Origin of the sequence: Oleisolibacter albus (assembly GCF_003336875.1) — a bacterium.
Taxonomy (GTDB): Bacteria; Pseudomonadota; Alphaproteobacteria; order Azospirillales; family Azospirillaceae; genus Niveispirillum; species Niveispirillum album.
On sequence record NZ_QGNJ01000002.1, the window covers coordinates 393548 to 446679 of the forward strand.

Below are 53132 nucleotides of genomic sequence, written 5' to 3' on the forward strand. Positions count from 1 at the left end.
CCGCTGACGCCTCTCAGCCCTCGTCCGGAATGTAGAATATGGCCATGTTCGGCACATTGCTGCCTGGCCAGACGATCAGCAGCTGCACCAGATCGGTTCCGGGGGAATAGACGTCGGCCCAGGTGGCCGTGCCGGCACTCCAGCCGCCGCCGGCTTGGCTGTAGCTGATGCTGGCATTGGCGGGGGCCTGATCCAGATGGACCAGAATGCCCTGGCCCAGCGCCGTGGTCAGCACCGTGCCCAGCCGATAGTCCGAGGTGGCAAAGAACAGGTAAAGCTGGTCGAGGGGGGCCAGGCTGACGGTTTCTCCGTCCCCGGCATTGAAGCCGGACACGGGCGTGGCCGCGGTGGGTGACCCTGTCCAGACCGGCCGGCCCAGGCCGACGGTCAGGCCGTTTCCGCTGGTGTTATAGATCAGGATGGTGGTTGGCAGGCCGGACAGGGTGGACAGGCTGATGCTGCCATCCGTGTTGATGGTCGCCATCTGGCCGGGCTGGATGGGGCAGGACACCGCCACCGTAACGGTCTGGTTTGCCGCCAGCGGCGAGGTGGAGTCGTAAACGCTGCAAGCCGCCTCCAGGGTGACGGATGTGCTGGTGAGATAGGATTTGGTCTTCAGGGCGATCAGCGGCCGGCCGGATTGGTTGGAACTGCTGACGGCCACCATCCCGTACAGGGTATAGCCGGCGGCTTTCAGGGTGGTCAGCGTTGCACTGTCGATGACGATGGTCAGCGTGCGGTCGGGCATTCAACGCCTCCACCCGGTCGGGATCGGCGGTACACCCGGGGCTTTGCACCCCGATTCCCCCGATCCGCCAGCGGCAAGGAGCGCCCATGCCGCTGGCGGTCGCCGACCGCGCCTATCAGTGGGTGATGAGGATCGGCAGCATGTCGGCGTTCGGCGGGACCAGGGAGGCCCAGGCCGCGCCATCGGCCGACCAGCCCGTATTGATGTCGAACGAGACGGTCCGGCTGGTGGTTCCGGTCAGGTTGACGGTCAGGCCCTGGCTGTAGGCCCGGTAGATCACCGTACCGGTGTCGACCTGGTTGGTCGCGAACATGAACAGGACCTTTTCGACCGGCATCATCTGGTCGAGCATGTTCCCGAACAGCGGAAAGGCACACATCGGCGTGAAGCTGCCGTTCTGTTCCTGCGAAATGCCGCAGGTGTAGGGAACGGAGCTGGCATTGACGATGGAAATGGCGCCCGGCGTGCCGTCCGTCGTCACCAGCACATTGCCGGACGGGTCCACGGTCATGGTATCTCCGAGATCGACGCCGGCGGCATTGCTGGAGACGATCTTCGTGTTCGGCGCAATCGTCGTGGTGGAGATATAGGCCTGGTAATCCTCCTGCCAGCCGACATTGGTGGAGACCAGATAATTCTTCGTGGCAAACCAGACCAAGGGAACGCCGCCTTGGATTGACGTCTTGATTGCCTTGAAGCCATACAGGGAGTATCCGGCGCTCTTCAGCGAAGACACCGTGTTGGGGCTCATATTGATCTGGACGCTGTAGTTGCTCGCCATGATGATTTCCTCTTAGCAGGAGAAATCTGCATGCAGATTGCGGTCTCAGACGTCTGATTTTGGGTGTGCGCATCCAGGTTTTATAAAACTTGAAATTGAATTTCAATAAAAAAATCGTCCTAAAAGTGTATTTGCTGAAGAGGGTCGGAGTGACTGGGAGAATTCATGAATACACTTGTAATTGAGATGTAGCATCAAATAGAAAACGTTCAAATAAAGTGGCGCGAGAGATTTAACTGAATATATATTTGATTTTCTATGAAGAAAAGCGAAGGTGGTGCCGGCATATGGATGTGCCGGCCGGTGTCGATTGTCCCGACATCCCGTCATGAACGCGGTCTTTGGTCAGGATCGGCCGGCGGCGTTCAGTTCTGTCGCCGTGCCGGGTCCATCGGCGGATTGTTTCTGAACGGTTACGCCGGCTTCCGCCCCCGTGGATGGGGATGGTAGATCATGTCCCCTTGCGGGTCCGATCGGCCCCCCAATGGGAAGAGGAAACACGGTTCATGGTCTATCGGAAGCTGGTGATGGCGGCCCTGGCCGCAACCGCCCTGACGGGAGTGCCCGCGATGGCAGAGACGAAGGCCCCGGCTGCCATCCAGGCGACGGAGAACGACCCCTATCTCTGGCTGGAGGAGGTGGAGGGCGCCAAGGCCATCGACTGGGCCAAGCAGCACAACGAGACCAGCTTTTCCCGGTTGAAGACCGATCCTCGCTTCGAGCCGCTGCGGGCCGATGCCGAGAAGATCCTGACCGCCCGCGACCGTATCGCCTACGGATCGCTGGAAGGCGGCAAGGTCGATAATTTCTGGCAGGACCAGACCAATGTGCGCGGCGTCTGGCGCCGGACCACGGTTGATGGCTACCGCAAGCCCGATACCCAGTGGGACGTCATCCTGGACATCGACGCCCTGGCCAAGGCCGAGAACGAGAACTGGGTCTACAAGGGCCACAACTGCCTGCCTCCGGCCGGGACCCGCTGTCTGGTGAACCTGTCGCGCGGCGGCAAGGACGCCGTGGTGGTGCGCGAGTACGACGTGGAGAAGAAGGCCTGGGTCAAGGACGGCTTCCAACTGCCGGAATCCAAGCAGACCGTGGACTGGGCCGATGCCGACACGCTGATGGTGGCCACCGATTTCGGCCCGGACACCATGACCGACAGCGGCTATGCCCGTCAGGTGCGGCTGTGGAAGCGCGGAACCGATCTGGCCAAGGCGCCCATCGTGCTGAACGTGGCCAAGACCGACGTCTGGGGCCGGCCGCTGGCCATCCATCGGCCCGAGGGCACCACGCTGCTGTTGAACCGCGGCCCGGACTTCTTCACCGAGGAATGGTCGCTGCTGGGCAAGGACGGCAAGGTCACCAAGCTGCCGCTGCCCCAGGCCATCGAACTGAACGGCATGCTGGATGGGCAGTTGCTGATCGGCCTGCGCGATGATTGGAGCGTGGTCGGGAAGACCTTCACCAAGGGCAGCCTAGTGGCGGTGCCGTTGGCCGAACTGGCGGCTGGCGCGGTCAAGACCGTCAGTACCGTCTATGCCCCGTCGGAGACGGCGGCCATCCAGCAGGTCCGCGTGGCGCAGGATGCCGTCTATCTCGGCGTGCTGGACAATGTGGTGGGCAAGCTGCTTCAGGCCAAGCCCGCGCCCAAGGGCGGCGGCTGGAGCGTGGCGACCGTGGAGATGCCGGCCAACGGTGCCGTGAGCATCGTCTCCACCGATGCCTACAGCCGCGATGTGCTGGTGAACTACAACAGCTATCTGGTTCCGGACACGCTGTACCTCATGGCCGGCGGCGCCAAGCCGGAGGCTATCAAGTCGCTGCCGGCCCGCTTCGATGCGGCGCCCTTCACCACCGAACAGCGCTTCGCCACCAGCAAGGACGGCACCAAGGTCCCGTACTTCATTGTCCACGCCAAGTCGATGGCCCTGACCGGCGATAATCCCACCCTGCTCTATGGCTATGGCGGGTTCGAGATTGCCATGACCCCCGGCTATCTGGGGCCGCTGGCCAAGAGCTGGCTGCAGGATGGGGGCGTCTATGTGGTGGCCAATATCCGCGGCGGCGGTGAGTTCGGCCCGCGCTGGCATCAGGCGGCCCTGAAGGAGAACCGTCAGCGCGCCTTCGACGATTTCGCCGCGGTGGCCGAGGACCTGATCAAGACCAAGGTCACCCGTCCGGCCCGGCTGGGCATTCAGGGCGGCTCCAACGGCGGGCTGCTGACCGGCACCGTCATGACCCAGCGGCCCGACCTGCTGGGGGCCGCCATCGTCGCCGTGCCGCTGCTGGACATGCTGCGCTATCACAAGCTGCTGGCCGGCGCCTCTTGGATGGGCGAGTACGGCAATCCCGACATCCCGGCCGAGCGGGCCTGGATCGAGAAGTACAGCCCCTATCAGAACGTCCGCAAGGACGTGACCTATCCCGAGGCCTTCGTCTACACCTCGACCAAGGACGATCGCGTCCATCCCGGCCATGCCCGTAAGTTCGTGGCGCGGCTGGAGGAGCAGGGCCATCCCGTGATCTATTTCGAGAATATCGAAGGCGGTCATTCCGCTGCCGCCAATTTGAAGCAGCGGGCCGAGGTGACCGCCCTGCAGGGCATCTATCTGCGCCAGCAGCTGATCGACAAGCCGGGCAAGGCGTCGAACTGATCCCGTTCCCGTATCGACGGCGAAGGGCGGTCCCGCGGGGCCGCCCTTTTCGTATGGGCCTTTTCGTTTGGGGCCCGTGCGTCCCGCGCGCCACCTCAGTCCAGGGCCGCCAGCGCCGCCAGTCCGGCGCCCAGGATCAACAGTAGGCTGCCCAGGACCCAGATCCAGGGGGTCGCTCCGCGCGGCACCTCTCCCCGGGCATGACCGGCGGGACGGCGGTTGTTGGCCGCGGGGGCATCCATCGCCGCCGTCGCCTCGGGGGAGGCCGTGGGTGACACGGTTTCCTGCGCCCCTTCCGGCACTGACTGGCCCGCAGCCTCGCTGTCGGTGCCCAACGGCGACATGGCGGGATCGTTGACCGGGATCTTGTCGCTGTAGCGGCCATGATCGTGGAGGCTGCGGGCCTGCTGCGCCCGGGCGCCGGGAGAGGGGACCTGCCCGCCATCGCCGTCGCGCCCGGCCGGCGGGGAGCCGTCGCGTCCGGCCCAAGGGGTTTCTGCCATCCGTGCCTCCTTATCCGCCGTCGGCGGGCGTCAGGACACCGCCTCCGCCCCGCTCTCCCCACCGGATTCCAGGTCGAGATCATTGATATCGCGGCGGCTGTCCCCGTCCACATCGACCCAGACCTTGGAGGCTGTGGGGCCGGTATCTCCCATGGCCTCGACATAGTGGACCTTGGTGCCGGGCGTGAAGTCGTCGAAGTTGCCCCCGATGACGCTGTTGCGGTGGAAATAGAGCAGGCCGCCGGTGTTGGTCAGCAGGAAGCCGTGATCCTCTGCCAGCTGCGTGATCTGGCCCTGTACATCCATGTCGTGACGTTTCACCTCGCCGCGCTGCTGGGTCTTGAAGGATTTCAGCTGACGTTCCGCCGCGGCGAAGGCATCGCGGATCGAGGTATAGACATCGGGGTTGGCGTATTTCTCCTGCGCCTCCTGGGGCTGGCGGCTGACGGCCAGTTCCCGGCCCGGCAGAACCATGACGACATGGACATCATAGACATTGCCGGTCCGGTGCTGCCGGTGCAGGGCCTCGACCGAGACGCGGCAGGCGGTCATCCGGTCATACAGTTTGGCCAGCTTGTCGAACCGCTCCCGGATGGCGGTTTCCACCGCTTCTGACGGTTCCATATTGTGATAGGCGATCTTCAAGGGCGTCTGCATGGGCATCACATAACGGTGGAACGTGGAAGCCCAACAGGACGGGGCCGGTGGGGTTCCCCGCCGCCCGGCCGGCGGGAACCGGCGTGCCTCTTCTGCGTTGCGGACCCTGACCCCGTTCCCCGCGCCATTCCTGCACGCGCGCCGTTGTCCTCGACAGCGGGGACCCGGACGGGGCGCCCTGTCCCGCGCAATGCCTGTTGGAGCGGCCATGCCAAGCGACACCCTGCCCCTGCCGGATCTCGACCGCCGCGACGGGGCCCCGCGCCGGTGCGGTGTGGAGCTGGAGTTTGCCTGTCTTGCCCCGGACCGGGCGGCCGGGCTGATCCGGGATCTGTTCGGCGGCCGGCTCGATCGGGAGCATGAACATCGCATCGCCGTGCGCGACACGGCGTTGGGCGATTTCATAGTGGCGCTGGACATGCTGTTCGCCCATCCCGAGCATCGGCCCGCGGGGACGCTGACGCCGCTGGACATGCTGGAAGCCAAGCTGCGGGCTGCTGTGGGGGAAGTGGGCGCGCTCGTGCTGCCCTATGAGATCGCCTGTCCACCCCTGCCGGTGGAGCGGCTGGCGGAGCTGGACCGGCTGGTGGACGCCTTGCGCCGCTGCGGTGCCAAGGGAACGGAAGGCAAGGTCTTCTATGCCTTCGGCCTTCACTTCAACCCGGAACTGGCGCGCCGCGACCCCGATCATGTGCTGGACACGCTGAAGGCCTATTTGCTGCTCTCCCCCTGGCTGCGCCAGGAGATGGAGATCGATCTTGCCCGTCGCCTCGCCCCCTTCGTGCATCCTTTCCCGCCGGAGTATGTGCGGCTGGTGCTGGACCCGGAATACCGCCCCTCCCTGGAGGACCTGGCCCGCGACTATGTCCGCTTCAATCCCAGCCGTAACCGCGAGCTGGATCTGTGGCCGCTGCTGACGCATCTACTGCCGCAGCTCCTGCATACATCCAAGGCCAATCCTCATGTCAAACCCCGGCCGACCTGGCATTGGCGTCTGCCCGACAGCCGGGTGGGCGTGCCCGGCTGGTCGATCCTCCCGGACTGGAACCGCTGGGTGCGGGTGGAGCAGCTGGCCATTGACCGCTGGGCCCTGGATGAGTTGGGCCAGCTTTGGCGCGACTGCCAGGACGCCGATGTGCTGGAGGACTGGTCCCGCGTGGTCGGCCGCTGGCTGCCGCCGGCCTGAAAGGGGGGACAGTGATGGGCAAGCGCCCCCTGATCGGCGTGACCGCGTCGGCCCGCGGCAGCCGGATCCCCTGGCTGTTCAACCGGCTGGCCCTGCGCCGGGCCGGGGCTGAGGCCGTGCGCCTGACGGCGGAGGAGGTGCCGCGCTTCGATCGGCTGGACGGGCTGGTGGTGGGGGGGGGCGACGACATCGAGCCCGCCCGCTACGGATCGGAGATCGAGCCGATGGTGAAGATCGACCCCAACCGGGACGAGCTGGAACTGGCCGCCCTGGACTGGGCCGAACGCTGCTGCCGGCCGGTGCTGGGCATCTGCCGCGGCAGCCAGATGATCAACGTCCATCGCGGCGGCACGCTGCATACCGACATCCATGCCGTCTATGTGGCGGCGCCGCGCCTGCGCACCGTGCTGCCGCGCAAGGATGTGCGGGTGGAACCCCGCACCCGGCTCCAGGCCATCCTCGGCACCTCGGCGCTGCGGGTCAATGCCCTGCATCACCAGTCGGTCGCCCGGCTGGGCCGTGGCGTGCAGGTGGCGGCGCGGGACCTCTGGGGCATCGTCCAGGCCATCGAGGTGCCGGACGGCCCCTTCCTGGTCGGGGTGCAGTGGCACCCGGAGTTCCTGCTGCTGGACCGTGGGCAGCAGCGCCTGTTCCGGGCCCTGACGGTGGCCGCGGCGGCTGGCAGGGTCCACGACGCCGCCACACTTGAGGCGGAGAGCGGGGGCTGGTTCCGCCGCTGAACCCCGGGTCAGATCCGCACGCCCTCCATCTGGGCGTCGGTGAAGTCGGCCCCCTGGCGGTCAGCCCCGGTCAGATCCGCCTGGGTCAGGTCGGCTCCAGTCAGGACTGCATCGGTCAGTACGGCCCCGGCGGCGCGCACGCGCACCAGCGAGGTGCGGATATGGCTGCCGCGGTTGGTCACCAGCGGGGACAGGTTGGCCTTGCCGAAATTGGCATCGATGAGATTGGCCCGGTCGAGAATGGCGCCGCGCAGGTCGGCCAGCCGCAGATCGGCCGAGCGCAGATCGGCCCCGGCCAGATTGGCCGCCTGCAACTGGGTCCCGCGCAGGTCGGCCCCACGCAGAATGGTGCCCACGGCCTTGATCAGGGTCAGCACCCGTCCGGCCAGATCCTGGCCGCCGAGATCCAGCCCGCTGATATCCAGCTGTTCCCCGTCCTTGCCGCCGCTGCCGACCCAGCGGGCATGCCGGTCCAGCAGCCCGGCCAGAGTGTCGGCATCGGGCCGGGCCAGGAACGGTGTCTGGGCCGCGGCCACCTCGTCGGCATCGTCATCGTCGTCGGCATGGCGGGCCAGGTCGGCATCGCTGCGGATGGCGCTGGCCAGGGCGGCGTCATCGATGCGGGTGTTGGTCAGGTCGGCCCCGCGCAGGTCGCTGCCGCTGAGATCGGCGCCTTCCAGGTCGGCCCCCGCCAGATTGGCCCCGCGCAGATCGGTATGCACCAGCCGGGCCGAGGACATGCGGGCGCCGCTGAAATCGGCGCCCTGGGCGTGGCTGCCGGACAGGCGGGCCCGGGTCAGATCGGCCCCGGACAGCACGGTGGCGCTGAGATCGGCCGGGCCGATCTCGATGCCCAGTACCCGGAAATCGGTGCGTCCGGCGGCGGAGCGGGCACCGTCACGCAGGTCGCATTCCATCATGCGGGCCCCGCGCAGCAGGGCGCCGCGCAGATTGGCCGCCCGCAGGTCGGTGCGGATCAGCTGGGCATCGGTGAGATTCGCCTCGCGCAGGTCGCAGCCGAACAGGTCGGCATAATCCAGCGTGGCGCTGATGAAGATGGCTCCGCGCAGCACGGCGCCGGACAGGTTGGCGTTGGTCAGGTTGCGGCGGCTGAAATCGATGCCGGACAGATCGAAGAAGGGCAGGTTCATGCGTGCCCCGCCCGAGCGCCCGGCCAGATAGGCCATATGGCGGTCGCAGACGCGGTTGACCTGGGTTTGGTTCAGGCGGATGCGGGGTGCGACGGGGCCTTCGTTCGCCATAGGGTCTTATCCGAACAGGGCGTCGATATCGGCTTGGGACACGGTCCCGCCACCACCGGAGGGCGCGGTAGGGGCGGGCTTCGCCGGCGCCGGCTTCGGCGGGGGAGGCGGAGGGGGGGGAGGAGGAGGAGGCGGCGGTGGGGGTGGAGGTGGGGGTGGGGGAGGCGCAGCGGCTTCGCTCAGGGCGGCACCCCAATCATCGTCGGCCGCCGCTGCCGGCACGGCGGAGATAGGCGCCGCCACCGCCGGCGGCGGCATTGGTGCGGGACCGGCGGCCGGTGATGCGGCCGGTGGCGTGATGACGGGGGGAGCCACCGGCGTGGCCTCCAGCATCGGGGCCGGGCTGCCGATATTGTCGAACAGGGCGTCGATATTGTCCTGGGTAACGCCGCCTTCCGACGGGCCGTGCAGCAGATGCTTGTCCGGACGATGGTCGTCGGGCCGGGTGGCGAACAGCCCCTCCGGCGTCAGGGTGGCACCCGGGACGGCACCGCCCTTCTCCTCCACGCCCCAGATCTCGATCATGGTGTTCACGCGCTGCTCGATATAGCGCAGCGTGTTCACCACCTTGGTCGTCCGCTGTCCCGTGATGTCCTGGAACGAGCAGGCGGTCATGATCTCGATGGTCTGGGCCTCGATGTCGTTGGTGACATCGCTGGAGGGCAGCCGGCTGACCAGAGCCTGGATGCGCTCGGTGGCGTTGAGGATATCGGACGTGGCGCGTTCGGTGGCGGTGACGATGGCGTCCAGCTCGTTGGTGGCCGCCATGATGCGGTTGGCGCCGGCATCCAGCGGGCGCAGCTGGGCGATCTCCTGCCGGGTCTGTTCGATGTAGTTGGAAAGCTGCTTCAACTCTTCCCGCATGATGCGCAGATGCGGGTTCTGGCCGGCGATCTCCGGCGGAATGGAGGCGGAGACCGCGACCGGTGAGGCGCTGGACAGCCGGTTGACCTGATCGGTCAGGGTCTGGAGCATCTGGCGCCAGTCGTCCTGGGCCACGATCCGGGTCTGGCGGTCGCGCTGGCGCAGGAAGGCGCGGCCGCGGGCCGATGCCATCAGAGCCTCCTCCAGCGCGCTGTATTCCTTCTCGGAAAGCTCCAACGGTTCCAACTGCTTCCCTCCCCGCCGTTCCGGTGCGGCGGCGCACCGTGGCCGGATCTATGACGTGCCCCGGGCCTTACTCTGGCCCATCCCGCCCGAAAAGGGTTAAGATCAGACCAAAAGGGCGCCCCTTCTGTCGAATAAATCCAATCGGGAAGGAACGCCACAGACAAGTGAGGAATCGTCCGGATGCTTCGGCTGAAACGGCTGGGAATCAGCACGGCAACCGAAAATGTCGCGTTCCTGTCCGCGGCCTGCACCGCCTATCGGGCGGCGGAGTTCGTCGGCACCGACAAGGTGGAGGTGCGGGCCGACGGCAAACGCCTTTATGCCGTGCTGAACATCGTGCAGGACCCGGCGCTGCTGGCGCCGGACTGTCTCGGCCTGTCGGTGGAGGCCGCGGCCCGGCTGGGTCTGCCCGACGGGGCGCCGGTGAGGCTCAACCATCCCCGGCCGCCGAAGAGCCGCGACGGCATCCGCGCCAAGATCGAGGGGGAGGTGCTGTCCGATGCCGATCTGGCCGCCATCGTCGCCGACATCGCCGCCCACCGCTACTCCAAGGTGGAGATCGCGGCCTTCCTGGTGGCCTGCGCCGGCTTCATGACCACGGCCGAGGTGCTGGGCCTGACCCGGGCCATGGCCGGGGTAGGCGAGCGGCTGGACTGGGATACCGCCGGTCCCGTGGTGGACAAGCATTGCATCGGCGGCATCCCCGGCAACCGCACCAGCATGATCGTGGTGCCCATCGTGGCCGCCCACGGGCTGCCGATCCCCAAGACCTCCAGCCGGGCCATCACCAGCCCCGCCGGCACCGCCGACACCATGGAGGTGCTGGCCAATGTGGATATCGGCGTCGATCAGATGAAGGAGCAGGTGCGGGCGGTGAAGGGCTGCCTGGCCTGGGGCGGTCATGTCAACCTGTCGCCGGCCGACGATGTGCTGATCGGGGTGGAGCGGCCGCTGAACATCGACACGCGCGAACAGATGGTGGCCAGCATCCTGTCGAAGAAACTGGCCGCCGGGTCCACCCATCTGGTCATCGATGTGCCTTTGGGGCCGACGGCCAAGATCCGCACCCGTTCCGACGCGCTGCGTCTGCGCAAGCTGTTCGAATATGTGGGCGGCGCGCTGGGCCTGACGCTGCAGGTGGTGCTGACCGACGGCAGCCAGCCTGTGGGATGCGGCATCGGCCCAGTGTTGGAGGCGCGCGACGTCATGGCCGTGCTGGAGAACGCACCGTCGGCCCCGCGGGACCTGCGTGACCGCGCCCTGATGCTGGCCGCCCAGATCCTGGAGTTCGACCCGGCCCTGCGCGGCGGCGCCGGACTGGCCCGCGCCCGCGAACTGCTGGACAGCGGGGCGGCGTTCGAGCAGATGCGGCGGATCATGGCGTTGCAGGGGCCGCCGCCCACGGTCTGCACCCCCGGCCGGCTGATGCGGGAGGTGCTGGCGGTGGAGGATGGGGTGGTCACCGCCATCGACTGCTACCGTATCGCCCGTATCGCCCGTCTGGCGGGGGCACCCTTCGACAAGGGGGCGGGCATCGATCTGGTGAAGAAGGTGGGTGATCCGGTGGAGCAGGGGGAACCCCTCTACCGCATCCATGCCGAGACACAGGCGGATTTCCACTTCGCCGTGGAGTTCGCCGGGGAGGAGGATGGGTATAGGCTGGCCCCCGTGGGGGCGACCCCCCATCCGCAGCAGGGAGTGTGATGATGCTGGAAGTCGGCACCGTGCCGCAGATGTTGGTCGGATTCCCGGAGGGACGGATATTCGCCGGGCGGCTGGCCGAGGAGTTGGGGCTGCCGCTGGCCGTTGCCGACCTGCACCGCTTCCCCGACGGGGAGAGTCTGGTCCGCCTGCCGGGATCGCCGCGGCAGGCGGTGATCGTGCGGGCGCTGGACCGGCCCAACGATAAGCTGGTGGAACTGCATCTGCTGGCCGGCGCCCTGCGCGAGCGCGGGGCGGAGCGGCTGACCCTGGTTGCGCCCTATCTCGCCTATATGCGCCAGGACATCGAGTTCAATCCGGGCGAGGTGGTGAGCCAGCGCATCCTGGGCCGCTGGTTGGCCGGCCTGTTCGACCGCATCGTCACGGTGGAGCCGCATCTGCACCGTACCCATGATCTGGCCGAGGTGTTCCCGGGGCGGGAGGCCGTGGCCCTGACCGCGGCACCGCTGGTGGGGCAATGGGCAGCCGGGCAGGGGGCGGCGGCGGGAGGCTGGGTCGTGCTCGGTCCCGACGAGGAGGCGGAGCCGCTGATCGCCGCCGTGGCCGCCGCCGCCGGTGTGCGGGGCATCTGCGGGCGCAAGGTGCGCCGCGGCGACCGCGACGTCACCTGCTCGCTGCCGCCGGGCACCGATCTCGGCGGCCGCACGGTGCTGATCGTCGATGACGTGGTCAGCTCCGGCGGGACGCTGCTGGAGGCGGCGCGCGCCGCCCGTGCCGCCGGGGCGGGCCGGCTGCTGGCCTGCGGCATCCACGCCCTGTTCCCGGAGGAGATGCTGGCCCGTTTCCAGGCCGCCGGGATCGAGCGTTTCGTCTCCGGCGACGGGGTGGCGCATGTCACCAACACCATCGCGCTGTCCGGCCTGGTGGCCGGGGCGGTGCGGGCATGAGCGGCCTGTCCATCGCCTTCCACGGCGCCGCCGGCACGGTGACGGGGTCCTGCTTCCTGGTCCGGCACGAGCGCGGCTGCTTCCTGGTGGATTGCGGCCTGTTCCAGGGCGCCAAGACCGTGCGCGAGCTGAACTGGCGGCCCTTCCCGTTCGAGCCGCGCGAACCTGCGGCCCTGCTGCTGACCCATGCTCATATCGACCATTCCGGCCTGATCCCGCGGCTGGTCAAGGATGGCTTCCGTGGCCGCGTGCTCTGCACGCCCGGCACCGCCGACCTGCTGGGCTACATGCTGCCCGACAGCGGCTTCATCCAGGAGAACGAGGTGGAGCGGCTGAACCGCCGCAACCATCAGCGCGGCCGCGCCGGGGTGGAGCCCATCTATACCCGCGCCGATGCCGAGGCCTGCCTGGAGCGCCTGAAGCCGGTGCGTTACGGCACCTGGGTCGAGGTCATGCCGGGCGTGCGTGCCCGCTTCTGGGACGCCGGCCATATCCTGGGCAGCGCCAGCATCGAGGTGGAGGTGCAGGACCGGGGCGCGCCCACCCGCCTGCTGTTCAGCGGCGATCTCGGACCGGGCGACACCCCCTTCCATGACGGGCCGGACGGGCCGGAGCGGCCGGACTGGCTGATCGTGGAGTCCACCTATGGCGACCGCGACCGTGCGCCCGTGGATGCAGAGCAGCGCCGGGCGCAACTGGCCGGCGTGGTGCGCGAGGCCATGGAGCGCGGCGGCGTGCTGCTGATCCCCAGCTTCGCCGTGGAGCGCAGCCAGGAACTGCTCTACGATCTGGACCTGCTGATGGATGCGGGCACCATCCCGGCCCTGCCGGTGTTCCTGGACAGCCCGCTGGCCGTTCGCATCACCGGCGTGTTCGAGAAGCATCTGCCGGCCGTCAACATGCCGGGCACCCCGCACCCGTTCCGCCGCGCCAACCTGCATTGCGTGGTCGAGGCGGAGGAAAGCAAGCGGCTGAACCGCATCACCGGCGGCGCCATCATCATGGCCGCCAGCGGCATGTGCGAGGCCGGGCGTATCCGCCACCATCTGAAGAACCATCTGTGGCGGCGCAACGCCACGGTGCTGTTCGTCGGCTATCAGGCGCCGGGCACGCTGGGCCGCGTCATCCAGGACGGCGCCCGCCATGTGCGCATCCATGGCGAGGAGGTGGCGGTCAGCGCCGCCATCCGCACGCTGGAGGCCTATTCCGGCCATGCCGACCGCGGCGGCCTGCTGGCCTGGATCAAGGCGCGTCAGCCGGTGGGGCGCGGCGTCATCCTGGTACATGGGGAGGAGGAGGCCCGCGCCTCTCTGCGCGAAGGGCTGGCAGCGACAGGCCTGGAGCATGCCCGCATCCTGCGCCCGGCCCTGGACGAGGTCGTTGCCCTGCCGCCGCAGGGGGAGGCGGGCCACAGCCTGCCGCATCCGCGCCTGCCCGGCGGCAAGGCCCCGGCCAGCGACTGGCACAACCAGTATGCCGAGACCGTGCTGCAGCTGGGCGAGCGGCTGCGCGACGAGCCGGACGAGGCCAAGCGCACGGCCCTGCTGCACCATATCCGTGCCGTGCTGGGTTTGCCGGGGTGACGGGCGCTGCCCAGTTCTGGTCTAGCGCCCCAGAACCTGATTCAGGCTGTGGAGCAGCCCGCCGATAAGGGCGCCGAGGATGGTGCCGTTGATGCGGATGAACTGCAGGTCGCGGCCGACCCGCAGTTCCAGGCGGCGCGTGAACTGGTCCAGATCCTGGGCCTTCAGGGTGCCGGACACGAAACGGTGGATGCTGGCGCGCCAGCGCGGGATGGCGCCCAGGAAGGCATCCTCGATCCCGGCATTGATGCGCCCGCGCACATCGGGATCGTCCAGCTGCTCGGCCAGGGAGCGCACGGCGCCGGCCACCACGTCGCGGATGCGTCCGTCGGGCCGGGCCAGATCCTCCTCGGCCATCTGGCGCAGCGTGCTCACGGCCTGACCGACCAGTTGGGAGAAGGCGGACTCATCCAGTGCCGAGCGGACGACGCCCGTCAGCTTCTGCCCCAGGGGGCTGCCGCGCTCGATCTCGTCCGGCAGGTCGCGCAGCCAGTCCCGCAGGTCGCGGCCCACATCGCTGTCCGGGTCGCGCAGGTCCCACAGATGGGCGATGATGGCGTCGGCCATGTTGCCGGCCACCCGCCGGTCCACCGCGCTGGGAATCCACCAGCGCGACCGCTCGGACACCTTGTCCTGCAGCCAGCCGCGCCGGGCCTGGACCAGCCCCATGGCCCGCTCGGCCATCTCCTGGATCAGCAGTTCCAGCGCCTCGGAGGCCAGCAGCGCCCGCAGCACCCGGGCCAGGGCGAAGCGCAGATCCACCCGCTCCAGCCCGCGGCGCAGGGCGCGGGTCAAGGCGGAGCGCAGCGCCGCCTCCTTTTCCGGACGGACCAGGGCGGGCAGCAGGCCCAGCAGGACGTCCACCACCCTGGCCCGGCTGGTGTCGTCGGCCAGCAGCCGGCCAATGCGTCCGGCCAGATCCATGCGGCGCAGCTGCTCCACCAGCATGGCCGGCTCCAGGAACTCCTTGTCGATATAGGTGGCGATGCCCGCGGCGATACGGTCGCGGTTGCGCGGCACCAGCGCCGTGTGCGGGATCGGCAGCCCCAGCGGCCGCCGGAACAGGGCGGTGACGGCGAACCAGTCGGCCAGCCCGCCGACCAGGCCGGCCTCGGCCACGGCGCGCAGCAGCCCGGCCCCGCCCGGCGGCAGCAGCCCGGCATGGCTGACTCCCCAGCCGGCCGCCGCCAACCCCAGGCAACCCGTGGCCAGCCGCTTGTACCGGCGCAGCTCGCCACCCAGGGCGGCACTGTCATCGGTGGGGGCGGGCAGAACCATGGGCAGCGTCTTCGGCATGGGCTTTGTCCGGTCGGGCATCGCGGTCTCCCTGTCTCAACCCGCCAGGGGGCGGGTTGGCGCCCAGCTTGGCCTGCCCGGCGGGGGATGCAGCGGAATTTACCCGTCTGTTACAGACCGAAACACTCGGTTTACCGGGGATCGCGTACTTCTGGTGCCAGCCTTGCGCGGTGTCTGCCGTTGCCGGCCAGGGACCGCGGCTACACCGGCTGTGCCGGTGCGGTCCCGCATCTTGCGTGAACGGAACGCCCTGCCGGTTCCCCCGTTTGCGCCGACTGGCGACCGGCTCGGTGTCGGTCGCCATTTTTCTGATTCTGCAGGGGTTGTTCCGGTTCCGGATTGAAATCCGCTCCATCCGGGTGAGCGCCTACCCGTCAAGGCGACTTGCGCGGTTGTTCTTCTTATGTTCCCATTCTCCGGATGCGGCAGACGGCGGGGAGGATACGGAATGCTGACGCTCTATGGCTGCCATGGCTGCGGCTCGGTCATTGTCGAGGCCGCCTGCACGCTGCTGGCTGAACCTTACCGTTTCGTGGTGGTAGAGCCCTGGACCGAGGGACCGGAACGGGAGCGGCTGCGGGCCGTCAACCCGCTGCTTCAGGTCCCGACGCTGGAACTGCCGGATGGCACGGTGATGACGGAAAGCGTGGCCATGCTGCTCTGGCTGCTGGAACGGCACCCCGGCAGCGGGCTGGCCCCGGACCCGGGCGAGCCGCTGCGCCCCGCCTTTCTGCGCTGGCTGGTCTATTTCCCGGCGGCCATCTATCCCATGTACACGGTGGGCGATTTTCCCGACCAGTGGGTGGAGGGGGATGAGGCCCAGGCCCGGCTGAAACAGGCCACCATGGCGCGCACACTGCGCTGCTGGCGGGCCCTTGAGCAGGGAACGCAGGGATTGGGCACGGACTGGCTGCTGGGCGACCGCATGAGCCTGCTGGATCTCTACGCCGCCATGCTCAGCCATTGGGAGCCGGGGCGTGAGCAGATCCGGGCTGCGGCGCCGCGGGCTGTCGCCTGCGCCGAGCGGGCCGAGGCCGACCCGCGGCTGCTGGACCTCTGGACCCGCAATTTTCCGCCCAAGAACTGATCAAACAGGTTTGGCCAGTGTGTCGGCCGCATCCCGGTCGGGCGGAGCGGACATTCTTGCCACGCCATTTATCATGATCGCCAGACAATGCCAGGGCTGCCGCGGCCCTGTGGCAGGACGGGACTGCGGCTTGGGAGGCCCTCTCTGGTGCTGTGATCAGCCGCGCGGGGCGTGCTTGTTCAGGATGCGCTGCAGGGTGCGGCGGTGCATCTTCAAGCGGCGTGCCGTTTCGCTGACATTGCGCTCGCACTGCTCGAACACGCGCTGGATGTGCTCCCACCGGACGCGGTCGGCGCTCATCGGGTTTTCCGGTGGCGGCGGCAGCGGCCCGTCGGCAAGCAGGGCCGATTCAACGGCGTCGGCATCGGCCGGCTTCGGCAGGTAATCGACCGCCCCTGCCTTTACCGCGGCCACGGCAGTGGCGATGTTGCCATAGCCGGTCAGCATGACGATGCGGGACTCCGGCCGCGCATCGCGCAAAGCCTTCACCACGTCCAGACCGGATCCGTCGCCCAGACGAAGATCCACAACGGCGTAGCGGGGCGCTGATTCATGGGCCACTTCGACGCCCAGATTGACGCTGTCCACGGCCACCACATCGAAGCCGCGGCGTTCCAGGGCGCGGGCCAGCCGGTTCCGGAAGGGGGCATCGTCATCGACGATCAGCAAACTCCGCGACGCATCTCCGGTGAAAGTCAGCTTGGGCTGGTCCGGGGACTGAAGAGATTCGTCGCTCATGTCCATACTCATTCTGGGTTAGGCCACGCAGGTGGTGGCGGTCGGGCTCGGTTCCATCGGGAGGATAGCTTTATACGGTAAAACCAGGCGATTTCCAGTGGACGACGACGATGGCGCCGCCGTTTTTGGCGTTACCATACGAAAGGATGGCGCCGGACCGTTCAAGCATGGTTTGCGCAATGAAGACGCCCAGCCCCATGTTCCCCTGGGTCTCGCGCACCGCGGAACTGCGGCCGGAGACATAGGGTTCGCCCAGGCGCGGCAGCAGGGCCGGCGGGAAGCCCGGCCCGTCATCCTGGACGGACACGGTGACACCCGGCGGCGTCCAGTCGAGGGTCACCGTCACGGTCTTGCGGGCGAACTGCATGGCATTCTGCAGGATATTGCCCAGCCCATGCACCATTTCCGGGAATTCCCGCACCTTGGGTGCGCCGTCCTCCGGTTCATTGATGGCTTCGATGATCAGGTCGATGCCGGCGCGGCGATAGGGGGCGGCCGTGGTATCGATCAGGGCCGTCAGCGGCACTTCGGGTTCGCGGCCGCTGGTGTCGTCCGGCCGACGCGACAGCTCGGCCAGGATGTCGCGGCAACGGGCCACTTGGCTCTGCAGCAGGGCCACATCCTCGGCCCAGCCGGAGTCGGCGGGGATGTCGCGAGCCAGTTCCTTGGCCACCACGGCGATGGTGCCCAACGGGCTGCCCAGCTCATGCGCGGCAGCAGCAGCCAGGGCGCCCACGGCGCTGGCCTTCTGGGCGCGGGCCAGGGTCAGCTGGCTGGCCGACAGGGCCGTGGACAGGCGCCGCGAGCTCTCGGCCACCTGGAAGACATAGCCGGCGATGAAGACCGCGGCCAGGGTCAGGGCCGCCCAGATGCCAATGCGGTAGAGCAGGGGCAGCGTTGCCGGTCCCTCCGGCCAGGGCAGGGGCATGGCCACCAGGGCCAGGATGCTGAAACAGACGATGGCCAGTCCGGTCAGCAGCGTCACCGCTTCGCGCGCCAGGGTGCTGGCGGCCACCGTCAGCGGCGCCAGCATCAGCACGGCGTAGGGATTTTCCAGCCCGCCGGTCAGGCCCAGCAGCGACGCCAGCTGCACCATGTCATAGCCGAGATACAGGAAGGCATCCCGGTCGCTGAGGAAGGGCTGACGGGCCAGACTGCGGGAGGCGAACAGGTTGACGGCGACGGAGGCGGCGGTGGCGGCCATGGCAGGCGCCAGCCACAGATCGAAGCCCAGCAGCGTCTTCACGGTCAGCAGCGTTGCCAGCTGGCCGGCAATGGCGATCCAGCGGATGGTGACCAGTGTACGGGCGCTGACCCGGTCATCGCCGCTGACGCTATGGGCGACGACCTGTTCCGACAGCACCGGTGCTTCTTTCATCGTCCCCATAATCCTCTCGCTCGCCGGCCGTTCGGCCGCCCGTCACAAGTCTTCTGTTCCCGCGGTATCGGACTGCGCCGTTCCCGACTTTGCCGCAAAGGGTAGGCAGTCTCTCTAGGCAGACGCACCCCCTGGGGCCATATTGCAAAAGATGACCGAGCCGCAACCCCCTTCTGTGAGCATCCGAGTCCGCGATTTAAGCAAGTGCTTCGGGCGCGTGACTGCGGTTGATCATATCTCTTTCGATGTGCCGGCGGGCCAGACCGTGGCCCTGCTGGGTGGAAATGGTGCCGGGAAGACCACCACCCTGTCTATCCTGCTGGGGCTGCTGCTGCCCAGTTCCGGCACGGTGGAGGTGCTGGGGCACGATATGCTGCGCGAGCGCTACCGCGTTCTGCCGCGCATGAATTTTTCCAGCCCCTATGTTGATCTGCCCCATCGGTTGACGGTGGAGGAGAACCTGACCGTCTACGCCCATCTTTACGGGCTGACCGGCTATCGCCGCCGCATCCGCACCTTGGCGGAGGAACTGGATCTTCTGCCGTTGCTGAACCGGCTGTCGGGAGGGCTGTCGGCCGGGCAGAAGACCCGGGTGGCCCTGGCCAAGGCGCTGTTGAACGAACCGGAGCTGCTGCTGCTGGACGAGCCGACGGCCAGCCTGGACCCGGACACGGCCGACTGGATCAGGACCTATCTGGAGCGGTTCAGGGTCCGGACCGGGGCCACCATCCTGCTTGCCAGTCATAACATGGCCGAGGTCGAGCGACTCTGCCATTCCGTACTGGTGATGAAGGCGGGCCGCATCGTCGACCGCGGGCCGCCCGATGCCCTTCTGGCCCGCTATGGCCGGGATTCGCTGGAGGAGGTGTTCCTCGACATCGCCCGCGACCGCCGCGCGGCCGCGCACCCGGCCGACGGCGTGCGGTCATGACCGATGGATATGGCCTCGGGTGTCCATGCCGGTTCAGTCCAGCAATTGCCGTCGGGCCTCATCCAGCAGGACCGCCATTTCCTGCTCCACCTGCTGTGCCGGGATCGACAGGCCGCGGGCGGCAAAGTCGTTGAGGATGCGGCGGAGCACGTCGGCATGGCCTGGCTCCTCCAGGTCCACGGTGACCAGTTCCAGGCTGTAGGCTTTGGCCTCCTCGTCGCCCATACCCATCTGCTCTGCCGCCCATCGTCCCACCAGCTTGGCCCGGCGGGCATAGATGCGGAACATCAGGTCCTGATCGGCACTGAACTTGGCCTCGAAAGCCCTTTCGCGTTCGTCGAAGGTGGTCATCTGCGGTCCTCCCAGGTGGCACCGTCTTGCGCGGCGGCATTCTGTCGGGCATCGCGTCACGACGGACCAGGTGGGGTCCGGCTTGAGCGGCGCCCATCCCCCTTATATATGGGCATCCGAGATGCCTGCCATGTGCCAACAGCATCGCACAAGGTCCGGCAGATGCCCAGGATCTGGATCAATCGGCCCGAGATAGGATGGGGTAACAGCCCATGTGCAGCGTGGTGATTCTGCGGCGACCCGGCCATGACTGGCCGCTGCTGCTGGGCGCCAACCGCGACGAGATGGTGGGGCGACCCTGGCGGCCGCCGGGCCGCCATTGGCCCGACCGGCCGGACCTGGTGGCTGGGCTGGACGAGACGGCGGGTGGCAGCTGGCTTGGCCTCAACGACCATGGGGTGGTGGCTGCGGTGCTGAACCGGGTCGGCACGCTGGGGCCGGCCGAGGGCAAACGGTCCCGCGGCGAGCTGGTGCTGGAGTCGCTGGACCATGCCGATGCGGCAGAGGCGGCCGAGGCGCTGTCGCACCTGAACCCCCAGGCCTACCGGCCTTTCAACCTGCTGCTGGCGGACAACCGGGATGCCTATGTGCTGATCCATCGCGGCGACCGTCTGGCGCTGGACCGGGTGCCGGAGGGGCTGTCGATGCTGACGGCCCATGATCTCAATGACACGGCGCATAGTGCGCGCCAGCGTTTCTACCAGCCGCTGTTCGCCGCGGCCGCCGTGCCCGATCCCGATGCGGGCGACTGGCGCGGCTGGGAAACGCTGCTGGCCAGCCGGATCTGGGACGGGGAGGAGGCGGGTCCCCGTGGTGCCATGTGCGTGGTGACGCCAGTGGGGTTCGAAACCGTGTGCAGCAGCCTGTTGGCGTTGCCGTCTGCGGCGCGGGCGGGAAGGGCAGGCGGCGCTCTGCCGGTGTTTCGTTTCGCGCCGGGCCGTCCGGACCGGACGGCCTTCGCCGGAGTGGATCTGGGCTGATCGGCTTACGGCCGCTTTCCCAGCCCTTCTTACAGCATGGCGTTCAGGACCAGGATCATCAGGGCAGCGACGCTGAGCGCGCCCATGGTCTCCACCAGCTCGGTGGCCTCGGGTAGGCGGGCCAGCAGCCGCTCGCCGAAGGATCCAGATGCGGGCCGGCGCAGGGAAGGGCGCAGGCTGGTGCGGCGGGTGGGCAGCGGACGGATAGTGGCCGGGCTGGTGGCGATCAGGGTGGTCATTTTCATCTCCCGTTATGGAGGGGGGCGGATGCCTTCTCCTTCTGCATCCGCCGTGCCAAGACGTGAAACGGCCCTTTTTCGTGGCAATGGCACCTGGGCAATGGCGGGGTTGCCATTTAGTGGGGATTTTGACCAGCCGCATGGTGAATTCAACCACTTGCTCCCGGCGGGGCAGGCCGGTGCCGCATTTCGTCCCGGCGGCCATCCCCGATGCGTACAGGGGGAGTGGGTTACTCACCCCGCAGACCTCGCTCCATTGTGCTTCCGGCTGTTGCTTGCTATACCGGGGGCCGTTCGGACCCGCGTGGCCTGGCTGCGCGGGTCCTTCGCCCTTTTGCCGAACCACATTCTGGACGTTCTCCATGACCCGACGCCGGCGGATCTACGAAGGCAAGGCCAAGATCCTGTATGAGGGTCCCGAGCCTGGCACGCTCGTGCAGTATTTCAAGGACGACGCCACCGCGTTCAATGCCCAGAAGAAGGGCACGATCACCGGCAAGGGCGTGCTGAACAACCGGATCAGCGAATATCTGATGACGAAGCTGGGGGAAATCGGGATCCCGACCCACTTCGTCCGCCGCCTGAACATGCGCGAGCAGCTGGTGCGCGAGGTGGAGATCATTCCGATCGAGGTGGTGGTCCGCAACATCGCTGCCGGGTCCCTGACCAAGCGTTTCGGCATCCCCGAAGGCACGCCGCTGCCCCGCTCCATCGTCGAGTACTATTACAAGCACGATGAACTGGGCGATCCGATGGTCTCGGAAGAGCACATCACCGCCTTCGGTTGGGCCACGCCCCAGGACCTGGACGACATGCTGTCGCTGGCCCTGCGCATCAACGACTATCTCTCCGGCCTGTTCCTGGGCATCGGCTTGAAGCTGGTGGACTTCAAGGTGGAGTTCGGTCGGCTGTGGGAGAACGAGGAGGTCCGTCTGGTTCTGGCCGACGAGATCAGCCCCGACAATTGTCGTCTGTGGGACAGCAAGACCAACGAGAAGCTGGACAAGGACCGCTTCCGCCAGGACCTGGGCAATGTGGCCGAGGCCTATCAGGAAGTGGCCCGGCGCTTGGGCATCCTGCCCGAGGCGGGTCCCGGCGACCACACCGCGCCCAAGCTGGTGCAGTAACCTCCCGCAAAGCCCTGCTCCGCAAGGCCCCATTCATCAAGGCCCCGCTCCTCAAGGATTTCGAAGATGAAGGCCAAGGTCGTCGTCACCCTGAAGCATGGCGTTCTCGATCCCCAGGGCAAGGCCATCGGCCATGCCCTGCAGACCCTGGGCTTCCAGGGCGTGGGCGATGTGCGCCAGGGCAAGCTGATCGAGCTGGAGCTGAGCGAGACCGATCCGGCCAAGGCCAAGGCCGCGGTCGAGGAGATGTGCCGCAAGCTGCTGGCCAACACGGTGATCGAGAACTACGCCATCGAACTGGTTGCGTGAGGGGCCAATGCGGGATTGCGGCCTGTCCCTGCTGATGCTGGTGGTGGTTGCCGGGGCCGCTCTGGCCGGGGGGCCGGCCCAGGCCGGTGGTGCCGATGTGCTGGCTTGTCTGGAAATCCGAGACGACCAGGCCCGTCTTGCCTGTTTTGATCGCACGGCCCCTTCCCTGCGCACGGCCGTGCCGGCCACCTCTGCGGATGCTACCGTCTCCACTGTACTGGAACCTCCGCGCGACCCGGTTCGTGAGTTCGGCCGTGAGCGGACCGAGTCTGGCCGGCGTGAAGTTGAAGCGCAGCAGGTCGACGCCATTCAGGCGGCGGTGCGCACGGTGCGCCAACTCCAGCCCGGCCGCTACATCCTCAGCCTGGATAATGGCCAAGTCTGGTATGTCAAGGATGCTGGTTCTCGCCGGATCGAGAAGAATGATCGGGTTGAGATCAAGCGCGCCATCATGGATGGCTATGCCATGGTGGTGAATGCGACCGGACGAATCATCCGGGTTGAGCGGGTAGACTGATCTCCCTGACTCGGGCAGGTGGATCCGCGGCCCTATTCCATGCAAGATCGATGGAGGCTGGCCGCCTTGCCGCGGGCAGTCCGACATATGATGTCGGCGCACCAATGCGGGTGGCGGAGGCGTGGATGCGGTTCGTCCGGATGGGGAGGGCGGTTCTGGCCGCTGGCTGGTTGTGTCTGGGCGGCACAGCTGTGGCGGAGCCGTTCCGGGTTGACGACAGGGCGATGGCCACCGCGGCCCTGCTGCGGGCGACAGCCCTGGACAGCCGCCTGTCCTTCCAGATCGTCGAATCCGTGACCACCGAGGTTGGACCGCGTCTGGCCGGCAGTCCTGGTGATGTCCGGGCCGTTGCCTGGGCCGAAGCCAAGCTGAAATCCCTGGGCTTCGACACGGTCTGGACCGAACCCGTCCCCATCCCCGCCTGGGAGCGGGGCGAGGGCACGGCGGAGATCCTGACTCCGTTTCCGCAGCCTTTGACCATCACCGCCCTGGGCAACAGTGTCGCCACGCCGCCGATGGGGATCGAGGCCGAGGTGGTGGCCTTTCCCACGCTGGAGGCGCTGGCCGCCGCCCCGGCGGACTCGCTGAAGGGGCGGATCGCCTATGTCGGCCAGAGAATGTGGCGCACGCAGGATGGGTCTGCCTACGGGGCGGTCGTGCCCATGCGTAGCGGCGCCGCTGCGGAAGCGGCAAAGCGGGGAGCCGTGGCCACGCTGATCCGATCCGTCGGCACCGACACTCATCGGTTTCCCCACACCGGCATGATGCGCTACGAGGCGGGCTTGCCCCAGATCCCGGTGGCAGCCCTGTCGAATCCCGATGCCGACCTGCTGGAACGTCAGCTCCGCCATGGCAAGCCGGTGACGGTGCGCCTGCGCCTGTCGCCGACGACGGGACCGGAGCGGCAGAGCCGCACCGTCATCGCCGAGATCCGCGGGCGTGAGCGGCCGGAGGAGATCGTGCTTCTGGGCGCCCATCTCGACAGCTGGGATCTGGGCACTGGTGCCATCGATGATGGGGCCGGCATCGGGATCGTCACCGCCGCGGCCACGCTGATCCGCGATCTACCGCAACGGCCACGCCGGACCATCCGCGTGGTTCTGTTCGCGGCGGAGGAGATCGGGCTGGTGGGGGGCCGGGCCTATGCCATGGCCCACCGGGCGGAATTGCCCAACCATGTGCTGGCGACCGAGGCCGATTTCGGCGGCGGCCGCGTCTGGCGCCTGGAAACCCGCCTGCCGGAGGCGCGCCGGCCCGAGGCGAAGCCCTTTGCCACCGCTCTGCTGCCCCTGGGCATCGCCCTGGATGGCAATGAGGCCCATGGCGGCCCGGATCTGGGGCCGATGCGGGCTGTCGGCGTTCCCGTGCTGACGCTGGCCCAGGATGGCAGCGATTATTTCGACGTCCACCACACGGCCGATGACACGCTGGACAAGATCGATCCGGCGGCCCTGGCCCAGGCCACGGCCGCCTATGCCATCATCGCCTGGCTTGCCGCCGAGGGGGAGGGGGATCTTCGTTCGGGCGCTGAATAGAAAAGAAATATTGCACCGATAAGCGCGATTTTACGGAAATATGGCCGCAGTTTGACTGCGGCCATTTCTTTTTTTTGAACATTGCCATTCGGCAGAGTGCGAATTGCGTCTGTAATGAATGTCAATTTCAGATATAGCTGGCAATCATATTGTGGATTTGTTCATCTTATAATATTTCCGGAATTTGTTTCGCGATGCAAACCAAAGAAATTAAAAAACAAAATATGACTAACATTCATTATAAAGTTATCTTAACTGATCAATTTACGGAACTACATTCAAATATATGTCGTTGTCGCCACACTATCGGTCAGGAATATCCGGTTTCGTGAATTTTTTCTTGCGACGAAAGCGATTTCGGCTTGGATTTCTTAGCTCCTGCATCACAAGAACCATGGAAGGCGGCCGTCAGCCCGCCCGGTTCTGACGTCAGGACACCGGTCCGCAGGGCCGAGGAATTGGGATACTTCGACCGAAGGGAATGTGAAACGATGACTTCTCCGCGTAGCACCGCGGGTTCCCGCGCTCTTCTTCTGGCAGGCGCCGCGCTTGTCAGCCTGGCCCTGCCGGCCGTCGCTCAGGCTCAGGACGCCCTGGAAGAGATCGTGGTGACCGGTTCACGCATCGCGCGTCCGAACCTGACCGCCCCCAGCCCGGTGACGGTTGTCGACAGCGAGGCGTTGCTGTCCCGCGGCACCACAAATCCAGCCGACTATCTGAACCAGTTGCCGTCGCTCGGCGTGCCTTCGGTTTCGTCCACCAATTCGAATTTCACGACCACAGCGGCGGGCCTGAACCTCATCAACCTGCGCAACCTGGGCACCGAGCGCACCCTGGTCCTGGTCAATGGCCGCCGCCATGTGGGCGGTACCGGCGGCAGCAATGCCGTCGATATCAACTCCATCCCCAGTGACCTGATCGAGCGCATCGATGTGGTGACCGGTGGCGCTTCGGCCGTGTATGGCTCCGAGGCCGTGGCCGGCGTCGTCAACTTCGTGCTGAAGGACAATTTCGAGGGCGTCAAGGCTGGGGTGCAGTACGGCGTCACTGATGAAGGCGATGGCCAGAATGTGCATGCCTACAGCTTGATCGGCGCTAACATGGCCAATGGCCGTGGCAACGTCGCTCTGAATGTTGGTTATGACAAGACTGATTCGATCAAGTCAAAGGACCGCTCTTTCTCGTCCGTCGACACCACCCGTGGCGCTACCGGCAAGCTGACCCGCCCGGCCTACAGCTACTATGGCAAGGATGGCCTGTTCTATTACAACATTCCCGGTAGCACCACCGGTGAAACTACCGATCTGTACAATCCGGATGGAACCCTGTTCAATCGCACGGCCAATGGCTACAACCGTGACCAGGACCGCCTGATCCAGGTGCCGACTGAACGCTATCTGGTCTCCACCAACGCCCATTACGACCTGACGGACAATGTCCGTTGGTTCTTTGAAGGCACTTATGCCCGGACTGAGGGCGACAGCCAGCAGGAGCCGATTACCGTCGGCGACCAGACCCAGGTCGGCTTTGGCCCCTCGGCGCCTTATCTCAGCGTTCCGCGGACCAATCCGTTCATCCCGCAGGCGATCAAGGATCTGGCTCCGGATGCCAACGAGCCGGTGCAGTTCGAGCGCCGTTTCAGCGAACTGGGGCTGCGCCGGTCTGATTTCACGCGCCAGACCTTCCGCTTCGCCACCGGCTTCGAGGGTGATCTGATTCCGGACACCAGCTGGAAGTACAATACCTACTACAGCTATGGCAAAGTGACCGAAGCCCAGACCAGCACCGGTGTCTACAACACTCAGCGCATGGCCCAGGCCCTGGACGCAACGACGATCAACGGTCAGATCGTCTGCGCCGATGCCGCGGCCCGTGCCATGGGATGTGCACCGATCAATCTGTTCGGCGCCGGCAAGGTCAGCCAAGCCGCTCTGGACTATGTGCGCGCCAGCTCGAACTATGATGCCGACATCAAGCAGCAGGTCGGTAGCCTGAGCTTCACTGGCGATGTCGTCGAGCTTCCGGCCGGCCCGGTGGGTGTGGCCTTTGGTGGCGAGTGGCGCAAGGAAGCCAGTTCTACCGAGTTCGACCCGCTGACCCTGTCGGGCCTGTCCTCAGGCAATCAGGCGGCCAATACAAAGGGCAGCTATCGCGTCTGGGAAGGTTTCGGCGAAGTCAATGTGCCGCTGCTCGCGGATATGCAGTTCGTGAAGTATCTCGGTGTGGACGCCGCCGTCCGCTACTCCGACTACAGCACGGTCGGCAGCCTGTGGAGCTACAAGGGCGGTGCCGAATATGCTCCGATCGACGATGTCCGCTTCCGGGCCACTTATGCCCGCGCGGTGCGCGCGCCGAACATCTCCGAGCTGTTCGACCCGGCCCAGCAGACCTTCTCGTCGGTTTCTGATCCCTGCGCCGACGATACCCGCAATGCGAACGCCACTCGTGCCGCCAACTGCGCCGCGACTCCGGGCGTTCGTGAAGCCATCGCCGCCGGCGGCTTCAAGCCGGGGGACAAAGATCTGATCTCCATTCCGGGCTTCAATTCGGGCAATCCGAACCTGGATGCGGAAAAGGCCGACACCTGGACCATCGGCGCCGTGTTCACGCCGACCTTCGTCCATGGTCTGGCGGTCACCGTCGATTACTGGGACATCAAGATCAAGGACGCCATCCAGGGCATTGATCGACAGACCGCGGTTGAACAGTGCGTGGACCAAGCTCAGGGAGCGAACAACCTGTTCTGCAGCCTGGTGCAGCGTGATCCGGTCACCGGCCTGATCACCGGCCTGGACGCCCGTCAGATGAATGTGGCGACCCAGAAGGCCGCCGGTATCGACGTGCAGGTGGACTACACTCTGGAACTGGGTGATTTCAGCCCGACCCTGGACGACTCCACCCTGCATTTCAACCTGGTCGGCACCTACCTCGATAAGAACACCTCGACCGCTTTCGCCGGTGCCACGCCGATCGACGATGCGGGCCAGGTCGGGTACTCTCGCTACAAGGCCAATCTGAGGACCACCTACAACCAGGGTCCGCTGAGCGCCAGCTGGCTGGTCCGCTACATCGGTGCGGCCAACATGGACAACACCAAGGAGTTCAAGGACAACCGCATCCCGGCGATTGCCTATCACGACGTCCAGGTCAGCTATACCCTGGCCGAGAAGTATCAGCTGTATGTCGGCGTCAACAACCTGCTGGACCGCAATCCGCCGATCATCGGCGGTACCTATGCAGTCAACGTCACCGGCACGGAGACCGCTGCCGACGTCTACGACGTCACCGGCCGGTTCTTCTATACCGGCATCCGCGCCAGCTTCTAAGCTGGACGGAAGCGCCTTTGGGGAGAGGGGCCGCTGCAGCCGCAGCGGCTCCTTTTCTTTGGTGCGCCGACAGGGATCAAACAGCGGCGAACAGGCCGGCCAGGGTGCGCACCGCCTGTTCGGCCTCGGCCCGGTCCGGGATGGTGGAGGAATCGTCGAAGCCGTAATAGTCGTTCGGCCCTACCTGTTGCACCACAAGGCCATCGCGCCGGGGCACGAAGGACACCTGGTCGTGGAACAGTCCGTAGGTGATCTCCGGCTGCGGCACCAGCCGGGCCAGCTGCCCGCGCACGGGGATGACCGAGCTGTCGCGCATCAGGGCGCGAGCACCGTAGCCGGTGCAGTTGACCAGGGTCGGTTGGGGCAGGGCGGCGAAGTCCGCCGGGCTGTGGAAGGTCTGCACCGCGATGCGCCCGCCGCCAGCCAGGAAGTCCGCTATCAGCAGCCGGCTGTAGGGGCCGATGTTGAACATCATGAAGGTGCTGCGCCGCACCGTCCGTGTGCCGAACGGATGCTGGCCGGGGCCGTAGCTCTGGCCGCGCAGCGACAGGTCGGGCACGAGGTCCCGCCGCAGCTCGGCAAAGGCCGGGCGGGGATCAGGCGGTGGCTCCGGCCGGTCTGCCGGCACATAATAGCTGTCGATCCATTCCACCGGTGATCCCGGCAGGCCCAGCAGCGTCTGGTAGCTGCGGAAGGAGTCGCGGCACATGCGCTCCCACCGGGCCTTGAAATCGGGGGTGGCATTCTGCGCCAGACAGATGCGGCTGTCCGGCGACCACACACCGCTGGCGTAGGACGACGGCGTCTCCGGCGGCAGGTCGCGAGCATAGATGCTGACCTGCAGCCCGGCCCGCTGCAACACCAGGGCGGTGGTCAAGCCGATGGCGCCGCAGCCGATGACGGCCACGTCACGGGTCCCGGTGCTCTGCACCAGAGCCAGTGCCTGTTGAGCGGAGCCCCAGGACAGCGACCAGCCGCTGCCACCATGGCCGTACTGGTGGATGACATCCTTCGAGCCGATGCGCTCCCGCTCGATGCGCGGCCCGGCGGCGCGGAAGGGGCGGGAACAGACGGTGATGTGGGTGATACGGTCTGGGCTGAGGCGCGGCGGCAGCAGGTTCAGTGCCGGCCCGGCGGGCGTGGCGGCCGGCGGAGGCCCTCCGGCACAGCCGCCCAGCAATCCCAGTCCCAGCGCCGCGCCGCCACCCAGCAGCAGGTGCCGCCGCCCTGTTTCCGTCCGCATCCCCGCCTCGCCCTTCGTCCTGGTTTGAGGGCAGCTTAGCCGGCGGCCTCGGCGGGGAGAAGACGGGCGGCAAAGAAAAGGCCGGCGGGTTGCCCCGCCGGCCTTGCTTTCAGTCCGCAGGCGCGGACGGCCGATCAGGCCGCCAGGCTGCGCAGCACGTACTGCAGAATGCCGCCGTGCTTATAGTAGTCCACCTCGTCCAGCGTATCGATGCGGCAGAGCAGGTCCACCGTCTCCACGGCCCCGTTGGCGCGGGTGATGGTCATCTTCAGCGTCATGCGCGGCTTCAGGCCGGCTTCCACGCCCTCGATGTCGATCAGTTCGCTGCCATCCAGCTTCAGGGTCTGGCGGGTCACGCCGGCCGGGTACTGCAGGGGCAGCACGCCCATGCCCACCAGGTTCGAGCGGTGGATACGCTCGAAGCTCTCGGCGATGACAGCGCGCACGCCCAGCAGGCGGGTGCCCTTGGCCGCCCAGTCGCGGGACGAGCCGGTGCCGTACTCGGCGCCGGCGAACACCACCAAGGGCGTGTTGTCCTCGGCGTACTTCATGGCGGCGGTGTAGATTGGCATGACCTCGCCCGTGGGCACATACTTGGTCACGCCGCCCTCAACGCCCGGCACCATCTCGTTCTTGATGCGGATGTTGGCGAAGGTGCCGCGCATCATGACTTCGTGGTTACCGCGGCGGGCGCCGTAGCTGTTGAAGTCCTCCGGGCGCACCTGGTAGCCCAGCAGATACTCGCCGGCGGGACCCGCCTTCTTGATATTGCCGGCCGGGCTGATGTGGTCGGTGGTGATGCTGTCGCCCAGAATGGCCAGCGGGCGGGCGCCCTTGACATCCGACACCGGGGCCGGGGTCATGGTCATGCCCTCGAACAGCGGCGGCAGCTTCACATAGGTGGAGCCCTCGACCCACTTGTAGGTCTGGCCCTCGGCCGTTTCGATCTGCCGCCACTGCTCCGGACCCTGGAACACGTTGCTGTAGCGGCTGCGGAACATCTCCGGCGTCAGATACTTGGCGATGGTCGCCTCGATCTCGGCGCTGCTCGGCCAAATGTCCTTGAGATAGACCGGCTGGCCGTCCTTGCCGGTGCCGATCGGCTCGCGGGTCAGGTCCATGTGCATGGAGCCGGCCAGGGCATAGGCCACCACCAGCGGTGGCGAGGCCAGATAATTGGCGCGAACCTGCGGGTTGACGCGACCCTCAAAGTTGCGGTTGCCAGACAGCACCGAGGCCACGGTCAGCTTGCCCTCGTCCACGGCCGCGGCGATCGGGTCCGGCAGCGGGCCGGAATTGCCGATGCAGGTGGTGCAGCCATAGCCGACCAGATTGAAGCCGACCTGATCGAGATAGGTCTGCAGACCGGCGGCCTCCAGATAGTCGGTCACCACCTGGGAGCCGGGGGCCAGCGAGGTCTTGACCCAGGGCTTCCGGGTCAGGCCCTTCTCCACCGCCTTCTTGGCCAGCAGGCCGGCGGCCACCAGCACAGAGGGGTTGGAGGTGTTGGTGCAGGAGGTGATGGCGGCGATGACCACGTGGCCGTGATCGACGCTGTAGTCGCTGCCCTTCACCGCCACCGGCTGGCTGGCGGGCCGCCCAGCGATGTCGGTGGTCAGGAACTCGCCGAACTCTGTGGCCGCGTTGGACAGCTGCACGCGGTCCTGCGGGCGCTTGGGGCCGGCCAGCGACGACTCGACGGTGGACAGGTCCAGTTCCAGCGTGTCGGTGAACACCGGATCCGGCGTACCGGCATCGCGCCACATGCCCTGGGCCTTGGCATAGGCCTCAACCAGGGCCACGCGCTCGGGCTCACGGCCGGTGAAGCTCAGAAAGCGGATGGTCTCGGCGTCGACCGGGAAGATACCGCAGGTGGCGCCATATTCCGGGGCCATGTTGGCGATGGTGGCGCGATCGGCCAGCGACAGCGCATCCAGGCCGGGGCCGTAGAACTCGACGAACTTGCCCACCACCTTCTTCTTGCGCAGCATCTGGGTGACGGTCAGCACCAGATCGGTGGCGGTGGCGCCTTCCTTCAGCTTGCCCGTCAGCCTGAAGCCGACGACTTCCGGGATCAGCATGGAGATGGGCTGGCCCAGCATGGCCGCCTCGGCCTCGATGCCGCCGACGCCCCAGCCCAGCACGGCCATGCCGTTGACCATGGTGGTGTGGCTGTCGGTGCCCACCAGCGTGTCCGGATAGGCCACGGTCTTGCCGCTCTGGTCCGTGTCGGTCCACACGGTCTGGGCCAGATATTCCAGGTTCACCTGGTGGCAGATGCCGGTGCCCGGCGGCACCACGCGGAAATTGTTGAAGGCCTTCTGGCCCCAGCGCAGGAAGGCGTAGCGCTCACCATTGCGCTGGAACTCCAGCTCCACATTCTCGTCGAAGGCCTTGGGCGTGCCGAAGGCGTCGACCATGACGGAGTGGTCGATGACCAGATCGACCGGGGTCAGCGGGTTGATCTTCTGCGGATCGCTGCCCAGGCTGGCCATGGCCTCGCGCATGGCGGCCAGATCGCAGACCGCCGGCACGCCGGTGAAGTCCTGCATCAGCACGCGGGCGGGGCGGTAGGCGATCTCGCGGTCGCTCTTCTTGTCCACCAGCCACTGGGCGACGGCCTTGACGTCGTCCACGGTCACGGTGCGCCCGTCTTCCCAGCGCAGCAGGTTCTCCAGCAGAACCTTCATGGAGTAGGGCAGGCGGGACAGGTCGCCCAGGCCGGCCTTCTCAGCCTCGGGAATGCTGAAATAATCGTAGCTCTTGCCGCCGACCGTCAGGGTGCGGCGGGCTTTCAGGCTGTCGTGACCGGTGATCGTCGACACGGGGGGACTCCTCCATCGGGGCCGTCATTGCCTCCAGCGGCGCGCGTGGGTCTCGGCTCCAGCGTCCGAAACAGGCGCGGCCCTGGTATATTTCGCGCGGCTGGTTTAGCGCGTTTTCCGGCGCTTATCAAATGCGGTAAGGGAATGTTGTCGCACCCCCTGCCAACCATTTGGCGGGCCGGGGCGGGTGGAGGAAGATAACCAGACGCCGGTTGTCCGGCCGGGCATGCGCCCTGCCGGGCACCGCTGTTCGAGTGTACACCCGCAGATGGCTGCCCGTTGCGCCCCTCACCCTATACTCCCGCATAGGGTGCCGCCGGTCGGGGGTAGCCCCGGTGCAGCCAAGGACGGCCAGTGTGCCGGCCTGCGTCCGCTCCGGCGGAAAGCCCGCCTCTTGGCTAAGAGGATTGCGTAATGGGTGGACAAAAGCGCCCGGTTGAAACCAATTTCTGGATTTTTTAGCAATTATATCTCTTTTGCCGGGGTGCGGTTGACAGGCCGGGATTTTTCACAGAAACGTCATTCCGGCCACGCGAAATGCGTTTGGCGCATGGCAGTCCCATAGCCTGCGATGGCGTGAGGAGGGTTTCAGAGACATGCTGTCGTATGCAGTCCGGCGCTTGCTGGAAGCGATCCCGACATTGCTGGTGATCGTCGCCCTGTCCTTCTTCCTGATGCATGCCGCGCCGGGCGGCCCCTTCGACAGCGAGCGTGTGCTGCCGCCGGAGATCGAGGCCAACCTGAAGGCGGCTTACAATCTGGACAAGCCCGTGTGGCAGCAGTTCGTGATCTATCTGGGCAACGCGCTGCAGGGCAATTTCGGTCCCAGCTTCACCTACAAGGATTTCGGGGTCAGCGAACTGATCGGTACCGGCTTCCCCGTCTCCATGCGCCTGGGCCTGACGGCCATCCTGCTGGCCGTCCTGGTGGGCTGCACGCTGGGTATCCTGGCGGCCATGCGCCAGAACACCAGGACCGACTATTCCATCATGGGCTTCGCCATGATCGGCATCACCATCCCGAACTTCGTGATGGCGCCGCTGCTGACGCTGATCTTCGGCATCTATCTCGGCCTGCTGCCGGTGGCCGGGCTGGGGGACGGCGGCATGCGCAATCTGGTGCTTCCGGTGGTGGCGCTGGCCCTGCCGCAGATCGCCATCATCAGTCGCCTGACCCGCGGCGGCATGGTGGAGGTGCTGCGTTCCAACTTCGTGCGCACGGCCCATGCCAAGGGTCTGCCGGAACGGCTGATCATCTGGCGCCACACGCTGCGCGCCGCCTTGCTGCCGGTGGTGTCCTATCTCGGCCCGGCCATCGCCGGTCTGGTCACGGGGTCGGTTGTGATCGAGCAGATCTTCGGTCTGCCCGGCATCGGCCGCTACTTCGTTCAGGGCGCCATCAACCGTGATTACACGCTGGTGATGGGCACTGTCATCACCTACGGCACCCTGATCGTGCTGATGAATCTGCTGGTGGATCTGGTCTACGGCCTGCTGGACCCCCGGGTCCGCTACGACTGAGCCGATTGCCGGCATGCCGCGCCCGGGCCGGACGGCGCGGGCGCGGCTGTCCCTTCGTGTGGGCTCAGGAGCCCGTGAGTGTGAGGACGTGACGCGCATGTCGATTTCCCGCCTGACCCGTCTGCACCGCGCCGGTGTCGCCGCCGGTGCCCTGCTGCTGCTGGCCGCCTGTGACCAGCCCGCTTCCGCCGACAAGGCGGCTGCCGCGCCGCCGCCTGCCAGCGCCCAGCAGAAGGGTGCCACGGTCGAGGATGCCGTGCGCTTCGTCGAGCGGGCCGAGGCGCAATTGGCGGAGGCGCGCGAGCATTCCGGCCGGCTGGCCTGGGTGATGAACACCTACATCACCCCCGATACGCTGAAGCTGTCGTCGGAAGCCGGAGCCGCCTACAGCGCCCTGGTTGCCAAGCTGACCGCGGAGAGCAAGCAGTTCGTCGGGCTGGACCTGCCGGCCGATGTGGCGCGCAAGCTGTCGCTGCTGCGCAATGAGACGGCGCTGCCCTCCCCGGCCGATGCCGCCCTGAACAAGGAGCTGGCCGAGCTGGACGCCAAGCTGGGCGAGCTTTACGCCACGGGCAAGGTCTGCCGCGACGACGGCAGCGATTGCAAGACGCTGGACGAGATCGACGACATCTTCCGCAGCTCGCGTGACGAGAAGGAACTGCGGCGGCTGTGGACGGGCTGGCATACGGTGGCGCAGCCCATGCGCCCGCTCTACCAGCGCGAGGCGGAAATCGCCAATATCGGTGCCAAGGAGCTGGGGCTGACGGACACCGGTGCCCTCTGGCGCTCGGGTTACGACATGAAGCCCGAGGAATTCGAGGCGGAGACCGACCGGCTGTGGGAGCAGGTGAAGCCGCTCTACACCGCCTTGCACTGCTATGCCCGCACCAAGCTGGGCGAGAAGTACGGCACCGACGTGGTGCCCCAGGACAAGCCCATCCCGGCGCATCTGCTGGGCAACATGTGGGCGCAGGAATGGGGCAACATCTATGACATCGTGGCGCCCAAGCAGGCGACCCGGAATGTCGATGTGACGGCGCTGCTGACCAAGGCCGGCTACGATCCGATCAAGATGACGAAGTCGGCGGAAGGCTTCTTCACCGGCCTGGGCTTCGCCTCCATGCCGCAGACCTTCTGGGACCGCTCGATGCTGACGCGGCCCAAGGACCGCGAGGTGGTCTGCCACGCCTCGGCCTGGGACATTGACGACAAGGACGACATCCGCATCAAGATGTGCATGCGGGTCAATGGCGACGATTTCCAGACCATCCATCACGAGATGGGCCACAACATCTACCAGCGCGCCTACAAGGCCCAGTCGACGCTGTTCCGCAACGGCGCCAATGACGGCTTCCACGAGGCCATCGGCGACTTCATCGCGCTCTCGGTGACGCCGGGCTATCTGGTGAAGCTGGGCCTGCTGGACAAGGAACCCTCCACCGACGGCGATATCGGGCTGCTGCTGCAACAGGCGATGGACAAGGTCGCCTTCATGCCCTTTGGCCTGCTGATCGACAAGTGGCGCTGGGACGTGTTCAGCGGCAAGACCAAGCCGGAGGATTACAACAAGGCCTGGTGGGATCTGCGGGTGAAATACCAGGGCGTGGCCGCCCCGGTGGAGCGGACCGAGGCCGATTTCGACCCCGGCGCCAAGAACCATGTGGCCACCAGCGTGCCCTATGTGCGCTACTTCCTCGCTCGCATCCTGCAGTTCCAGTTCCATCAGGCCGCCTGCCAGCAGGCCGGCTATACCGGGCCGCTGCACCGCTGCTCCATTGCCGGCAACACCGAGGTGGGCAAGCGCTTCAACGCCATGCTGGAGATGGGGGCGAGCAAGCCCTGGCCGGAGGCGCTGAAGACCTTCACCGGCAGCGACAAGATGGATGCCGGCGCCATGCTGGCCTATTTCGCGCCGCTGAAGGATTGGCTGGACAAGCAGAACGAAGGCAAGAGCTGCGGCTGGTAACGGCGGCTGGTGTAAGGTGGGTCGGGGGGCGCGATGGTGTGACCCCCGACAGCACGAGTGCAGGGTGGGCGGGGGCCGGACCGGAGTTCGGCCAGTGCCCACCCGGTTTACGAAGAAGAACCGCACCCCTTCAGGGAGGGGCCCCGCGCCGGGATTGATGACGGGAAGAACGAGACCATGGTCAAGGACATGACCGGAGCGGCCCAACGGTCCGCGCTGATCGAGAAGGCCGCCGAGGAGGTGCAGGGCCGGTCGCTGTGGCAGGATGCCCGGCGCCGACTGTTCGCCAACAAGATGGCTGTGGCCAGCATGATCGTGCTGGGCATCATCGCCCTCATGGCCATCTTCGCCGATGTGCTGAGCCCCCATGCCTATGACGAGGTCTATTGGGACTATATCGGCGTCGGGCCCATGCTGGAGAACAGCCACTGGTTCGGCACCGACGCCAATGGCCGCGACCTGTTCATCCGCACGCTCTACGGCGCCCGCGTCTCGCTGATGGTCGGCATCGTCACCACGCTGGTGGCGCTGGTGATCGGCGTCACCTATGGCTCCATCGCCGGCTATTTCGGCGGCCGCATCGACAGCCTGATGATGCGGCTGGTGGACGTGCTCTACTCCATGCCGCTGATGTTCTTCATCATCATCCTGGTGGTGGTGTTCGGCCGGCACATCGTGCTGGTCTTCATCGCCATCGGCTGCGTGGAATGGCTGACCATGGCGCGCATCGTGCGTGGCCAGACCCTGTCGGTGAAGCGCAAGGAATACATCGAGGCGGCGCGCGCCTCCGGTGTCTCCACCCCCAACATCATCCGCCGCCACATCATCCCCAACGTAATCGGGCCGGTGATCGTGTTCGTTACCCTGATGGTGCCGGTGGTGATCCTGGTGGAAAGCTTCCTGTCCTTCCTGGGCCTGGGCGTGCAGGAACCCATGACCAGCTGGGGTGTGCTGATCTCCGAGGGGGCTGCGCAGATGGAGAACGCCCCCCATATGCTGATCTTCCCGGCCGTGTTCCTGGCCGTGACCCTGTTCTGCTTCAACTTCATCGGTGACGGCCTGCGCGACGCGCTGGACCCGAAGGACCGGTAAGGGGACCTGCGCTGATGACCGCTGTTCTTGAAGTCCGCGACCTCCAGGTCCGCTTTTCCACGCCCGATGGTGAGGTGAGCGCCGTCAACGGCGTGTCCTTCGACGTCAACGAGTCCGAATGCGTCGGCATCGTCGGTGAGTCCGGTTCCGGCAAGAGCCAGCTGTTCATGGCCGTCATGGGGCTGCTGGCCAAGAACGGCCGGGCGTTGGGCTCGGCCAAGTACCGCGGTACCGAACTGGTCGGCATGCCGGTGCGCGATCTCAACAAGATCCGTGGCAATAAGCTGGCCATGATCTTCCAGGACAGCATGACCTCGCTGACGCCGCATCTGCGCATCGGGCGGCAGATGACCGAGGTGCTGATCGAGCATCAGGGCATGAGCGAGGCCGACGCCCGCATCCGCGCCCTGGACATGCTGAACCTGGTCCGCATTCCCGAGGCCGCCCGTCGCCTGACCCAGTATCCGCACGAGCTGTCGGGCGGCATGCGCCAGCGCATCATGATTGCCATGGCCCTGCTGTGCGAGCCGGACATGCTGATCGCCGACGAGCCGACCACCGCCCTGGACGTGACGGTGCAGGCCCAGATCCTGGACCTGATGGCCGATCTCAAACGCGCCACCAAGGCCGCCATCGTGCTGATCACCCATGATCTCGGCACTGTGGCCGGCCTCTGCGACAAGGTGCAGGTCATGTATGGCGGCCGGTTCATGGAAACCGGCGATGTGCGCCAGATCTTCTACAATCCGCAGCATCCCTATACCCGGGGCCTGTTGTCCTCCATGCCGCGCCTGACCGAGGACCGGCAGGAGACGCTCTATGCCATCCCCGGCCAGCCGCCCAACCTGCAGCGACTGCCGGCCGGCTGCCCGTTCCAGGAGCGCTGCACCTTCGTGCATCAACGCTGCATCGACGAACTGCCCCTGCTGCAGCAGGCCGGCCCCGGCCAGTTCAAGGCCTGCCACCTGGCCAGCCTGGACGTGCCCGTGGACGACCCGAACCGGGCCGCGATCCCGGCCGGGGAGCTGCCGCCTGTGATTCCCCACACCGCCACCGGTGATGCGAGGACTGCCTGAGATGACTGCCGAGCTTCTGCGCGTCGAGGACCTGAAGGTCCATTTCCCCATCCGCACCGGCGGCATCCTGTTCGGTGAATACACGCCGCTGAAGGCTGTGGACGGCGTGTCCTTCAGCCTGAAAGAAGGCGAGACTCTGGGCATCGTCGGCGAGTCCGGCTGCGGCAAGTCCACCCTGGGGCGGGCCCTGCTGCAGCTGATCAAGCCGACCGACGGCAAGGTGGTGTTTCTGGGCAACGAGGTGTCGTCCATGGCGGGCGAGCAGTTGCGTGCCCAGCGCCAGCACATGCAGATCGTGTTCCAGGATCCGCTGGCCAGCCTGAACCCGCGCATGACCGTGGGCGACATCATCGGCGAGCCGCTGACCGTGTTCTTCCCGAAGCTGTCGACGGCGGAGCGAAAGGCCAAGGTCCGGGACATGATGGCCAAGGTCGGTCTGCTGCCGCAGATGATCAACCGCTATCCCCACGAGTTCAGCGGCGGGCAGTGCCAGCGCATCGGCATCGCCCGTGCCATGATCCTGAACCCGAAGATGGTGGTCTGCGACGAGCCGGTGTCGGCTCTGGACGTGTCGATCCAGGCCCAGATCATCAACCTGCTGATGGAATTGCAGCAGGATCTGGGACTGAGCCTGCTGTTCATCAGCCACGATCTGTCCATCGTGCGCCATGTCAGCCACCGGGTCATGGTTCTGTATCTGGGCAAGGTCATGGAGATCGCCGACCGCGACTCCATCTATGCCCAGCCGCTGCATCCCTACACCCAGGCGCTGATCTCCGCCGTGCCGATCCCCGACCCGGACCTGGAGAAGAACAAGCAGCGCATCGTACTGGGCGGCGACCTGCCCAGCCCGATGAACCCGCCCTCGGGCTGCGTCTTCCGCACCCGCTGCCCCCGCGCCACCGGGGTCTGCGCCGAAACGGTGCCGGTGCTGGAGGAAAAGGCGCCGGGCCATCGCGTGGCCTGCCACCATTGGGGCGTGCCGGAACAGAAGCTGGTCTGATCCGCGCGGCCGGCCCCTGATCGCGGGCCGGCCTTCCCCCTTTTTGCCGCCGCGCATTGACCGGCTATTAACCGCTGGCTTGGCAGGCTGAGGCGCGATCCCGCCCGCAGCCGATGGTTCCCGCCCCATGCCCGCCAGCCCGTCTCCGCACAGTCTTTTCGCCGCTGCCGAACGCGTCGAGGCCGGGACCCTGGCCGCCCTGGTCTTGCTGCCGGCCCTGGCCGGGCTAGCCCTGGGCACCTCGCTGGTCCTGACCCTGCCCGCCGCCACCGGCGGCCTGGGCTGGAGCGCCTTCACCCTGGGTCTGGTCAAGCTCTGCTATCTCGGCACCGGGGCGGCGCAGTTCGGCCGGTGGCTGGTGGAGTCGGGGCCGCTGCGCCCATTCCTTGCGACCGAGCCGGCTGATGGGGGCGATCTGGCATCGGTGCCGGCTGGCGCTCTGTTTCCCGGGGCCTTGGACGGCTGCCTGCTGTCCCTGGCCCTGGCGACGCTGGCGCAGGCGCTGCTGCGCTGATCCGGCTGGCCGCTGTCGACCTTTCGCGGCGGGGATCTTGAACCCGGCGGACTGTGCCCTACATCTGCGGCAGTCCGGGCCCCTCTGGCAGCCGAGGCGTCGGCTGTGATGTCGGACATTTTCCTACATCTGCCGACGCAGGCACAGGAAACGGGCACAGTAATGGAAACCGTTTTGGCGTTCCTCTCCGACGACTTCCTGGGGAAGGCCGTCTGGATGTGGATGCTCTTCATGGGCATCGTCGTGGCACTGCTGGTCTTTGACCTGGGTGTGCTCAACAAGAAGGACCATGTCATCGAGGTGAAGGAGAGCCTGTGGCTCTCGGCCTTCTACATCGCCATTGCCGCGGCTTTCGGCGGCTGGGTGTGGTGGAGCCTGGGGCCGGACCCCGGCATCCAGTACTTCACAGGCTTCGCCCTGGAAAAGGCACTGGCGCTGGACAACGTCTTCGTCATCTCGCTGATCTTCTCCTATTTCGCCGTGCCCCGCCTGTACCAGCACCGCGTGCTGTTCTGGGGCATCCTGGGCGTCATCGTGCTGCGCGGCATCATGATCGGCCTTGGGGCGGCCCTGGTGACCGAATTCGATTGGGTGCTCTATATCTTCGGTGCCTTCCTGCTGATCACCGGCGTGAAGATGCTGTTCATGCAGGGCGGTGAGGATAAGGACATCGGTGACAATCCCGTGCTGCGCTTCCTGAAGAGGCACATGCGCGTCACCGACGAGATGCACGGCCACGACTTCTTCGTGAAGAAGCCGGATCCGAAGACGGGCCGTATAGTGCGCTGGGCCACGCCCCTGTTTCTGGCCCTGCTGATGGTCGAGTTCGCCGACATCGTCTTCGCGGTGGACAGCGTACCCGCCATCTTCGCCATCACCACCGACCCCTATATCGTCTATACCAGCAATATTTTTGCCATCCTTGGCCTGCGCGCCCTCTACTTCGCGCTGGCGGCTATGGTCCACCGCTTCCATTACCTGAAGTATGCGCTGGCCCTGGTACTGGTGTTCATCGGCGGCAAAATCTTCTGGAACCAGCTCTACGGCAAGCTGGACCCCGCCGTCTCGCTGGGCGTCACCTTTGCCCTGCTCTCGGGCGGCGTCCTCTACTCCCTGTGGAAGACGGCCCGCGAGCCGAAGGGCGATCTGGTGTCCACCGCCGAATAAGGCGGACGGTTAAGGCAGGCCGTGCCGGATGCGGCAGGTGGGGGAGCGATCCCCCGCCTGTCTTTTCGGGTCAGAGCGTGGCGCCCATGGCGTGGGCCACGTCCAACCCGCCTTCGATGATCATCCTCACCGCCACATAGGCGATGACGGCCAGCCCCAGATAGGCGATCCAGTGGTAACGGCCCAGCAGCCGCGCGATCAACGTGGCGGCGGCGCCCATGAAGGCGACCGACAGGGCCAGACCCAACACCAGCACCTCGGGATGCTCGGTGGCGGCGCCGGCCACAGCCAGCACATTGTCCAGCGACATGGACAGGTCGGCCAGCACGATCTGGCGGATGGCCTGCCCAACCGGCTTGCTGCCGGCGGCCGGCAGCGCCTCGGCCCGTGGATTGTCCTCGCTCTCGTCCACGGCCTCGGCCACCACCTCGGCGCCGGTCTCCTCCTCGCTTTGGGAACGGATCTCCCGCCACAGCTTCCAGCAGACCCAGAGCAGCAGGATACCGCCGGCCAGCATCAGCCCGACGATGCTCAACAGCTTGGTGGCCGCCAGCGCGAACAGGATCCGCAGCACCACGGCGGCGCAGATGCCCCAGAAGATGACCGTGCGCCGCTTGTCCTTGGCGACGCCCGCCGCCGCCATGCCGACGACGATGGCATTGTCCCCCGCCAGCACGACGTCGATGAAGACGACCTGCCACAGGGCGTTGAGGAACGACATGTCCATGACGATGGAATCCAAACGGGCGGGATGAGCCCCTGTGTTCTAGCACGCCCATCCGGGCCGGCCCACCGTCCGGCGGTGGACAGGCAGCCTTGCAGGGAAATCAGGTGCGGGTGGCGGGATCGGCAACTGTCATTGCCTTATCCACTATCGAGTGGTGGAAACGACCACATGGCGCGCGACCAGCATCCGATGGCGCGGCCCGGACCATCCAGGAAATCTGCCATTCTGCCGCCGTCTCCGCGGTCTGGCACGCCGCCTGCTTATCGGCTCGCCGAGAGTGGAGGCGCCGCGGCGCCTTCCCGGGGAAACAAGCCGATAAGGCTGCTGTGGGGGGTGTCATGGATGTGATGGAATCGGCCCTGGGACGGGGTGAGCCGGTTGTGGAGGTGCCGCCGGTCCGGCCGCGGCGCCTGCGCCTGCCGGATCGGGCCGGGCTGCGGGCGCGGCTGCGCCGCTGGCGTCGCGGTCTGGTGGCACTGGGTATTCTCCTGGCCGGCATCAGCGGTCTGGCCGTGCTAGTGGCCAGCAAGCCCGAGGTCCCGCGGGAGGCGCGGCCGGAACGGGTGTGGAGCGTGGATGCCATTCCAGCCGCCGCCGCCACGCACCAGCCACAGATCAGCCTGCTGGGCACCATGCAGCCGGGCCGGACGGTGGAACTGCGCGCTCTGGTCGGGGGAACGGTGGTGGCGGTGTCGCCGGCCCTGCGCAATGGCGGCGTGGTCCGGGCCGGTGATCTTCTGTTGCAGGTGGAGCCACTGGATTACGAACTGGCCCTGGCAGAGACGCGCGCCGGGCTGGCGGAAGCCCGTGCCCGCCTGGACGAGCTGCGCGCCACCAGCGCCGCAGAAAAGGCCAAGCTGCAATTCGCCCGCCAGCAGTTGGATCTGCGCGAACGCGACCTGACCCGCAGCCAGCAGCTGTTCGAGAAGGGCACAATCGCCGCCCCGCGGCTGGAACAGGCCCAGGTGGCCATGGCCCAGGAACGCCAGTCCTTCACCGCCGCCCAGAACGATGTTGCCGCCGGCGAGGCCCGCGTGCGTCAGCAGGAGGCCGCAGTGCAACGGCTGGAGGCGCAGTTGGGCCGGGCCGAGGCCGATCTGGCCCGCACGCGCCTAGTGGCGCCGTTTGACGGATTTGTCGGCCGGGTCGGGGCGGAGCAGGGCATGCGCCTGTCCCCCGCCGACCGGGTGGCCGAACTGTCCGGGGCCGAGGGTCTGGAGGCGCAGGTGACCCTGTCCACCGAAGCCTATGGCCGTCTGGCGGCCGAAAGCAGTGACGGTCGCGGGGTCATCGGCCGCCCGGCCCGGGTGGTCTGGACCCTGGGTAGCACGCCGCTGGTCTATCCTGCCCGGGTGGAGCGGGTGGTGGACCGGCTGGACACCGCCAGCGGCGGTGTCACCCTGTTCGTGCGGCTCGAGGGCAGCGTGCTCGACCAGCCGCTACGGCCGGGCGCCTTCGTCCAGGTGGAAATCCCCGACCGCGCCTATGCCGCGGTGGTGCGGCTGCCGGTAACGGCGCTGCATGAGGGGGGCCGGGTCTATGTGGTCGGTGCCGGCGACCGGCTGGAGGCCCGCCCGGTGACGGTGGCTGCCAGCAGCGCTGACAGCGTCTATGTGGCCGACGGGCTTGCCGCCGGAGACCGGGTGGTCACCACCCGCTTCCAGGAGATCGCGCCGGGCATCAAGGTGGCCCTGCGTGGGGCTGCACCGGAGAAAGCCGTCGCGGGGGAGGTCCGTCCATGAACCCCGCCGGTCTGATCCGCACCTTCGTCCGCCACAAGGTGGCGGCCAACATCCTGATGCTGCTGATGCTGGTCAGCGGCCTGTGGGGCATGAACGCCCTGGACCGCCAGATCGACCCGGATTTCGAGGTGCCGGGCATCACTGTCGTCGTGCCCTGGCCCGGCGCCAGCGCCGACGACGTGGACCGTGGCATCGTCGAGGCGCTGGAGCGCGAGGTCCGTTTCCTGGACGGCGTCGATGACGTCACCGGCCGTTCGCGCGAAGGCATCGCCGAGCTGTTCGTCAACTACAAGAACGGCACCGACATGGCCAAGGCCCTGTCGGAGGTGGAAAGCGCCGTCGCCTCCATCACCACCCTGCCGCAGGGGTCGGAGGAGCCGCAGATCCACCGCATCGATGTCTATGACGAGATCATGGAGCTGGTCATCTCCGGCCCCATGCCGGAGCCGGCCCTGCGTGCCCAGGCCAAGCGCATCCGCGACCAGCTGTTGAACCGCGGTGTCGATCGCATCGACATGCTGGGGATGCGCGACAGCGAAATCTGGGTGGAGGTGCCGGCTGCCACCCTGGATCAGCTGGATCTGTCGCTGGGCGACATCGCCACCCGTCTCGGCCAGGCCTCCAGCGATGTGCCCTCGGGCAGTCTGGCTGGCGGCATCGAGAAGCAGGTGCGCTCCCTGGGGCAGCAGCAGGACGCCGACGGCGTGGCCGGCCTGACCCTGCGCGTGGACGGGGAGGGCAAGCGCCTGACCCTGGGGCAGGTCGCCAGTGTCCGCGAAACCTATGAGGAAGGCTCGGTCAGCGGCCGCCGCAACGGCAATCCCGCCATCAAGCTCAGCCTGCAGAAGGCCAAGAACGGCGATCTCATCGCCATCACCGGCCAGGTGGACGCCTATCTGGCCGAGCTGCGCAGCCAGCTGCCGCCGGGTCTGACGGTGGAGGTGTTCGACCGTAATGCCGACGCGCTGGAGGATCGCATTGCCATGCTGGCCGACAATGCGGTCTGGGGCATGGTGCTGGTGCTGGCCGTGCTCTACATCTTCCTGCGGCCCTGGATCACGCTGTGGATCGGGGTGGACGTGATGGTGTCCCTGGCGGTCACCTTCGCCCTGATGCTGATGCTGGACCAGAGCATCAACATGATGAGCCTGTTCGCCCTCATCATGATGACCGGCATCATCTGCGACGATGCCATCGTCGTGGCCGAGCAGGCCCAGACCTACCATGAGCGGGGCTGGGACCCGCAGCGATCGGTGGAATATGCCGCCCGCCGCATGTTCTGGCCCATCGTCGCCGCCGCCGTCACCACCGTGGCCGCCTTTGCGCCGATGCTGCTGATGCGGGGCACGACCGGCGATTTCGTCGAGCCGCTGCCCATGATCGCCATCGCCGTGATCCTGGCCAGCACCGTGGGCTGCTTCCTGACCCTGCCGTCCCACATCCGCCATGGGCTGGAGCGGGACAATGGCAGATCCTCTGCCGCGCGCCTGTGGTTCGAGCGGCATTTCCTGGCCTTCCGCGACGGCCGCTTCACCAACGCCATCCGCTGGGCCACGGAGAACCGCTATGCCACCATCGCCGCTGCTGTCGCGGCCCTGATGCTGGCCATCGGCCTGCAGATGGGCGGGCGCGTGCTGTTCAGCTTCTCGCCGACGCCCGAGGGCCAATGGCTGACCATGAACGTCATGTTTACCCCCGGCACCCCGCGGGAGACGGTGGCCAAACAGCTGGACGAGGCCGAGGCTGCGCTCTCCCGCGTGGAGGCGGCCCTGGGTTACCGGCGGGGTGAACTGGTCCATATGGCGTTGGGCCAGTTGGGTGCCACGGCTGGCAACAATCTGCCGGAGCAGGTGGGCGACTATGTCGGCGCCATGCGGGTGGAGGTCAGCCCGGCCGACGCCCGCGCCGACCGGCTGCCGTCCATCCTCAAGGCCTGGGAGGCCGAGGTGAGGCTGCTGCCCGGCATCGACCAGATCCTGTTCAATCAGGACGAGACCGGGTTCGGCGGCAACGGCATCGGCTTCCGTCTGGTCCACAACGATCCCTATGTGCTGAAGCGGGCGTCGGAGGAACTGCAGGCGGTGCTGGCCGGCTTCGGCGGGGTCAGCGGCATCCGTGACAACATGCCGACCGGCAAGCCGGAACTGGTGCTGACCGTGACGCCGCGCGGCGAGGCGCTGGGCTTCACCACCGAGATGGTGGGCCGGCAGCTGCGCCATGCCCTGGACGGGGCCATCGCCAAGCGCTTCGCCCGCGGCGATGAGGAGGTGACCCTCCGCGTGCGCCTGCCGGAAGCCGACCAGTCCGAGGAAGGCCTGCGCCGTTTCCTGCTGCGCAGCCCCACCGGGATGGAGGTGCAGCTGGGCGAGGTGGTGGATCTGCATGAACGGCCTGGGCTGGCCCGCATCCTGCGCGCCGAAGGTCAGCGGGTGCTGTCGGTCTTCGCCGAGATCGATCCCCATGTCTCCAACCCCGGCGAGGTGCGCCAGGTCATCGAGAAGGAGCACCTGCCGCGCATCCTGGAGAAATACGGCATCAGCCGGAACATGGACGACGGGTCGCGTCAGGAGGCGGAGTTCTGGGCCGACTTCCAGACCGGCATCTTCGTCGCCCTGATCGCCATCTATCTGGTGCTGGCCTGGATCATGGGCAGCTTCGCCCGGCCCGCGGCGGTCATGGCCATCATCCCCTTCAGCATCGCCGGTGCCGTGTTCGGGCACTGGCTGATGGGGGCGGACATGACCATGTGGAGCTACATCAGCATCATGGGCATGTCGGGCATCCTGGTGAATGACAGCATCCAGGTGGTCACCAGCATCGACGACCGCCATGCCGCCGGGGAGCCGTTGCACAGCGCCGTGGTCCATGGGGCGGCCGAACGGCTGCGGCAGGTGGCACTGACCTCGCTGACCACCATCTTCGGCCTGCTGCCGCTGATGCTGGAAACCCAGCTTCAGGCCCAATTCCTGGTCCCCATGGCCATCACCTTCGTCTTCGGCATCGGCACGGCCACGCTGCTGGTGCTGCTGCTGATGCCAGCCCTGTTGCTGGCGGTGGAGGATGCCCGTTACGGCGTCCTCCATCTCTGGCACCGTCTGGCCCATCTGCTGCGCTGGCTGTTCCGCAACCCCGACGCGCCACGCCGGCCGGTGGGGACGGGAGCCGGCGCGGGGGCCGATGCGGGCGATTAAGGCGACCCCGGTCGGGAGGGGCAACGCCGCGCCTCCCGACCGGCGCGGATGCGCCAACTGTCAGCGCATGGCGAACAGTTCCTGGTGGAAGCGCCGCTCCACCGCCAGCCCCTGGGCGGCGAAATCCTGCCTCAGCGCCTGACCAAGCCCGGCCGGCCCGCAGAACCACAGGCTGGAATCCCGCCAGGACGACACGGCCCGGCGGATACGGTCGCCAGTCAGGCGGCCGTCGCGTCCATCCACAAGCACATGCAGCCGGATGCGGGCCGCATCGGCCGCCGTCTGGAGCTGGGCCAGGAAGTCCGGGTCGTGGTCGCGGGTGGCATGGAAGAAGTCGATCGTTCGCTGGGGGGACTCCGGCCGGGTGGTCAGTTCCTTCATGCGGGCGATGAAGGGAGTGACGCCGACGCCGCCACCGATCCAGATCTGGTGCGGGGTATGGTCGCCGGCCGCGTCGTCGGCCCGGTCATTGGCCGTGTCGTTGGCCCCGTCGTCGGCCACGTCGTCGAAGGTGAAGCAGCCATAAGGCCCCTCGATCGTCACCGTCCGGCCGACACGCAGCAGGGCCGGCAGCCGGCTGGTATGGTCGCCCAGGGCCTTGATGATGAAACTGATGCGCCGGTCCGACCCAGGCCAGGCGGAGGCGATGGTATAGGGATGCGCCCCTTCGGCCGCGTCCAGTGTCACGAAGGCGAACTGCCCGGCCCGGTGGCCCGGCCAGTGTCCCATGGCGCCGCCGGGCAGCTCGACCTCCACCTCCAGCATATGGGTGCCGGGATAAGGGTGGAGGCGGGTGATCCGGCCCTGCACGCGGCGGTCGGCGCCGACACGGCGCAGCAACACGGTCACGGCCGACCAGGAGCCCAGGGCCAGCAGCGGCGCCAGGACCGCGCCCACGGGCGAAAGCCAGTACTCGGTCTTGGTCAGCACGACAGCGTGGAACACCAGCACCAGATAGGTCACGGCCAGCAGCCGGTGTGTCTGGAAGAAGCGGCGATAGGGGAAGCGTTTCACCAGCGCCATCAGGATCAGCAGGACGACGGCATAGAAGGCCCATTCCCCCACTGCCTCCGCGGTGCCGCGCAGATTCTGCAGAGCCTGTTCAAGCGCCGTCTCTGCGACCGGGCGCGGGCCGCGCTGCGGCCGCTCCAGCCAGCCCCAGCCCACCGCCCATTTCGGCCCCTTGGCCCACAGCCAATGGACCAGCGCCACCACAAGCGCGCCGATGCCCAGCCATTTGTGCAGCCGGTACATCTTGTCCAGCCCGCCCAGCCAGGGTTCGGGCCGGCGCGGACGCAGCGCCAGGATCATGGCGACACTCATGCAGCCGATGGCGATCAGGCCGCTGTACTGCACCGCCAGTTGGCGCGCGGGGAAGAAGCCGGCGGTCCGGAACAGCTGTGGTTCGGCGGCCAGCCACAGCAGGCTCAGCAGGGCCAGAAGCCCCCAGAAAGTTCTTTTGATCGCAGTCACGGCGCCGTCCTCATGCCGGTTGGCGGAGCGGTTCCCGGGGGGAATCGTTCCATGAGGATGTACGGCTGGCCAGTGCTTTCCCGGCATGCCGTCCGGTCGGAGCCGCCTTGCCGTCAGGTCAGATGCTCGGCCCCCAGATATTCCACCGACTGCATCTCCATCAGCCGGCTGATGGTACGCTGGAACTCGAAGGCATGCTGGCCCTCGGCATAGATGCGTTCGGGCGCCGTCTCGGCGGCGATGACGGTCTTGACCTTGTGCTCATAGAGCGCATCGATCAGAGTCATGAAGCGCTTGGCTTCATTGCGCTGGTCGGCACGGAGCGCCGGCACGCCGTCGATGAATACGGTGGTGCAATGGGTGGCGATGGCCAGGTAATCGCCCGGTCCCAGCGGCTTGGCGCAGAGGTCGGCGAAGTGGAACCAGCCCACATTGCGTCCCTCGCGCGGGATCTCCAGGCTGCGGCCATGCACGGTCAAGCGGCAGGACCGGACCTCCGCCCCCTCGGTCATCCCGGCAAAGGACTGTTCCATCGCGGCGCTGGTCCGCGGCCCCAGCGGGTAGTGATAGACCTTGCTTCCCATCAACCGGGCCAGCCGGTAGTCGCGGGCCGACGCCAGGTGCAGCACGTCCAGCCGCTCCTTCAGCAGGGCGATGAAGGGCAGGAACAGCTGACGGTTCAGCCCGTCCTTGTACAGATCGTCCGGAGCCCAGTTGCTGGTGGCCACCACCACCACGCCCTGCTCGAACAGGGCGGTGAACAGCCGGCCCAGGATCATGGCATCCACGATCTCGGTGACGTGGAACTCGTCGAAGCACAGCAGCCAGGCATCTCCGGCCAGTTCGCGCGCCAGCTCCGGCAGCTCCTCCCCGTGCTTGACGCTGCCGCCGGTGCGCATGGCGTGCAGGCGCTGATGCACTTCCTGCATGAAGGCATGGAAATGCACCCGCCGCTTGCGCTCCACCGGGGCCGTCTCGAAGAACAGGTCCATCAGCATGGATTTGCCGCGGCCCACATCGCCATAGATGTACAGGCCCTGTGGCGCCGGGTCGGGCCGGCGGGCCAGACCCAGCCGCGCGCGCCAGCCGGTCGGCCCCGTGGCCGGGCGGTAGTCGCGCAGCGCATGCCACAGGCTCTGCAGCTTCTCGGCGGCCAGCTCCTGGGCCGGGTCGGCCTTCAGCGCGCCGGTGCCGCGCCGGGCGCGATAGACGGAAAGCGGGCCTTCGGTCATGGACGGTTCCTGCGACGGTTCATGCTGCGGCGCCGCGACGGCGCGGAGCATGCAGCCTACCTAGCGGTCGCCGCATGACAGAGCAAGAGTGGCGGGGCCGGTCTGCGGCTGCATCTGCTGCAGGGCAGAAGCCGCAATTCCGGGATACGGGGCCTCTCCGCCCCGCCCCTGCTGTCTCCATGGAGGGGTACGTTGCCTCTGCCTTTCGACATAGATACTGCCCAGTCGGACACCCTCTTCTTGGCTGGGGGGACCCGGAGGGCTGGGGCTTGATCCCGGACGGAGCAGAAGGGACAATCGTGCCGGAAGTCGATCCAGCATCCACGTCACCGTCCGAGGTCCATCCGCGTGAACCACCGCCACCCCTCTGCGCAGGTGCCGGCCGACCTGAATTATGATCAGGCGAAGGCTCTGGCCGTGCATCCGGACGGTGCCGTGCGGGCGGAACTGGCGGCGCGCACCGACATGCGGCCTGAGCTGCTGTTCTTTCTGTCGGAGGATGCCGATGTCCGCGTGCGGCGGGCAGTGGCGGCCAACACCGCCACGCCGCTACAGGTGGCGCCCCGCATGGCCCGTGACCGCGACGCCGATGTGCGCCGGCTGCTGGCCACCAAGCTGGCGCGGGCCCTGCCGCATCTCAACGCCGACGAGCAGCGGGCCCTGCGTGACATTGCCATGCAGGCGCTGGAGGTGCTGGCCGTGGATCAGGTGACGCGCGTGCGCGCCGCCGTGGCCAGCGCCTTGGCCGAGATCGAGTTGCCGCCCCCCCGGCTGGTGGCGCAGCTGGCGCGCGACGTGGCGCGCGAGGTGGCGGAACCGGTGCTGCGCACCTGCGCCACCCTGTCGGACGAGGATCTGCTGGCCATCATCGCGGCCCAGCCCGTGCCCTGGGTGCTGGAGGCCATCGCCCGCCGCCCGCATGTGGGGCCGGCGGTGACCGAGGCCGTGCTGGCCCAGGGCGGACCTCAAGAGGCCGCCGGCGATCAGCCGCCGGGCCTGCCGGTGCAGGCGGTCCCGCCGCTGCCACCGGGTGGTCTGCCGCCGCAGCTGGCGGCCCGATTGACGGCGGTGATCGAGGATGGGGTGCAGACCGAGCTGGCCAGCCAGGGCTTCGACCGTGAAAGCCGTGCCGCGGTCACCGACGTGGTGCGCCGCCGCATCGACTGGGCCCGCGACTATGCCAAGAAGGAACCACCGGAGGACAAGGCGCGGCGCCTGTTCACCGAGGGCCGGCTGGACGAGGATGCGGTGCGCGATGCCCTGTCCTGGGGCGACTGGGCCTTTGTCCGGACGGCGCTGGGGCTGCTGGCCGCCATTCCGCCCGATCTGGTCCAGCGCATCCTGGACAGCCAGGGCGGCAAGACCATCACGGCGCTGGCCTGGAAGGCCGGCCTGTCCATGCGCTGCGCCCGCCAGCTCCAGGCCAAGGCCGGCGTGCCCCATGCCCGCATGCTGAACGCCCGGCACGGCACCGACTACCCCCTGACCGAGGAGGAGCTGCGCTGGCAGCTTGACCTGTTCGGCATTGGTTAACGGCGTCAGCCGCCGTCGCCACCATAGGGTACATCCGTCGCCGGACGGCTCAGCGGGCTACCCGGCAGGGTCTCCGATTGTGGACGACCGGAGTCGGGCGCGGTGGAATTGGGCAGGCCCGGCCGTTCAGGCTGACGCTCGACCATGGCCTCGCTGCCCATGCGCTCGCCTAGCGGCTTCAATCCCGGACCGGCGCCGGTCCAGGTGACCAGGGCCGGCGGCGCCTCCAGCATCGGCCGGCAGCGCTGGTACAGATCCAGTTGCTCCTCCGGCCATTCGCCCACATCGGTGAAGGGGCGCACCAGGGCCGGGATGCCGGACTGGCCGGGGTCGATGCGCAGTGTCAGTACATTGTAATAGACTTCACACGGGTCGGCCGCGCTGGTGGCAGCCCGCGGCGCATCGCCGGGGCGGCTCAACGGGTCCTGGGCCGCTGACGGGACCACCGCGCTGCACAGCAGCAGGGTGGCAAGGGCTGGGGCAAAGGCGGTACGGGCCATGGCATCACCTGCGGTCGAGCCGGGAAAGGCCGCCATCCGGCGGCTTTCGCTCCTTCCAGAACCAAGCGGGCGGGTATTGGTTCCTATTCCTGTCAAATGCCCCTCTGAATGGTCCGTGGCCGCCATGTGCCTGTGACGACTTGCCCCACCGGCCGATTCAGGCTAGAGCAGCCACGGTCGGATTCCGCGCCGCCGCAAGACTGGGACGGTACGGCCGCTCATAATGAAATTCCGTTACCAAACAACCCGAGGAAGCATTCCCATGGCACGCAAGAAGATCGCACTGGTCGGCGCTGGCCAGATCGGCGGCACGCTCGCCCTGCTGGCCGGCCAGAAGGAGCTGGGTGACGTCATCCTGCTCGACATTCCGGACTTCGAGGGTGTGGCCAAGGGCAAGGCGCTCGACATTGCCGAGCTGTCGCCGGTCCAGGGCTTCGACGCGGGTTACAGCGGCACCAGCAACTATGCCGACATCGCCGGCGCCGACGTGGTGATCATCACCGCCGGTGTGCCGCGCAAGCCGGGCATGAGCCGTGACGATCTGGTCGGCATCAATGCCAAGGTCATCAAGGCCGTGGCCGCCGGTGTCAAAGAGCACGCCCCCAACGCCTTCGTCATCGTCATCACCAACCCGCTGGACGCCATGGTCGGTCTGTTCCAGGAGGTCTCCGGCCTGCCGGCGGAGAAGGTGGTCGGCATGGCCGGCGTGCTGGACAGCGCCCGCTTCCGCTGGTTCCTGGCCGAAGAATTCGGCGTGTCGGTCGAGGACGTCACCGCCTTCGTTCTGGGCGGTCATGGCGACACCATGGTGCCGTCGGTCCGTTACTCCACCGTGGCCGGCATCCCGCTGCCCGACCTGGTGAAGATGGGCTGGACCAGCCAGGAGAAGCTGGACAAGATCGTGCAGCGCACCCGTGACGGCGGTGCGGAGATCGTCGGTCTGCTCAAGACCGGCTCCGCCTTCTACGCCCCGGCAGCGTCGGCCATCGCCATGGCCGAAAGCTATCTGAAGGACAAGAAGCGCGTTCTGCCGGTGGCCGCCAAGCTGACCGGCCAGTACGGCGTGGACGGCCTCTATATCGGCGTGCCGACCATCATCGGCGCCAAGGGCGTGGAGAAGATCATCGAGATCGACCTCTCCGCCGACGAGAAGGCCAATTTCGACAAGTCGGTCGAGGCGGTGAAGACCCTGGTCGAGGTGACCAAGAAGGTCTCCGCCGCGGGCTGATCCCGGCGACCTGTTCCCGACGCCGCATTCCGCCCGACGGATGCCGCACCGGGAGCGACGATCCTGTAACCCCCGCGCCGGACCATCGGCGCGGGGGTTTTCTTTGTGGCGTGTCAGAGCAGTCGGGCAGGCTGCTCTGGGAGCGCGGCATGGCCGGCCTCGTGGGCCAGCAGCCAGCGTTTGCGTTCCAGCCCGCCGCCATAGCCGGTCAGGTTGCCGCCGCTGCCGATGACACGGTGGCAGGGGACCACCAGCCCCAGCGGGTTGCTGCCATTGGCCAGCCCCACGGCGCGCACGGCGGCGGGGCAGCCGATGGCCTGGGCCAGGGCGGCATAGCTGCGGGTCTCGCCGGCCGGGATGCGGCGCAGGCCGGTCCAGACGCGCTGCTGGAACGGTGTGCCGCCGATGGCGAGCGGCAGCCGGTCCAGCGCCCTCACAGCACCGGCGAAATAGGCGGTGAAGGCCGCGTCCAGCGCGGGCAGGGGGGCATCCCGCAGGATCGCCCGCCCGCGATGGCGCTGGCGCAGGAACCGGTCCAATCGCTCGGGATGATCGTCCCACTCTACCGCCTGCAGATGGCCGTCCGTGTCGGCCAACAGCCAGAGCCGGCCCAGCGGTGTGGACAGGGCGGACCGGTGCAGGATGGCGTCAGGCATGGCCCCCTCTCCCATCAAGGGCTGCGGGGGCAGCATCGGCCGCCCACGGAGGCGTGTCAGGGTCCGCGGGCGGAGACCCGCAGCAGTACCACAGCGCCGACTGGAAAGGTGTCGGGCTTTAGAGCGGTTTCCGCTCACTCTGGCTCATAGCCTGCTGCGGTGAAGAAGTTTGCGCATTCGGCTGGCGTGAAGCGGTCGATGAGGGTGCCGATGGCGTTCCAGAGGCCGTCGACGGTGCGTTCGGCGGCCTTGCGCAGCAGCGCCTTCAGCTTGGAGAAGGCGTTCTCGATCGGGTTGAAGTCGGGGCTGTAGGGTGGCAGGAACCGTAGTTCTGCGCCCGCCGCTTCGATGGCGGCACGGACGGCCGGGGACTTGTGGCTGGCAAGGTTGTCCATGATCACGACGGCGCCGGGCCGCAGCTCTGGGACGAGGACCTGATCGACATAAGCCTCGAAGGATCGCCGGTTGATTGGCCCGTCGAGCACCATCGGCGCGACGAGGCCGGACAGCCGCAGACCGGCGACGAAGGTCGTGGTCTTCCAGTGGCCGAACGGCACGCCCATGCGCAGCCGCTCCCCCCGCAGCGCCCGGCCATGGGTGCGTGCCATGGCCGTCGAGGCCCAGGTCTCGTCGATAAAGATCAGCCGCTCGGGATCGAGATCGGGCTGGGCCTCGAACCAGGCCAGCCGCTGCCTCAGGATGTCCGGCCGGTCCTGCTCGACCGCGTGCCCGGTCTTTTTTTGCGTGTGAGACCGTGGCGCTGGAAAAAGCGGTGAACCGTGCCGATGCCCACCGGC

The 53132-nt window shown here is 67.2% G+C and carries 43 protein-coding genes and 1 pseudogene; 25 read left to right on the forward strand and 19 right to left on the reverse strand.

Annotated features, from left to right (window positions below):
* Positions 1-13 precede the first annotated feature (13 nt).
* On the reverse strand, positions 14-748 hold the full coding sequence (locus DK368_RS04805; protein WP_114392478.1) for a hypothetical protein: 735 nt from the start codon (positions 746-748) through the stop codon (positions 14-16).
* 115 nt (positions 749-863) lie between these two features.
* A complete protein-coding gene (locus DK368_RS04810; RefSeq protein WP_114392480.1) occupies positions 864-1529 on the reverse strand; it encodes a hypothetical protein in 666 nt (221 codons plus the stop codon).
* Positions 1530-2035: 506 nt separating this feature from the next.
* Between DK368_RS04810 and DK368_RS04815 the strand changes: the two genes are divergently transcribed.
* On the forward strand, positions 2036-4183 hold the full coding sequence (locus tag DK368_RS04815) for a prolyl oligopeptidase family serine peptidase (RefSeq protein WP_114392482.1): 2148 nt from the start codon (positions 2036-2038) through the stop codon (positions 4181-4183).
* 95 nt (positions 4184-4278) lie between these two features.
* On the opposite strand, the gene DK368_RS04820 is transcribed toward DK368_RS04815, so the two are convergent.
* Together DK368_RS04820 and DK368_RS04825 are read right to left on the reverse strand one after the other, a co-directional pair.
* A complete protein-coding gene (locus DK368_RS04820) occupies positions 4279-4686 on the reverse strand; it encodes a hypothetical protein (protein ID WP_114392484.1) in 408 nt (135 codons plus the stop codon).
* A gap of 30 nt (positions 4687-4716) precedes the next feature.
* Positions 4717-5343: an HPF/RaiA family ribosome-associated protein gene (locus DK368_RS04825; RefSeq protein ID WP_114392486.1), complete on the reverse strand. Its 627-nt coding sequence runs from the start codon at positions 5341-5343 to the stop codon at positions 4717-4719.
* Positions 5344-5551: 208 nt separating this feature from the next.
* Between DK368_RS04825 and DK368_RS04830 the strand changes: the two genes are divergently transcribed.
* Both DK368_RS04830 and DK368_RS04835 read left to right on the forward strand, forming a co-directional pair.
* Complete coding sequence (locus DK368_RS04830; protein WP_162305862.1) at positions 5552-6529, forward strand: amidoligase family protein; 978 nt, start codon at positions 5552-5554, stop codon at positions 6527-6529.
* A 14-nt stretch (positions 6530-6543) separates the two neighbouring features.
* On the forward strand, positions 6544-7269 hold the full coding sequence (locus tag DK368_RS04835) for a gamma-glutamyl-gamma-aminobutyrate hydrolase family protein (protein ID WP_114392490.1): 726 nt from the start codon (positions 6544-6546) through the stop codon (positions 7267-7269).
* A gap of 8 nt (positions 7270-7277) precedes the next feature.
* Here DK368_RS04835 and DK368_RS04840 read toward each other — a convergent pair whose 3' ends face one another.
* Together DK368_RS04840 and DK368_RS22235 are read right to left on the reverse strand one after the other, a co-directional pair.
* The gene (locus DK368_RS04840) at positions 7278-8531 is read right to left on the reverse strand and encodes a pentapeptide repeat-containing protein (RefSeq protein ID WP_114392492.1); all 1254 of its coding nucleotides are present in this window, start codon (positions 8529-8531) and stop codon (positions 7278-7280) included.
* Positions 8532-8537: 6 nt separating this feature from the next.
* Positions 8538-9641 (reverse strand): protein phosphatase CheZ, encoded by a 1104-nt coding sequence (locus DK368_RS22235; protein WP_275668469.1) that lies wholly within the window; start codon positions 9639-9641, stop codon positions 8538-8540.
* Positions 9642-9821: 180 nt separating this feature from the next.
* Between DK368_RS22235 and DK368_RS04850 the strand changes: the two genes are divergently transcribed.
* The 3 genes from DK368_RS04850 to DK368_RS04860 are packed head-to-tail and all read left to right on the forward strand — an operon-like array spanning position 9822 to position 13833.
* Positions 9822-11345, forward strand: a complete 1524-nt coding sequence (locus DK368_RS04850) for a thymidine phosphorylase family protein (protein ID WP_114392494.1) — start codon at positions 9822-9824, stop codon at positions 11343-11345.
* Positions 11345-12250, forward strand: a complete 906-nt coding sequence (locus DK368_RS04855) for a ribose-phosphate diphosphokinase (protein ID WP_240002337.1) — start codon at positions 11345-11347, stop codon at positions 12248-12250. Before DK368_RS04850 ends, DK368_RS04855 begins: the two co-directional genes overlap by 1 nt.
* Positions 12247-13833 (forward strand): MBL fold metallo-hydrolase RNA specificity domain-containing protein, encoded by a 1587-nt coding sequence (locus DK368_RS04860; protein WP_114392498.1) that lies wholly within the window; start codon positions 12247-12249, stop codon positions 13831-13833. The genes DK368_RS04855 and DK368_RS04860 overlap by 4 nt, the downstream gene beginning before the upstream one ends.
* Before the next feature lie 21 nt (positions 13834-13854).
* Here DK368_RS04860 and DK368_RS04865 read toward each other — a convergent pair whose 3' ends face one another.
* On the reverse strand, positions 13855-15129 hold the full coding sequence (locus DK368_RS04865) for a DUF445 domain-containing protein (RefSeq protein WP_162305863.1): 1275 nt from the start codon (positions 15127-15129) through the stop codon (positions 13855-13857).
* 448 nt (positions 15130-15577) lie between these two features.
* Between DK368_RS04865 and DK368_RS04870 the strand changes: the two genes are divergently transcribed.
* Complete coding sequence (locus DK368_RS04870) at positions 15578-16216, forward strand: glutathione S-transferase family protein (protein ID WP_162305864.1); 639 nt, start codon at positions 15578-15580, stop codon at positions 16214-16216.
* A gap of 156 nt (positions 16217-16372) precedes the next feature.
* Here the strand turns inward: DK368_RS04870 and DK368_RS04875 are convergent, their stop codons facing one another.
* Together DK368_RS04875 and DK368_RS04880 are read right to left on the reverse strand one after the other, a co-directional pair.
* Complete coding sequence (locus DK368_RS04875; protein WP_114392503.1) at positions 16373-16954, reverse strand: ActR/PrrA/RegA family redox response regulator transcription factor; 582 nt, start codon at positions 16952-16954, stop codon at positions 16373-16375.
* A gap of 70 nt (positions 16955-17024) precedes the next feature.
* Positions 17025-18332, reverse strand: coding sequence for an ActS/PrrB/RegB family redox-sensitive histidine kinase (locus tag DK368_RS04880; RefSeq protein WP_114392505.1), 1308 nt, complete (start codon positions 18330-18332; stop codon positions 17025-17027).
* A 151-nt stretch (positions 18333-18483) separates the two neighbouring features.
* Between DK368_RS04880 and DK368_RS04885 the strand changes: the two genes are divergently transcribed.
* On the forward strand, positions 18484-19263 hold the full coding sequence (locus DK368_RS04885) for an ATP-binding cassette domain-containing protein (RefSeq protein WP_114392507.1): 780 nt from the start codon (positions 18484-18486) through the stop codon (positions 19261-19263).
* 33 nt (positions 19264-19296) lie between these two features.
* Here DK368_RS04885 and DK368_RS04890 read toward each other — a convergent pair whose 3' ends face one another.
* The gene (locus DK368_RS04890) at positions 19297-19614 is read right to left on the reverse strand and encodes a DUF1476 domain-containing protein (protein WP_114392509.1); all 318 of its coding nucleotides are present in this window, start codon (positions 19612-19614) and stop codon (positions 19297-19299) included.
* A gap of 212 nt (positions 19615-19826) precedes the next feature.
* Here DK368_RS04890 and DK368_RS04895 point away from each other — a divergent pair, with 212 nt between their 5' ends.
* Entirely contained in the window at positions 19827-20594 is a 768-nt protein-coding gene (locus DK368_RS04895) for an NRDE family protein (RefSeq protein WP_114392511.1), read from the forward strand.
* Positions 20595-20623: 29 nt separating this feature from the next.
* Here DK368_RS04895 and DK368_RS04900 read toward each other — a convergent pair whose 3' ends face one another.
* Positions 20624-20833, reverse strand: a complete 210-nt coding sequence (locus DK368_RS04900) for a hypothetical protein (protein ID WP_114392513.1) — start codon at positions 20831-20833, stop codon at positions 20624-20626.
* Between the two features lie 362 nt (positions 20834-21195).
* Here DK368_RS04900 and purC point away from each other — a divergent pair, with 362 nt between their 5' ends.
* The 5 genes from purC (at position 21196) to DK368_RS04925 (ending at position 27647) form a co-directional block, all read left to right on the forward strand.
* Complete coding sequence (gene purC / locus DK368_RS04905) at positions 21196-21960, forward strand: phosphoribosylaminoimidazolesuccinocarboxamide synthase (RefSeq protein ID WP_114392515.1); 765 nt, start codon at positions 21196-21198, stop codon at positions 21958-21960.
* A gap of 66 nt (positions 21961-22026) precedes the next feature.
* Positions 22027-22269, forward strand: a complete 243-nt coding sequence (gene purS / locus DK368_RS04910) for a phosphoribosylformylglycinamidine synthase subunit PurS (RefSeq protein WP_114392517.1) — start codon at positions 22027-22029, stop codon at positions 22267-22269.
* Between the two features lie 7 nt (positions 22270-22276).
* Positions 22277-22786: a hypothetical protein gene (locus tag DK368_RS04915; RefSeq protein ID WP_114392519.1), complete on the forward strand. Its 510-nt coding sequence runs from the start codon at positions 22277-22279 to the stop codon at positions 22784-22786.
* Between the two features lie 224 nt (positions 22787-23010).
* A complete protein-coding gene (locus DK368_RS04920) occupies positions 23011-24321 on the forward strand; it encodes a M28 family peptidase (RefSeq protein ID WP_205028045.1) in 1311 nt (436 codons plus the stop codon).
* Positions 24322-24812: 491 nt separating this feature from the next.
* Positions 24813-27647, forward strand: a complete 2835-nt coding sequence (locus tag DK368_RS04925; RefSeq protein WP_114392521.1) for a TonB-dependent receptor domain-containing protein — start codon at positions 24813-24815, stop codon at positions 27645-27647.
* A 76-nt stretch (positions 27648-27723) separates the two neighbouring features.
* On the opposite strand, the gene DK368_RS04930 is transcribed toward DK368_RS04925, so the two are convergent.
* Both DK368_RS04930 and acnA read right to left on the reverse strand, forming a co-directional pair.
* The gene (locus DK368_RS04930) at positions 27724-28890 is read right to left on the reverse strand and encodes an NAD(P)/FAD-dependent oxidoreductase (protein ID WP_193552247.1); all 1167 of its coding nucleotides are present in this window, start codon (positions 28888-28890) and stop codon (positions 27724-27726) included.
* A 134-nt stretch (positions 28891-29024) separates the two neighbouring features.
* On the reverse strand, positions 29025-31715 hold the full coding sequence (gene acnA / locus DK368_RS04935) for an aconitate hydratase AcnA (RefSeq protein ID WP_114392523.1): 2691 nt from the start codon (positions 31713-31715) through the stop codon (positions 29025-29027).
* A 596-nt stretch (positions 31716-32311) separates the two neighbouring features.
* On the opposite strand from acnA, the gene oppB reads away from it, so the two are divergent.
* The 7 genes from oppB (at position 32312) to DK368_RS04970 (ending at position 40053) form a co-directional block, all read left to right on the forward strand.
* Positions 32312-33235, forward strand: coding sequence for an oligopeptide ABC transporter permease OppB (gene oppB, locus DK368_RS04940; protein WP_114392525.1), 924 nt, complete (start codon positions 32312-32314; stop codon positions 33233-33235).
* A 97-nt stretch (positions 33236-33332) separates the two neighbouring features.
* Entirely contained in the window at positions 33333-35201 is a 1869-nt protein-coding gene (locus DK368_RS04945) for a M2 family metallopeptidase (protein WP_114392527.1), read from the forward strand.
* A gap of 177 nt (positions 35202-35378) precedes the next feature.
* Positions 35379-36293 (forward strand): ABC transporter permease subunit, encoded by a 915-nt coding sequence (locus DK368_RS04950; RefSeq protein WP_114392528.1) that lies wholly within the window; start codon positions 35379-35381, stop codon positions 36291-36293.
* Between the two features lie 14 nt (positions 36294-36307).
* Positions 36308-37369 (forward strand): ABC transporter ATP-binding protein, encoded by a 1062-nt coding sequence (locus tag DK368_RS04955; RefSeq protein ID WP_114392531.1) that lies wholly within the window; start codon positions 36308-36310, stop codon positions 37367-37369.
* Position 37370: 1 nt separating this feature from the next.
* Positions 37371-38372 (forward strand): ABC transporter ATP-binding protein, encoded by a 1002-nt coding sequence (locus DK368_RS04960; protein WP_114392532.1) that lies wholly within the window; start codon positions 37371-37373, stop codon positions 38370-38372.
* Between the two features lie 127 nt (positions 38373-38499).
* Positions 38500-38886, forward strand: a complete 387-nt coding sequence (locus DK368_RS04965; RefSeq protein WP_114392534.1) for a hypothetical protein — start codon at positions 38500-38502, stop codon at positions 38884-38886.
* 162 nt (positions 38887-39048) lie between these two features.
* Positions 39049-40053 (forward strand): TerC family protein, encoded by a 1005-nt coding sequence (locus DK368_RS04970; RefSeq protein WP_114392536.1) that lies wholly within the window; start codon positions 39049-39051, stop codon positions 40051-40053.
* Between the two features lie 70 nt (positions 40054-40123).
* Here DK368_RS04970 and DK368_RS04975 read toward each other — a convergent pair whose 3' ends face one another.
* A complete protein-coding gene (locus DK368_RS04975; RefSeq protein WP_114392538.1) occupies positions 40124-40780 on the reverse strand; it encodes a TerC family protein in 657 nt (218 codons plus the stop codon).
* Between the two features lie 338 nt (positions 40781-41118).
* Between DK368_RS04975 and DK368_RS04980 the strand changes: the two genes are divergently transcribed.
* Positions 41119-42522 carry an efflux RND transporter periplasmic adaptor subunit gene (locus DK368_RS04980; protein ID WP_114392540.1) on the forward strand — a complete coding sequence of 468 codons (1404 nt, stop codon included), beginning with the start codon at positions 41119-41121 and terminating at the stop codon, positions 42520-42522.
* Positions 42519-45713 carry an efflux RND transporter permease subunit gene (locus DK368_RS04985; RefSeq protein WP_114392542.1) on the forward strand — a complete coding sequence of 1065 codons (3195 nt, stop codon included), beginning with the start codon at positions 42519-42521 and terminating at the stop codon, positions 45711-45713. Before DK368_RS04980 ends, DK368_RS04985 begins: the two co-directional genes overlap by 4 nt.
* 60 nt (positions 45714-45773) lie before the next feature.
* On the opposite strand, the gene DK368_RS04990 is transcribed toward DK368_RS04985, so the two are convergent.
* Both DK368_RS04990 and zapE read right to left on the reverse strand, forming a co-directional pair.
* Positions 45774-47186 carry a ferredoxin reductase family protein gene (locus DK368_RS04990; protein ID WP_240002338.1) on the reverse strand — a complete coding sequence of 471 codons (1413 nt, stop codon included), beginning with the start codon at positions 47184-47186 and terminating at the stop codon, positions 45774-45776.
* Positions 47187-47299: 113 nt separating this feature from the next.
* Positions 47300-48418, reverse strand: coding sequence for a cell division protein ZapE (gene zapE, locus DK368_RS04995; protein ID WP_114392546.1), 1119 nt, complete (start codon positions 48416-48418; stop codon positions 47300-47302).
* A gap of 348 nt (positions 48419-48766) precedes the next feature.
* On the opposite strand from zapE, the gene DK368_RS05000 reads away from it, so the two are divergent.
* Positions 48767-49951 (forward strand): DUF2336 domain-containing protein, encoded by a 1185-nt coding sequence (locus DK368_RS05000; protein WP_155524472.1) that lies wholly within the window; start codon positions 48767-48769, stop codon positions 49949-49951.
* A gap of 5 nt (positions 49952-49956) precedes the next feature.
* Here DK368_RS05000 and DK368_RS05005 read toward each other — a convergent pair whose 3' ends face one another.
* Positions 49957-50451, reverse strand: a complete 495-nt coding sequence (locus tag DK368_RS05005; RefSeq protein WP_155524473.1) for a hypothetical protein — start codon at positions 50449-50451, stop codon at positions 49957-49959.
* Between the two features lie 262 nt (positions 50452-50713).
* Between DK368_RS05005 and mdh the strand changes: the two genes are divergently transcribed.
* Positions 50714-51679 carry a malate dehydrogenase gene (gene mdh / locus DK368_RS05010; RefSeq protein WP_114392552.1) on the forward strand — a complete coding sequence of 322 codons (966 nt, stop codon included), beginning with the start codon at positions 50714-50716 and terminating at the stop codon, positions 51677-51679.
* 113 nt (positions 51680-51792) lie between these two features.
* Here the strand turns inward: mdh and DK368_RS05015 are convergent, their stop codons facing one another.
* Both DK368_RS05015 and DK368_RS05020 read right to left on the reverse strand, forming a co-directional pair.
* Positions 51793-52335 carry a methylated-DNA--[protein]-cysteine S-methyltransferase gene (locus DK368_RS05015; protein ID WP_114392554.1) on the reverse strand — a complete coding sequence of 181 codons (543 nt, stop codon included), beginning with the start codon at positions 52333-52335 and terminating at the stop codon, positions 51793-51795.
* A 134-nt stretch (positions 52336-52469) separates the two neighbouring features.
* Positions 52470-53132 (reverse strand): annotated as a pseudogene (locus tag DK368_RS05020) (IS630 family transposase); the annotation flags it as partial.

What these genes read in the sequence shown, in the direction of transcription:
- DK368_RS04805 (WP_114392478.1), bottom strand. Translation starts at nt 748, where the DNA reads ATGCCCGACCGCACGCTGACCATCGTCATCGACAGTGCAACGCTGACC.
- DK368_RS04810 (WP_114392480.1), bottom strand. Translation starts at nt 1,529, where the DNA reads ATGGCGAGCAACTACAGCGTCCAGATCAATATGAGCCCCAACACGGTG.
- DK368_RS04815 (WP_114392482.1), top strand. Translation starts at nt 2,036, where the DNA reads ATGGTCTATCGGAAGCTGGTGATGGCGGCCCTGGCCGCAACCGCCCTG.
- DK368_RS04820 (WP_114392484.1), bottom strand. Translation starts at nt 4,686, where the DNA reads ATGGCAGAAACCCCTTGGGCCGGACGCGACGGCTCCCCGCCGGCCGGG.
- DK368_RS04825 (WP_114392486.1), bottom strand. Translation starts at nt 5,343, where the DNA reads ATGCAGACGCCCTTGAAGATCGCCTATCACAATATGGAACCGTCAGAA.
- DK368_RS04830 (WP_162305862.1), top strand. Translation starts at nt 5,552, where the DNA reads ATGCCAAGCGACACCCTGCCCCTGCCGGATCTCGACCGCCGCGACGGG.
- DK368_RS04835 (WP_114392490.1), top strand. Translation starts at nt 6,544, where the DNA reads ATGGGCAAGCGCCCCCTGATCGGCGTGACCGCGTCGGCCCGCGGCAGC.
- DK368_RS04840 (WP_114392492.1), bottom strand. Translation starts at nt 8,531, where the DNA reads ATGGCGAACGAAGGCCCCGTCGCACCCCGCATCCGCCTGAACCAAACC.
- DK368_RS04850 (WP_114392494.1), top strand. Translation starts at nt 9,822, where the DNA reads ATGCTTCGGCTGAAACGGCTGGGAATCAGCACGGCAACCGAAAATGTC.
- DK368_RS04855 (WP_240002337.1), top strand. Translation starts at nt 11,345, where the DNA reads ATGATGCTGGAAGTCGGCACCGTGCCGCAGATGTTGGTCGGATTCCCG.
- DK368_RS04860 (WP_114392498.1), top strand. Translation starts at nt 12,247, where the DNA reads ATGAGCGGCCTGTCCATCGCCTTCCACGGCGCCGCCGGCACGGTGACG.
- DK368_RS04865 (WP_162305863.1), bottom strand. Translation starts at nt 15,129, where the DNA reads ATGCCGAAGACGCTGCCCATGGTTCTGCCCGCCCCCACCGATGACAGT.
- DK368_RS04870 (WP_162305864.1), top strand. Translation starts at nt 15,578, where the DNA reads ATGCTGACGCTCTATGGCTGCCATGGCTGCGGCTCGGTCATTGTCGAG.
- DK368_RS04875 (WP_114392503.1), bottom strand. Translation starts at nt 16,954, where the DNA reads ATGAGCGACGAATCTCTTCAGTCCCCGGACCAGCCCAAGCTGACTTTC.
- DK368_RS04880 (WP_114392505.1), bottom strand. Translation starts at nt 18,332, where the DNA reads ATGAAAGAAGCACCGGTGCTGTCGGAACAGGTCGTCGCCCATAGCGTC.
- DK368_RS04885 (WP_114392507.1), top strand. Translation starts at nt 18,484, where the DNA reads ATGACCGAGCCGCAACCCCCTTCTGTGAGCATCCGAGTCCGCGATTTA.
- DK368_RS04890 (WP_114392509.1), bottom strand. Translation starts at nt 19,614, where the DNA reads ATGACCACCTTCGACGAACGCGAAAGGGCTTTCGAGGCCAAGTTCAGT.
- DK368_RS04895 (WP_114392511.1), top strand. Translation starts at nt 19,827, where the DNA reads ATGTGCAGCGTGGTGATTCTGCGGCGACCCGGCCATGACTGGCCGCTG.
- DK368_RS04900 (WP_114392513.1), bottom strand. Translation starts at nt 20,833, where the DNA reads ATGACCACCCTGATCGCCACCAGCCCGGCCACTATCCGTCCGCTGCCC.
- purC (WP_114392515.1), top strand. Translation starts at nt 21,196, where the DNA reads ATGACCCGACGCCGGCGGATCTACGAAGGCAAGGCCAAGATCCTGTAT.
- purS (WP_114392517.1), top strand. Translation starts at nt 22,027, where the DNA reads ATGAAGGCCAAGGTCGTCGTCACCCTGAAGCATGGCGTTCTCGATCCC.
- DK368_RS04915 (WP_114392519.1), top strand. Translation starts at nt 22,277, where the DNA reads ATGCGGGATTGCGGCCTGTCCCTGCTGATGCTGGTGGTGGTTGCCGGG.
- DK368_RS04920 (WP_205028045.1), top strand. Translation starts at nt 23,011, where the DNA reads ATGGCCACCGCGGCCCTGCTGCGGGCGACAGCCCTGGACAGCCGCCTG.
- DK368_RS04925 (WP_114392521.1), top strand. Translation starts at nt 24,813, where the DNA reads ATGACTTCTCCGCGTAGCACCGCGGGTTCCCGCGCTCTTCTTCTGGCA.
- DK368_RS04930 (WP_193552247.1), bottom strand. Translation starts at nt 28,890, where the DNA reads ATGCGGACGGAAACAGGGCGGCGGCACCTGCTGCTGGGTGGCGGCGCG.
- oppB (WP_114392525.1), top strand. Translation starts at nt 32,312, where the DNA reads ATGCTGTCGTATGCAGTCCGGCGCTTGCTGGAAGCGATCCCGACATTG.
- DK368_RS04945 (WP_114392527.1), top strand. Translation starts at nt 33,333, where the DNA reads ATGTCGATTTCCCGCCTGACCCGTCTGCACCGCGCCGGTGTCGCCGCC.
- DK368_RS04950 (WP_114392528.1), top strand. Translation starts at nt 35,379, where the DNA reads ATGGTCAAGGACATGACCGGAGCGGCCCAACGGTCCGCGCTGATCGAG.
- DK368_RS04955 (WP_114392531.1), top strand. Translation starts at nt 36,308, where the DNA reads ATGACCGCTGTTCTTGAAGTCCGCGACCTCCAGGTCCGCTTTTCCACG.
- DK368_RS04960 (WP_114392532.1), top strand. Translation starts at nt 37,371, where the DNA reads ATGACTGCCGAGCTTCTGCGCGTCGAGGACCTGAAGGTCCATTTCCCC.
- DK368_RS04965 (WP_114392534.1), top strand. Translation starts at nt 38,500, where the DNA reads ATGCCCGCCAGCCCGTCTCCGCACAGTCTTTTCGCCGCTGCCGAACGC.
- DK368_RS04970 (WP_114392536.1), top strand. Translation starts at nt 39,049, where the DNA reads ATGGAAACCGTTTTGGCGTTCCTCTCCGACGACTTCCTGGGGAAGGCC.
- DK368_RS04975 (WP_114392538.1), bottom strand. Translation starts at nt 40,780, where the DNA reads ATGGACATGTCGTTCCTCAACGCCCTGTGGCAGGTCGTCTTCATCGAC.
- DK368_RS04980 (WP_114392540.1), top strand. Translation starts at nt 41,119, where the DNA reads ATGGATGTGATGGAATCGGCCCTGGGACGGGGTGAGCCGGTTGTGGAG.
- DK368_RS04985 (WP_114392542.1), top strand. Translation starts at nt 42,519, where the DNA reads ATGAACCCCGCCGGTCTGATCCGCACCTTCGTCCGCCACAAGGTGGCG.
- zapE (WP_114392546.1), bottom strand. Translation starts at nt 48,418, where the DNA reads ATGACCGAAGGCCCGCTTTCCGTCTATCGCGCCCGGCGCGGCACCGGC.
- DK368_RS05005 (WP_155524473.1), bottom strand. Translation starts at nt 50,451, where the DNA reads ATGGCCCGTACCGCCTTTGCCCCAGCCCTTGCCACCCTGCTGCTGTGC.
- mdh (WP_114392552.1), top strand. Translation starts at nt 50,714, where the DNA reads ATGGCACGCAAGAAGATCGCACTGGTCGGCGCTGGCCAGATCGGCGGC.
- DK368_RS05015 (WP_114392554.1), bottom strand. Translation starts at nt 52,335, where the DNA reads ATGCCTGACGCCATCCTGCACCGGTCCGCCCTGTCCACACCGCTGGGC.